This window comes from Anaeromassilibacillus sp. SJQ-5, assembly GCF_054108045.1.
Genome location: NZ_JBPJWQ010000001.1, coordinates 2707353 through 2765023, shown reverse-complemented (window position 1 = coordinate 2765023; position 57671 = coordinate 2707353). Strand labels below are relative to the sequence as shown.

General features: G+C 59.5%; 40 protein-coding genes and 1 rRNA gene (2 of these 41 cut by a window edge). 36 read left to right on the top strand and 5 right to left on the bottom strand.

From position 1 onward, the window contains the following. The 9 genes in view from ACSAMM_RS11780 to ACSAMM_RS11740 are tightly spaced (at most 60 nt apart) and all read left to right on the top strand, a layout consistent with a single transcriptional unit that may run on beyond the window. On the top strand, positions 1-1024 hold the 3' portion of the coding sequence (locus ACSAMM_RS11780; RefSeq protein WP_457791569.1) for a DUF2961 domain-containing protein. 188 nt of this gene lie to the left of the window's left edge; only the last 1024 of its 1212 coding nucleotides appear in the window; the start codon falls outside the window, past its left edge; the stop codon is at positions 1022-1024. Continuing rightward, positions 906-1883, top strand: coding sequence for a Gfo/Idh/MocA family protein (locus tag ACSAMM_RS11775; RefSeq protein WP_457792185.1), 978 nt, complete (start codon positions 906-908; stop codon positions 1881-1883). The genes ACSAMM_RS11780 and ACSAMM_RS11775 overlap by 119 nt, the downstream gene beginning before the upstream one ends. A gap of 60 nt (positions 1884-1943) precedes the next feature. Continuing rightward, on the top strand, positions 1944-2981 hold the full coding sequence (locus ACSAMM_RS11770; protein WP_457791568.1) for an alcohol dehydrogenase catalytic domain-containing protein: 1038 nt from the start codon (positions 1944-1946) through the stop codon (positions 2979-2981). An 11-nt stretch (positions 2982-2992) separates the two neighbouring features. Continuing rightward, positions 2993-4510, top strand: coding sequence for a xylulokinase (locus tag ACSAMM_RS11765; RefSeq protein WP_457791567.1), 1518 nt, complete (start codon positions 2993-2995; stop codon positions 4508-4510). After that, entirely contained in the window at positions 4507-5388 is an 882-nt protein-coding gene (locus ACSAMM_RS11760; protein ID WP_457791566.1) for a D-psicose 3-epimerase, read from the top strand. Before ACSAMM_RS11765 ends, ACSAMM_RS11760 begins: the two co-directional genes overlap by 4 nt. Continuing rightward, positions 5385-6803: an L-fucose/L-arabinose isomerase family protein gene (locus ACSAMM_RS11755; RefSeq protein ID WP_457791565.1), complete on the top strand. Its 1419-nt coding sequence runs from the start codon at positions 5385-5387 to the stop codon at positions 6801-6803. The genes ACSAMM_RS11760 and ACSAMM_RS11755 overlap by 4 nt, the downstream gene beginning before the upstream one ends. A gap of 22 nt (positions 6804-6825) precedes the next feature. Further along, complete coding sequence (gene deoC, locus ACSAMM_RS11750) at positions 6826-7536, top strand: deoxyribose-phosphate aldolase (protein WP_457791563.1); 711 nt, start codon at positions 6826-6828, stop codon at positions 7534-7536. Positions 7537-7562: 26 nt separating this feature from the next. Further along, positions 7563-10076, top strand: coding sequence for a glycoside hydrolase family 2 protein (locus ACSAMM_RS11745; protein ID WP_457791561.1), 2514 nt, complete (start codon positions 7563-7565; stop codon positions 10074-10076). 25 nt (positions 10077-10101) lie between these two features. Further along, complete coding sequence (locus ACSAMM_RS11740; RefSeq protein ID WP_178720738.1) at positions 10102-10890, top strand: DeoR family transcriptional regulator; 789 nt, start codon at positions 10102-10104, stop codon at positions 10888-10890. A gap of 48 nt (positions 10891-10938) precedes the next feature. On the opposite strand, the gene ACSAMM_RS11735 is transcribed toward ACSAMM_RS11740, so the two are convergent. Further along, positions 10939-11109 carry a helix-turn-helix domain-containing protein gene (locus ACSAMM_RS11735; RefSeq protein ID WP_457791559.1) on the bottom strand — a complete coding sequence of 57 codons (171 nt, stop codon included), beginning with the start codon at positions 11107-11109 and terminating at the stop codon, positions 10939-10941. Next, complete coding sequence (locus tag ACSAMM_RS11730) at positions 11061-11579, bottom strand: hypothetical protein (RefSeq protein ID WP_457791558.1); 519 nt, start codon at positions 11577-11579, stop codon at positions 11061-11063. Before ACSAMM_RS11730 ends, ACSAMM_RS11735 begins: the two co-directional genes overlap by 49 nt. A gap of 142 nt (positions 11580-11721) precedes the next feature. Here ACSAMM_RS11730 and rrf point away from each other — a divergent pair. Both rrf and tnpA read left to right on the top strand, forming a co-directional pair. Continuing rightward, positions 11722-11839, top strand: a 5S ribosomal RNA gene (gene rrf, locus ACSAMM_RS11725). 191 nt (positions 11840-12030) lie between these two features. Then, complete coding sequence (gene tnpA / locus ACSAMM_RS11720; RefSeq protein ID WP_457790176.1) at positions 12031-12483, top strand: IS200/IS605 family transposase; 453 nt, start codon at positions 12031-12033, stop codon at positions 12481-12483. 530 nt (positions 12484-13013) lie between these two features. Here the strand turns inward: tnpA and ACSAMM_RS11715 are convergent. Next, entirely contained in the window at positions 13014-13988 is a 975-nt protein-coding gene (locus ACSAMM_RS11715) for an HAD family hydrolase (RefSeq protein ID WP_457791556.1), read from the bottom strand. 67 nt (positions 13989-14055) lie between these two features. Continuing rightward, positions 14056-15165 (bottom strand): GntR family transcriptional regulator, encoded by a 1110-nt coding sequence (locus tag ACSAMM_RS11710; RefSeq protein WP_457791555.1) that lies wholly within the window; start codon positions 15163-15165, stop codon positions 14056-14058. A gap of 512 nt (positions 15166-15677) precedes the next feature. Between ACSAMM_RS11710 and ACSAMM_RS11705 the strand changes: the two genes are divergently transcribed. The 19 genes from ACSAMM_RS11705 to ACSAMM_RS11615 all read left to right on the top strand — a co-directional run bounded on the left by ACSAMM_RS11705 (position 15678) and on the right by ACSAMM_RS11615 (position 44199). Further along, positions 15678-18917: a carboxypeptidase-like regulatory domain-containing protein gene (locus tag ACSAMM_RS11705; protein WP_457791553.1), complete on the top strand. Its 3240-nt coding sequence runs from the start codon at positions 15678-15680 to the stop codon at positions 18915-18917. 24 nt (positions 18918-18941) lie between these two features. Next, a complete protein-coding gene (locus tag ACSAMM_RS11700; protein WP_178720455.1) occupies positions 18942-20537 on the top strand; it encodes an extracellular solute-binding protein in 1596 nt (531 codons plus the stop codon). Between the two features lie 131 nt (positions 20538-20668). Continuing rightward, positions 20669-23488, top strand: coding sequence for an extracellular solute-binding protein (locus tag ACSAMM_RS11695; protein ID WP_178720445.1), 2820 nt, complete (start codon positions 20669-20671; stop codon positions 23486-23488). Positions 23489-23507: 19 nt separating this feature from the next. Beyond that, complete coding sequence (locus ACSAMM_RS11690; protein WP_457791551.1) at positions 23508-24404, top strand: carbohydrate ABC transporter permease; 897 nt, start codon at positions 23508-23510, stop codon at positions 24402-24404. 101 nt (positions 24405-24505) lie between these two features. Further along, positions 24506-25375, top strand: coding sequence for an ABC transporter permease subunit (locus tag ACSAMM_RS11685; protein WP_178720443.1), 870 nt, complete (start codon positions 24506-24508; stop codon positions 25373-25375). A 31-nt stretch (positions 25376-25406) separates the two neighbouring features. After that, positions 25407-26888: a hypothetical protein gene (locus ACSAMM_RS11680; RefSeq protein WP_457791550.1), complete on the top strand. Its 1482-nt coding sequence runs from the start codon at positions 25407-25409 to the stop codon at positions 26886-26888. Then, positions 26885-27502, top strand: a complete 618-nt coding sequence (locus ACSAMM_RS11675) for a Yip1 family protein (protein WP_457791548.1) — start codon at positions 26885-26887, stop codon at positions 27500-27502. The genes ACSAMM_RS11680 and ACSAMM_RS11675 overlap by 4 nt, the downstream gene beginning before the upstream one ends. A 33-nt stretch (positions 27503-27535) precedes the next feature. Next, positions 27536-29857: a DUF5696 domain-containing protein gene (locus ACSAMM_RS11670; protein ID WP_457791546.1), complete on the top strand. Its 2322-nt coding sequence runs from the start codon at positions 27536-27538 to the stop codon at positions 29855-29857. Between the two features lie 21 nt (positions 29858-29878). Further along, positions 29879-30781, top strand: coding sequence for a carbohydrate ABC transporter permease (locus tag ACSAMM_RS11665; protein WP_457791544.1), 903 nt, complete (start codon positions 29879-29881; stop codon positions 30779-30781). A gap of 33 nt (positions 30782-30814) precedes the next feature. Continuing rightward, positions 30815-31807 (top strand): ABC transporter permease subunit, encoded by a 993-nt coding sequence (locus ACSAMM_RS11660; RefSeq protein WP_178720433.1) that lies wholly within the window; start codon positions 30815-30817, stop codon positions 31805-31807. A gap of 38 nt (positions 31808-31845) precedes the next feature. Continuing rightward, positions 31846-33306: a hypothetical protein gene (locus ACSAMM_RS11655; protein WP_457791542.1), complete on the top strand. Its 1461-nt coding sequence runs from the start codon at positions 31846-31848 to the stop codon at positions 33304-33306. Between the two features lie 29 nt (positions 33307-33335). Beyond that, positions 33336-35099 carry a hypothetical protein gene (locus ACSAMM_RS11650; protein ID WP_457791541.1) on the top strand — a complete coding sequence of 588 codons (1764 nt, stop codon included), beginning with the start codon at positions 33336-33338 and terminating at the stop codon, positions 35097-35099. 43 nt (positions 35100-35142) lie between these two features. Then, positions 35143-36405, top strand: a complete 1263-nt coding sequence (locus tag ACSAMM_RS11645; RefSeq protein WP_457791540.1) for a right-handed parallel beta-helix repeat-containing protein — start codon at positions 35143-35145, stop codon at positions 36403-36405. Beyond that, positions 36402-39176: a glycoside hydrolase family 38 N-terminal domain-containing protein gene (locus ACSAMM_RS11640; protein ID WP_457791538.1), complete on the top strand. Its 2775-nt coding sequence runs from the start codon at positions 36402-36404 to the stop codon at positions 39174-39176. The genes ACSAMM_RS11645 and ACSAMM_RS11640 overlap by 4 nt, the downstream gene beginning before the upstream one ends. Before the next feature lie 65 nt (positions 39177-39241). Then, the gene (locus ACSAMM_RS11635) at positions 39242-40537 is read left to right on the top strand and encodes an FAD-dependent oxidoreductase (RefSeq protein ID WP_457791536.1); all 1296 of its coding nucleotides are present in this window, start codon (positions 39242-39244) and stop codon (positions 40535-40537) included. 477 nt (positions 40538-41014) lie between these two features. Beyond that, positions 41015-41227 carry a FeoA domain-containing protein gene (locus ACSAMM_RS11630; protein ID WP_178725614.1) on the top strand — a complete coding sequence of 71 codons (213 nt, stop codon included), beginning with the start codon at positions 41015-41017 and terminating at the stop codon, positions 41225-41227. 61 nt (positions 41228-41288) lie between these two features. Next, positions 41289-41510 carry a FeoA domain-containing protein gene (locus ACSAMM_RS11625; RefSeq protein ID WP_178725612.1) on the top strand — a complete coding sequence of 74 codons (222 nt, stop codon included), beginning with the start codon at positions 41289-41291 and terminating at the stop codon, positions 41508-41510. Between the two features lie 69 nt (positions 41511-41579). Further along, positions 41580-43994, top strand: coding sequence for a ferrous iron transport protein B (gene feoB, locus ACSAMM_RS11620; RefSeq protein WP_178725611.1), 2415 nt, complete (start codon positions 41580-41582; stop codon positions 43992-43994). A gap of 31 nt (positions 43995-44025) precedes the next feature. Continuing rightward, positions 44026-44199: a FeoB-associated Cys-rich membrane protein gene (locus ACSAMM_RS11615; RefSeq protein ID WP_178725610.1), complete on the top strand. Its 174-nt coding sequence runs from the start codon at positions 44026-44028 to the stop codon at positions 44197-44199. A 110-nt stretch (positions 44200-44309) separates the two neighbouring features. Here the strand turns inward: ACSAMM_RS11615 and ACSAMM_RS11610 are convergent, their stop codons facing one another. Then, the gene (locus tag ACSAMM_RS11610) at positions 44310-45140 is read right to left on the bottom strand and encodes an AraC family transcriptional regulator (protein WP_178725609.1); all 831 of its coding nucleotides are present in this window, start codon (positions 45138-45140) and stop codon (positions 44310-44312) included. 336 nt (positions 45141-45476) lie between these two features. Between ACSAMM_RS11610 and ACSAMM_RS11605 the strand changes: the two genes are divergently transcribed. The 6 genes in view from ACSAMM_RS11605 to ACSAMM_RS11580 are tightly spaced (at most 49 nt apart) and all read left to right on the top strand, a layout consistent with a single transcriptional unit that may run on beyond the window. Continuing rightward, on the top strand, positions 45477-52166 hold the full coding sequence (locus tag ACSAMM_RS11605; RefSeq protein ID WP_457791533.1) for a LamG-like jellyroll fold domain-containing protein: 6690 nt from the start codon (positions 45477-45479) through the stop codon (positions 52164-52166). 40 nt (positions 52167-52206) lie between these two features. Further along, on the top strand, positions 52207-54018 hold the full coding sequence (locus ACSAMM_RS11600) for a DUF4874 domain-containing protein (RefSeq protein ID WP_457791532.1): 1812 nt from the start codon (positions 52207-52209) through the stop codon (positions 54016-54018). A gap of 25 nt (positions 54019-54043) precedes the next feature. After that, the gene (locus ACSAMM_RS11595; protein WP_457791531.1) at positions 54044-55543 is read left to right on the top strand and encodes an ABC transporter substrate-binding protein; all 1500 of its coding nucleotides are present in this window, start codon (positions 54044-54046) and stop codon (positions 55541-55543) included. Positions 55544-55592: 49 nt separating this feature from the next. Beyond that, entirely contained in the window at positions 55593-56513 is a 921-nt protein-coding gene (locus ACSAMM_RS11590) for an ABC transporter permease subunit (RefSeq protein ID WP_178725605.1), read from the top strand. Beyond that, positions 56510-57481: an ABC transporter permease subunit gene (locus tag ACSAMM_RS11585; protein ID WP_178725601.1), complete on the top strand. Its 972-nt coding sequence runs from the start codon at positions 56510-56512 to the stop codon at positions 57479-57481. The genes ACSAMM_RS11590 and ACSAMM_RS11585 overlap by 4 nt, the downstream gene beginning before the upstream one ends. Positions 57482-57505: 24 nt before the next feature. Further along, positions 57506-57671, top strand: partial view of an extracellular solute-binding protein gene (locus tag ACSAMM_RS11580; protein WP_178725599.1) — the 5' portion only. 2486 nt of this gene lie beyond the right edge of the window; the window shows 166 of its 2652 coding nt (coding positions 1-166); it begins with the start codon at positions 57506-57508; the stop codon falls past the right edge of the window.

Genomic DNA, 57671 nt, shown 5'->3' with positions numbered 1-57671 from the left:
CGATATTCACGGCAGCGGCCATATTGTGGGCGCGGTGATTACCGGCTTCGGTGGGGGGCCGGAGGGATATGCCATCTGCGAGGGAGACGTGCGGGTACATATCGACGGCGTGCGCACGCCGCAGATCGAGAGCGACGGGTCGGAGAGCTATGTCTGTTATGGCTGGGGCTTTACCTCCCCGCCGGAGTACAATCCCTCCAGCGGATATGACGGCCGCTCGCCAGCCTCCACCGACTGGTCCATGGTTCGGTTTATGACCGGTGATTGCTACCCGTTTTTGGACGGGGTGCGGTTTGGGTTCGAATCGGGAGAGGACAACCGCACCAATTACCTGGAGCACAGCGGCGCGGTGCTCTATTACGGCCAGGACGAGGCGCGGCGGCGGCGCACGGCGGCGCTGCGCGTCGGGGACGATGCCTCGGAGCGGGAAAATGGCTTTACCTGCGCGGACGGAACGCCGGTAACGCTGACCAGCTATTTCGAGGGGGACGACGACGAGACGCCGGTGACGCTGACCGGCCGCTATCCGCGAACGGGCTGCGCCTTCCGGATGGACGTACCCCCGGGAGCGGCCTATATGCTCCTCCGCCGGGTGAGCGACCAGGAAAAGGGCCGGCAGAAGGCGGCGGTGTTCGTCGACGGGGAGCGGGTGACGGAATACCCCTGGTATGTCGCTGACCACAACCCCTGCAAGCGCTGGCTGGAGGACGAGTTTGTGATCCCCGCCCGGTATGTGCGGGGGAAAGAGGCGGTAACGGTGCGCGTCGCCCCCGAGGACGCGGGGGGGGCCTCACCTGGAACCTGTTCGATCTGCAGATGTTTGCGGTGCTGGAGAATAAAGGAGAGATGTCGCAATGAAAAACGGAAAGCTGTCTATCGGCCTCATCGGCGCGGGCCGGGCCGGGATGATACACGCGCGCAACCTGCGGGCTTCGGTGCCCCACGCGGCGCTGACCGCGGTGGCCGATCCGGTGGAGGCGGCGGCGCGGGCCGCCTGCGAGGAGCTGGAGCTGGAGCGCTTTGAAACCGATTACCGCCGGATTTTGGCGGATGAAACGGTAGACGCGGTGGTGGTGGTGACGCCCACCAAGTACCACTGCGAAATCGTACTGGAGGCGGCCCGGGCAGGCAAACATATCCTGTGCGAAAAGCCCATGGCCATGACGGTGGAGGAATGCGCGGCCATGGAGGCCGAGACGGCCCGATGCGGCGTCAAGCTGCAGATGGCGTTCATGCGCCGGTTCGACCAGAGCTTCATGCAGGCCAAACGGGTGGTGGACAGCGGGGCCGTGGGCGATGTGGTGATGGTGCGCTCCAACACCAGGGGCCCCAGCATTCCCAAGCCGTGGATGTACGATATTTCCAAGAGCAACGGTCCGCTGGCCGAGGTGAACAGCCATGACATCGACACCCTGCGGTGGTTTACGGGAAGCGAGTTTGCCAGCCTGTACGCCATCGGCGGCAATTACCGCTGCCCGGACGCGGCGGCGGATTTTCCGGATTTCTATGACAACGTGGTGCTGACCGCCAGCTTTGCCAACGGGATGCAGGGCTGCATCGACGGGGCGCAGGGGGTGCTGTACGGCTATGACGCGCGGGTGGAGATCCTGGGCACCAAGGGCTGCGTGTTCCTGGGCAAAACCAGGGAGACGGCGGTGACGGTCTGCACGGCGGACATGAAGGCGGCCGAGGAGTTCACCAACAGCTGGAAGTTCCTGTTCAAGGACGCTTATCTTGAAGAGGACACGGCGTTTGTTCGCTGTCTGCTGGAGGATACGCCGCCCCTGGTCACCGGCCACGACGGCAAGATGGCCGTCCAGGTGGTGAACGCCGGCAATCAGTCTATCCGGGAAAAGAGAATCGTCACACTGGACGCCTGCTGAAAGAAAAGCTCTAAGGAAAGGGCGGCGGAGGGGGCTCCTCCCGCAGAAAGGAGATTGCGCATGTTAGCCGCGAGAATGTATAATAAGAAAGACATCCGGGTGGAGGAGGTGCCGACGCCGGTCATCGGGGAGGACGAAATCCTTCTGCGGGTCAAGGCGGCGGCCATCTGCGGCACCGACGTGCGGATGGTGAACAACGGCTATAAGGGCATCTCGCCCGAAACTCCCCGCATCCTGGGCCATGAGCTCAGCGGCATCATCGAGCGGGTGGGGAGCCGCGTGACGGCTTACCGGCCCGGGCAGCGAGTGGCGGTGGCCCCCAACATGGGCTGCGGGGTCTGCGCCGACTGCGTGGCGGGCAACACCCATCTGTGCCGCACCTACGAAGCGCTGGGCATCAACCTGGACGGCGGGTTTGCCGAATACATGGCCATTCCCGCCAAGGCGGTGGCACAGGGGAACGTGACGCTGCTGGAGGATGGCGTATCCTTCGAGGAGGCCGCTATCAACGAGGCGCTGTCCTGCGTATGCAACGGCTTTGAACGCTGCGACATCCGGCCGGGGGACGACGTGCTGATTATCGGCGCGGGGCCCATCGGGATTATGCACGGGATGCTGGCCCGCATGGCGGGCGCGGGACGGGTGTACATAAACGACCTGTCCGCCGAGCGCCTGGCCACCTGCAAGGCCATCGACCCCGCCTTTCTCACAGTGGAGGGGGACATCGAGGAGGTCATCGCCCGGGACACCCGGGGCGAGGGGGTGCAGGTGTGTATCACCGCCTGCCCCTCCCCGGCGGCGCAGGCGACGGCGCTGCGGGTCTGCGGGAACAACGCGCGGATAAATTTCTTCGGCGGCGTGCCTGCCGACCGGCAGCCGGTGCCGCTGGACACCAATCTCATCCACTATAAGCAGCTAAAGGTATCGGGCACCACGCGGGCCAGCCTTACCCAATTCCGCAAGACCCTGCGCTTTATTTCCAGCGGCGTGCTGAACGTGAAGCCGCTCATTACCCGCACCCTCCCCCTGACCGCCATCGGCCAGGCGCTGGACTATGCGGCGGCGGCGGACGGCCTGAAAAACGTGATTCTTTTTTAGGAGGCGGGCGTATGCGACCCTGTTTCATCGGTTGCGACATTGGCACCCAGGGCACTAAAACGGCCATATACGCGGCGGACGGGGCCTTGCTGGCCGACAGCTTCGAGGCGTCCGTCCTGCTCCATCCGGAGCCCGGCGCCGTCACGCAGGATCCGGAGGAGATGCTGGGCAGCGTCTGCCGCACCATTCGCGCCGCCCTGGAAAAGAGCGGAATAGCCCCCGGGCAAATCGCCGCGGTGGGGGTGGACGCCCAGATGGCGGGGATTCTTGGTGTCGGCGGAGACGGGATAGCGGTTACGCCGTACGACTCCTGGCTGGATACCCGCTGCGCACCTTATGTCAGCACCATGAAAGAGGCGGCGGAGGAGGCGGTGATCCGCCTGACCGGCGGGCAGGTGACGGTGAACCACGGGCCGAAAATCCTCTGGTGGAAGGGCGAGCGGCCGGAGGCCTACGCCCGGATCGCCCGGTTTGTGCCGCCTTCCGCCTATGTGGGGATGCGGCTGTGCGGCCTGACGGCCCGGGACGCGTACATCGACGACACCCATCTGCATTTCACCGGCTTTGCCGACAATCCGAACCGCCGGTGGGACGAGGGGCTTCTCGGGGCCTTCGGGGTGGCGGCGGAGAAAATGCCGGCCATCCGCCGGCCTGCCGAACGAATCGGGATGCTGACCAAGGAGATGGCCGCGGCCTGCGGCCTGCCGGCGGGGATACCGGTGGCGGCGGGCTGCGGGGATTCGGCAGCCTCCGCGCTGGGGGCCGGGGTGCTTCGGCCGGGCGAGGTGTACGACGTGGCGGGTACCGCCTCTATCTTTTCCTGCGTGACCGATCGATACGCCCCCGATTTGCGGCATAAAACCCTGCTCTTTACCCGTTCGGCGGCGGATGGGCTGTGGAACGCCCTGGCGTATATCAGCGGGGGCGGGATGTGCCTGCACTGGTACCGAAAGCTCAGCGCCCTGACTTACAAGGAACTGGACGAGGCGGCAGCGGGGGCCGCGCCAGGATGCGGCGGCCTGCTGTTCCTGCCCCACTTCGCGGGGCGCACCTGCCCGAGCGTTCCAGAGGTGCGGGGAACTTGGCTGGGCCTTGGCTGGGAGCACGGGACAGGGACGCTGTTCCGCAGCATCCTGGAGAGCGTCGCTTACGAATACCGGCTGTATCTCGATATCCTGCGGGAATCGAATCCGGCGCTGCGCCCGGATACGGTGACCGGCGCGGGCGGCGGCTCCCACAGCGCTGTGTTCAATCAAATCAAGGCCGACGTGCTGGGGCTGCCTTACCGGCCGCTGACGGGAGGCGACACCGCCACCAGGGGCGCCGCCATCCTCGCGGGCTGCGCCGCGGGAGCTTACGCTTCCCCGCAGGAAGCGGCCGCCGCCATCCGAAGCCCCGGACCCGCCCGGCTTCCGGAAACGGCATACGAGGCCTTGTACGGCGAGAGGACGGCCGCTTATCGGCGCGCGCTGGAGGGAGCGGCCGTGTTATACCGGAGTCTGAAGAATGGGGAAGGAGACGCGCCATGAATCCGATTGGTATTTATTTTGCTTTTTGGGAGCGGGAGTGGCAGGGCGATTATCTGGCCTATGTGCGTAAAGTGAAGCGGCTGGGCTTCGACATCCTGGAGCTGGGGGCCGGGGCGCTGCCGGACATGACAGCGGCCGAGCGGCGGGCCGTGGCCGACGCCGCCCGGGAGGAGGGCGTCCGCCTGACCTACTGCATCGGCTTGCCGCCCCAGTATGACGTGTCCAGCCCGGATGAGAGCGTCCGGCTGGCAGGCGTCCGGTATGTGAGCACCCTCCTTGATTGCATCGGGGAGATGGGGGGCGGCACCCTGGGCGGCATCGTCTACGCCTGCTGGCCGGCGGCGGAAATGTCCATTGACCGCAAGGCCGTCATGCGGGGAAAGGCCCTTCTATCCGTACGGGAGCTGGCCAAGCGGGCGGAGGACCGGGGAGTGACCTATTGCTTGGAAATCGTCAACCGGTTCGAGCAGTGCCTGCTGAACACCGCCGAGGAGGGGCGCGCCTTTGTGGACGAGGTGGGGCATCCGGCGGTCAAGCTCCTGCTGGACAGCTTCCACATGAACATCGAGGAGGATCACATCGGGGCCGCCATCCGGGCCTCCAAGGGGTACCTCGGTCATTTCCATATGGGGGAATGCAACCGTAAGGTGCCCGGTCGGGGACACATGCCCTGGGACGAGATGATGCGGGCGCTGGCGGACATCGGGTATGACGGCGGCATCGTGATGGAGCCCTTCGTCAAGCCCGGCGGCCAGGTGGGCCAGGATATCAAGGTGTTCCGGGATCTCAGCGGCGGCGCGGACGAGGCGGAGATGGACGCCATGGCGAAGGAAGCGCTGGAGTTTATACGAGAAAAGAATCGGAGGGCATTCACGTGAAATGGATAAAAATCGGGATTCTCACCATGTCCGACGGGCGGGAATACCTGCACGAGGAATACGAGGAGATGAACCTGCGCTACCAGCGGGACATTGCCGCCGCGCTGGAGGCCACCGGTGATTTTGAGGTGGTGCAGGGACAGTGCGCTATCCATACCAATGCGGAAGCACGCGCCGAAGGCCAGCGGCTGCGGGATGCCAACGTCGAGGCGACCATTTTCAACTTCGCCATCTGGTGCTATCCCCAGTTCACGGCGGTGGCGCAGAATTTCGCCCCCGGCCCGTATCTGCTGTTTTCCAATCTGCATCCGTCGGAATGCGGCATGGTGGGCATGTTGGCGGCGGCCGGCACCCTCGACCAGCTGGGGGTGAAATACACCCGGCTGTGGGGGACGGTGAGCGATCCGGCGGTATTCCAGCGGATGACGGCGTTCCTGCGGGCGGCTGCGGCCGTCCGCAGGCTGCGGGGGCTGACCTTCGGCAATTTCGGCGGCCGGCCTCTGGGCATGTACACGGCGGTGGCCAATCTGGAGCAGTGGCAGCGCGAGTTCGGCATCGACGTGGAAAACGTGGAGCAGGACGACATCATCCGGACCGGCGAGGAGGAGCCCGCCGAGCGGGTGGAAGCCGCCTTCCGGTGGCTGGAAGCCCATGTGGGAGAAATCGCCTACGACGGCGAGGGGCTGACGCCCGACAAGCTGAAGCTGCAAATCCGTTCCTATTACGGCCTCAGGCGGATTATTGAGCGGCGGGGGCTGGACTTTATCGGCATTAAGGCCCACGGGGATCTCACCGATCGGTACATCACCATGGACGTGGCGGAGGCCTTCCTCAACGACCCCTATGATTGGGACGGCCCTCACGAGCCTATCGTGGCCGCCACCGAGTCAGACATGGACGGCGCGCTGACCATGCAGATTTTCAAGCTGCTGACCGGCTCTCCGGTGCTGTTCGCGGACGTACGGCACTACGACAAGGAAAATAATGTGTGGTTCTTCTCCAATTCCGGCACGCACGCCACCTATTTCGCGGGCGGCAGCCTCGATCCGGAGGAGAATCTGAAGCACGTGACCTTCTACCCCGAGACCCATTATTACCCCGCCGGCGGGGCCAGCGTCCATCACTTCGCCAAGGGCGGGCAGGTGACCCTGGCCCGTCTCGCCCGCAAGGACGGGAAATACCGGATGACCATCGTGCCGGCGGAATTCGTGGATTTTCCGCGGGAGAAGGCCCTGGCCCTCGGCGCGACGACCACGCCGGCCTGGCCCTGCGCCTTTGCCCGGCTGGAGGTTTCCGCCGACGAATTCCTGAGCCGTTTCCCCTGCAACCATATCCACGGCGTATATGGCGACTGCGTGGAGGAGCTGAAAACCGTGGCCCGTCTGCTGGATATGGACGTGGACGTATTTGCGTGATAAAATAGGAGGAATCCATCGTATGAAAACAGAACTGACCGCCGCCAGCCTTGCCAAATATTTTGATCAGACCTTGCTGAAGCCTTATGTCAGCGACGCGGATTTCAAGGCCTTCTGCGAAGAGAGCGCCCGGTATCATTTCAAGATGATCGCCATCAATTCCGCGCCGGTGGCCAAATGCAAGGCTTACCTGAAGGACAGCGACGTGCTGGTGGGCGCGGCCATCGGGTTCCCGCTGGGACAGACCACCATCGCCGACAAGGTGTTCGAGACCAAGCAGGCCATCGCGGACGGGGCGGACGAGATCGACTATGTCCACAACATCGTGGAGCTCAAAAGCGGCAATCTCGCTTATGTGGAACGGGAGATGCGGGAGATCGTGGAGGTCTGCCGCGCCGCGGGCAAGACCAGCAAGGTGATCTTCGAGAATTGCTATCTGACGGATGAGGAGAAAAAAATCCTGTGCGAAATCGCCTTGAAGGTGAAGCCGGATTTCATCAAGACCTCCACCGGCTTTGGCACCCCGGCCCCCGGCGTGGCCGTGGGCGCGACGGTGGCCGACGTGAAGCTGATGAAGGCCATGGTGGGCGGTGAAATCAAGGTCAAGGCGGCCGGTGGTGTGCGCACCCTGGACGATGCGCTGGCGATGATCGAAGCGGGAGCCGAGCGGATCGGCACCAGCGCCGGCGTCCCGATTGTGGAAGAATTCAAGACGCGCTTTGAAAAGGGCTGACGCCTGATAAGAAGGAGGAAACCGTTATGGCTCAGGAGAATCCGCAAGTCCGCCGCTCTCTTGACGAGGTGGAAAAGGCGTATTGGAATCCCGGCCCCTCCCCGCTGGACGCGCCCCTGACGCCCTGCACAATGCTGCCGGCCATCCCCGCGTGTGAAGACGCGCCGCTGACGGCGCTGTCCCTGGACGGGGAATGGGAGCTGGCCCCCGACGGATATACAAAGGATCGGGTGGCTGGAGACTGGGCGGACGCCATCCCGGCGCGGGTGCCGGGCACGGTGCACACCGCCCTGCTGGAACACGGCGATATTCCCGATCCGATGGTGGGCAGGAACGACAAGCTGGCCAGAGAGAACAGCTACCGCGTGTGGTGGATGAAGCGGCGGTTTTCCGCCGCCTCCCTGGAGGGGGAGCCGACGCTGATTTTCGAAGGGGTATGCTATCGCGCCCGGTTCTGGCTTAACGGCACGTATCTCGGGGAGCACAGCGGCATGTTCGGCGGGCCGACATATCCGGTGGGGCATCTGCTGCGTGAAGAAAACACGCTGGTCGTCCGCATTGAGAACGCGCCGGCCGACCCCATGGCCTATTCAGAATACGCGGATCACGACGAGGGCTGGAAAAACGGCGTGGTCATCAACTGCGTCTACGGCTGGCATTACGCCTGCATCCCCACCCGGGGCATCTGGGATTCCGTGCGGCTGGAGGGCAGGCCGGCTCTCTGCCTGGAGCGGCCGTTTGTGGCGGCCCGGAATCCGCAGGCGGGGCTGGCGGACATCTGCCTGCCCGTGACAGGCGAGGGGGACGCGGTGTTCACCGGCGTCATCCGGCCCGTGAATTTCGAGGGGGAGAGTTGCGCCTTCCGCGTGGAGGGGGCCGGAGGGCTTCTGCACACGCAGGTGTCCATCCCCGATCCCCATCTCTGGTGGCCGAACGGCCACGGTGATCCCTGCCTGTATGAGCTTCAGGTGCTGATGGAGGCGGGGGGCGCGAGGCAGAGCCGGCGGGTCACCTTTGGCCTGCGCACCATCGAGATGGCCCCGCTGCCGGAGGGGCCCCGCGAAGACCGGCACAACTGGACCTTCGTCGTCAACGGCAAGCCCTTGTTTGTCAAAGGGGTCAACTGGTGCACCACCGACGCGCTGCTCCGCTGCCCGCGGGAGCGGACGGAGCGGTTCCTCACCCTGGCCAAGGAGCAGCACGTGCAGCTGCTGCGCGCCTGGGGCGGCGGGATCCCTGAGAGCGACGATTTCTACGACCTGTGCGACCGGCTGGGGCTGATGGTCATGCAGGAATGGCCTACCTGCTGGGACAGCGACAAGCAGCAGCCCCGGGAGGAGCTGCTGGAGACCATTCGGTGGAACATCCCCCGCCTGCGCAGCCATCCGTCCCTCATCCAATGGGCGGGCGGCAACGAATCCCCCCAGGCGGACGGGGAGACCATGGAAGCCATGGCCCGCCTCTGCTACGAGCTGGACGGCAGCCGGGCGTTCCACCGCACCTCGCCCTGGGGCGGCTCGATCCATAACTACAACACCTACTGGGCCATGCAGGACATCGACGCCACCCTGCAGCTGAAAGCGCCTTTCATGGGGGAATTCGGCATGGCCTCCGCCCCGAACCTGGAAAGCGTGCGGCGGTATCTGCCCCGGGAGGAATGGGACGAGTGGGATGTGACGGCGAAAAATAGCTTCAACTATCACACGCCGCGCTTCAACGAATGGCCGGGCGATCCCGATATGAACCATCTGCTCAAGAGGGTGCCGGAATTCTACGACGCGGACACCATGGCGCATTTCATCATCGCCACCCAGCTGGCGCAGGCCACCTGCATCCGCCACACGCTGGAGAGCTTCCGCGCCCGCTGGCCGGAATCGACCGGTATCTGCTACTATAAGCTGACCGACGTGTATCCCGCCTGCTCTTGGTCGACGGTGGATTATTATGGCGTGCCCAAGCGCTCCTACTATGTCCTGGCGGACAGCTACGCGCCCTTGCACGCCTGTGTGACCACGGAATCGACGACGCTGACGCCGGGCGGGGCGCTGCCGGTTTTCCTGCTCAACGATACGGCCGAGCGGGGCGACTACTGTGTGACCATCGCGGCCTATGACGCGGCGCTGCGGCCGGTTCTGCGCAAGAGCTTTGAGACGGACGGCGCAGCGGCGGTGATCCGGCTGGGCGATTTCGCGCCGGACGCGGGCGAAGGCCCCCTGTTTATCACGGCGGAGGTACGGCAGGAGGGGGCACTGCGGGATCGCACCTTCTACTGGTTCAATTACAAGGATCAGTCCGGCTGCCTGTTCGATCGGCCCCGCACGGCGCTGCGCGTCGCTGTGAAGGAGGGGGCGCTCACTGTTAGGAACGACGGGACGCTGCCTGCCGTCGGTGTGACGGTGGAATGCCCGGAGCACGATACCGTCTTCACCGCGGAGGACAGCCTCTTCTGGCTGGAGCCGGGGGAGAACCGGACGCTTGCAGTCAGCCACACGGAGGGCCTGCGGGTTTCCGCCTGGAACGCGGATACGGTAAACACATAACGAAAGCGAAGGGAAGGGGATCCGCATGGAAAAGGAACCGCTGTTTGCGCAGGAGAGACAAAAGGAGATTCTCGCATTGTTGGAAGCCGAGCAGAAAGTGCTGGTGCCCCAGCTGTGCCGGCAGTTTTCCGTGTCCCCCGCCACCATCCGCAACGACTTAAACGATCTGGAGGCCCGGGGGTTGCTCCGCCGCACTCACGGCGGAGCGATCCCGCTGAGCCGGACCGGACTGGAGCTGACGACGGCGCAGAAGACCGTACGCCGTATGGCGGAAAAGCAGGCCATCGCCGCTTGTGCGGCGGCAATGGTGGAAAACGGCGAGACCATCGCCATCGATACCGGCACCACCACCCTGGAACTGGCGCGATGCCTGCTGGCGCGCACCGGCCTGACGGTGGTAACCAACGACTTGAAAATCGCCGCGCTTCTGGAAGAGCAGTCCGACGCGACGATTATCCTCATCGGCGGCTGTGTGCGCCGTGGCTTCCACTGCACCATCGGCCCGCTGGCGATGCAGGGGATGGCGGAACTGCGGGTGGATCGCTGTTTTATGGCCACCAATGGCCTGACCGTCCACAGCGGTATGACCACGCCGGATATCGGTCACGCGGAGGTCAAACGGCATTTGCTGCGCATGGGGCAGCAGGTGATTTTGCTGTGTGACAGCGAAAAAATCGGAAAGGACAGCTTTGCCGTGGTGGAAGGGCTGGAAAGCGTGGATGTTTTGATAACAGACGCGAAGCTCCGTCCGGAACAAAAATCGGCCTTGGAAGAGGCTGGCCTGGACGTCCGGATGGCCCCGGAAAACCAATAGAAATTGAAACCAAGGCCCCTGCCGCCATGACTGCGGCAGGGGCCTTGGTTATTTCCAGTCCGCCATGTTGGAGTGCTGCTGCCGAAAGCGGGAGGGGGACAGGCCGTAGTATTTTTTGAAGGTGGCGACAAAATGGCTCATGCTGGTGTAGCCGGATTTTAGGGAGATGGTTAGGATGTCGTTGTCGGAATTGCGCAGCAGGTTGGCGGCGTAAACCATGCGTAGCTTGGTAATGTATTGATTGGGGCACCTACCTGCTGCTTCATGATTCGGCACAGATGGCCGTGGCTGAAGCCGGACAGACGCAGCAGCGCTGGCACGCCCGCCTCCAGGTTTTCCTGGGCGGTCATCTGCTCTAGGATACGGTGCAGCCATTCGTTATAGTGCGTTCCCTGCTTGAACTGCGCGTACCGGATGCAGGTGACCAGTGTTTCTACCAGCAGCATACGCAGACGGATATACAGCTCGGCGTTATTGCCGACGTAGAAATTCAAAAAGCTGTGATCCGTGTCCAGGGTGCAGTCGGCAAAGGGACGGATGTTGATCTTCGGCGGATAAAGCGGAGAGAGAAACTGCTGCTCCATCTCCTTGCCGAGATACTGACACGCTGCATAAAAATGATGTGCGGAGAAGCTGACGTTGATAAGCTCACATTCGGTCTTCCGATTCAGCAAAAATAATAAAATCACAAAAAAGACTTGCAATTTGAGAATCGGAGTGATATAATATCGTCTGCGAGTTGAAAGCATGGTTGTAAAAAACCTATAGGCTGCTGCGGCTCGCGCAGCGAGACGCTGGAGTCATTGGACTGGTCTCCAGAAGAATACTTTAGTTGGTGTCGATGGCGGTGGGGGTACACCCGTTCCCATCCCGAACACGGCAGTTAAGCCCACATAGCGTCGAAAATACTTGGCTGGAAGCGGCCTGGGAAAATAGACAGATGCCAACACTAAAAGCCCGTCGAAGTGATTCGGCGGGCTTTTTACTATGCTTAAGCATGTAGGGGACAGCGCGAAGCGGTGGCCCCTACAAAAAGCCGCCCGCTAGGCGGGTGGGATTGTGGGCTTAAGCAAGAGCAACACCTTTCCTGGTATAATGACGATGTTCAAGCCGTCAAAAAAGAAGGAAAGGTGTTGCTCTATGGCACAAAGTTTAGCACATTCAAAATGGGTATGCAAGTACCACATCGTGTTCAGTCCGAAGTATCGAAGAAAGATCATCTACAACCAATTACGAGTGGATATACAGCAGTATATTCGGGATTTGTGCAAATGGAAGGGTGTGGAGATATTGGAGGGGCATATGATGCCCGACCATGTGCATCTGCTGTTGTCGATACCGCCGAAATATTGCGTCTCCAGCTTTATGGGGTACTTGAAAGGGAAATCGGCAATGATGATCTTTGAAAAACACGGGAATCTGAAGTACAAGTTCGGCAACAGGCACTTCTGGGCAACCGGGTATTACGTGAGTACCGTTGGACTGAATGAGGCAACCATCAAGAAATATATCCGAGAGCAGGAAAAGCAGGATATGCTCGAAGACAAATTGACTACCAAAGAATACGACGACCCTTTCAAGGGTAGCCGGTAGTCAGTCCACTACGGCTTGAACATAGTGAAAGCCAGCGTCTTTTAGGCGCTGGCCTTCCTATGCCCTTCTAGGACTCCTTCATGCCACCCGTTTTACGGGTGGTCATGACTGGTAGAGTTTCGCGAGTACACCTGTTTCCATCCCAAACACGACAGTAGAAGAACCGTGAGCGGAACATTGCGTAGAAGATGCTGATCCGGGGAAATACACAAAAGAGCCCGCTGTGGATGTGCAGCGGGCTCTTTTGCAGCTCTGGAAGCCTATTTTCTTCTGAGGATGGAAACACAGGCTGAAGAAATTGACGGGAAGCGGCGCCGGAATAGGTAGTCGGCGGTAGTATGGGATGTACCCATTTATCGGCAGCCTTAAGGGAGCAGAGGCGCAGGAAGGCCTATATTTCCGTATGCCGCATTATTAAGCTGTTGATTTTCTGGCTTTTGCTGGAGTTGAATTTTGCACTTTTTGAGCGCGATCGGTTACAGCTTAGACCGTGCATGCTAAACGACACGTCGCGCGGTTTTTTGTTTGGGTTATCCCAGGATGACGGGTAGCGCCTCCAGCAAATCACCGCACATGGTATGACACAGGCAGGTCACGCCACTTTGGCGGATATTGCCGCCCTCCATGCCGATACAGGGGAAGCCGGCCAACCGGGCCGACACCACGCCTGCGGAGGAATCTTCCATGGCAAAGACACTTTGGCTGTCCCAGCCCAGCCCCAGGCCGACGCGGGCGGTTTCCGCGTAGAGCCATGGATGGGGTTTTGGCTCCAGCTCCCCAAGGGTTCCAACCTGTCCGGGACCCAGGGCTGTGCCGGCGGAGATGATGGCGTCGTAGAAGTTCAGCGGATCCCCCATCCCCAGGGTACGGAAAGCGGAGACAATCTCCGGCAGAGCTTTTTCGGTCAGACCACTGGTAACCAGACCGATTTTAACGTCCGCTTGTTTGAGAGTGGTAAGAAACTCCTTTAGATGAGGGGCGGGGGTGAAGGCGCCTTCCCGGCCACGGCCGTGCATAATTTCGTCCATTTCCCGGCGGGTGATACTGAAATACGCCTGGCGCGCCTCTTCCACGGTCTTATCCGGACAATATTTATCTAGGCAGTACTGCAAATGCTCCGATACCGAGTGACCGGAAACAAAGGGCAGATCGGCATCTTCCAGGGAAAAACGGGGATTGTCGAGGAGGAGGGCGACACTCTGCTGAATAATCCAAATCCAGAAACTCTCGGAATGCACGGAGGTGCCGTCCAAGTCCATTAACACCGCCCGGGCGGGAAGATGGCAGCAAGGCCGCCGCAACGGGTACACCGCAGGGTAGCCGAGGGAGGAGCGGACGTGGCAGTCGACATGATTTGCGTACACAATAAAGTCCACCTTTTGATCCGCCGGAGTGTAAATCGCCTCCACGCCATTTTTTCCGGCGCAAAACCGGCCGTCGGCCGCCTCGCTTGCCTCTATGAGCTCCCGGCGGTAATCGTTACCCAGCACATCTTCCATTCGCATATCTATTACTCCTTATTTATAATATGGCGCGGAGGCTTTTGAGCCTCCGCGCCGTTTTATGGTGTGTCTATTCCCGGCCAGCTGTTGTTTCGCCTTCGATGAGCCGCGCCTCCGCTTTAATGGTATCCGGCGGCATGGTGGGATCGCTGAGGCGGCGGAGCATGGTTTCGGAGGCCAGTTTGCCAATCCCGTAAAAGTTCTGGGCTATCGTGGTCAGTTGCTTATTGTCCGGAAGCTGAATACCCAAGCCGTCGAACCCGACGATGCCCACCTGGGACGGAGTGCGGCAGCCTAGCGAAAGCAATATTTTGTAAATACGGCTGGCGAAATAGTCACCGGTGCAGAACAGGCCAATGCGCTGACCTTTATGCTTATCCAGAAGCTGTTGGATAATATCGGTGATATGGGCGACATCCTGTTCGGGATAGGTAATAAGAATGTGATTAAAATTCACTAGGCCTTTATAGTTCTGCACGACCTGACAATACCCGATATACCGTTCCCGGATCGATTCGTTGTAGTTGAGGTTGACATCCGACAGGAAGTAAATCGTGTCATAGCCGCAGTCCACCAGATGCTTCGTCGCCATGACGGCGCCCTTGACGTTATCTGTACGCACGCAGGGCAAGTTGATACCAATAATGGGCTGATCCACCAGGACAAAGGGGTAATCGCCCATGAACAGCTCGTAAATTTCGCCCTCGCCGCAGTCCATGACGTCCTTAGCCACATACGCAATGATCCCCGCGCTTAAGGAAGATTTTACGGCCTTGATGGTTTCGATAAAATCCTCGCCGTTATCCTTGCAGTAGTGGATCATGGTGAAAAAGCCGTGCTGGCTCAGCCGCTTTTCAATTCCTTTTAAGATGTTCATTTCGTCTAGACGCGCCGTATCCCGGTATTGGGCAAAGGGGAGGACGACGGAAATGATGTTGGAGCCCTGTTGGGTGGCGGCTGTATAGCCTTCGTTGACAAAGGTGCCGCTGCCCTGCACCCGGTAGACGATCCCCATATCACGCAGTCTATCGAGCGCCTTTACAACCGTGGGGCGGCTGACGTCAAACTGTTCAGACAGCTCCTGTTCCGTGGGAAGCTTGGCATTCTGCTGGTAAACATGATTTTGAATTTGTTCCTGTATGTAATCCATGATCTCGCGATATTTGGGAATGGTCTCCATGACAACCCCTCACTTTAACGAAATTGACTTATCGAATTCCTTAGTATTATCATAATCCTTTTTCTGTGAATTGTCAATTACTTTTAAAAAAATTTGCATATGGGCGAAGTTTATTTGGTAAGCAAAGCGGAAATTTGACAACATAGTGAAATGGAATCTTTAAAAACGTCATATGTTAGTCAAAATAACTAAAACGATAAAATAAATATGATAAATCATATGAACCTCAAATTTTCCACATAATAAATTTGATAAGGCTATTGAAAACGCGAAAAAAAGAAGCTATACTAGAAACAGGCAAATGCCTTGACGTAATTTATGGAAGATGATGTTAAGGTATATGGGATCTAGGTATTATTTGCAAAACCAGTATAGCGGTTTCCGCTGATTGCTCTCGGCTTTGGAAAGTTGACAAGTCAATTGGGCGGCAAAGGAGGGACTCGACGGCATTTGTACGGAAAGGCATCGTATGGCGGTTTACCGATTATCAAGAGAAAGGTGTATGAGAAGACATGGCGAAAAGACAAATTTCCCTGTTGGCGTCCCTGAGCCTGCTGCTAGGCTCCGTGGCCGTCATGACCTTTACTCCCGCAGCGGCCGAGGGAACGCCGGAGGGCTATACGGCAAATCCGACGCAGAAAAATATCCTTTTGGAAGAGGGCCAGTACTATAAGGAGCTCACGGGCTTTGAAGGGACGGGAATTCGTCAGGCGGATATTGACAGGAAATCCGATGGTGAACTCCTTTACAGCACGTTGTCACCGAACAACGGCTCCAAGCTGGCAAAAGTCGTCCACACCAAAGGTTCTTCCGGAGAGAACAGAAATATTATCAAAATATTCTGCATGCAGTTTGATAATCCGGATGTGGGAAAGGATTGGTCCCAAGCGGCCTACCTGCAAATGTATGTCCGCAATCCGAATGCCACGCCGGTGCAGCTGAACAGCATGGATTATCGTTTGGCTTCTGCGGATGGAACCAAAGTTTCTATGAAATTGGGAGCGAAAGTCAAATTCTACGATTTGAAGGATAAAGCGTGGTCGGAAATCACGGTGACGCAGTCTGCATCGCCGGATGCCACGAACACATGCGTCGAGCTGCCTGGCGGCGCGGAAGGAATGCTGAGGATTCCGCTGAACAGCGATACATACGCGGGATACCAGGCCTCGGGCATGACCAATGTCAGCCGTTTCATTCTGTATGTACAGGCTCCGCCTGTGTCAGCCGAAAATTTTACCGTTTTCATCGATGATCTTGGTTTGATAGCGGAGGATGAGAAGGAGCCCGCCCTCCCGGACTACACGGCGGATCCGGACTTCGAAGCGGCTTTGCTGGAAGGGCAGACCGCCCGGCTGATTCAGGGCTTCGGCGCCCAGACCCTGGAGTTCTCGGGGGATTTCAGCGTGGCCAACACCCACAAGAGCTTTACCGTACAGTTTGCCGGGGATAAGGGCGCGCAGGAGCGCAGCACGGCCAAGTACATCCAGTTCGAGGTGGAAAACACCTCCGATGCGCCGCTGGATTTGTTCTATATCAAGATTACGGCGCCGGGTACCGGGTATGATCGTGTGCTGACTCTTGGCGATTCGGGTTCGGCCTTTTACGATTACGGTACAAAAAAATGGTCGAGTCTTACAGTGGAGAAAGCGCAGCTTTACGAAGCCCCCGGTTTGTCCGTGCCCGCAGGCTCGAAGGGCATTCTGCGGATCCCGCTGAGCATCCTGACCGGCGGCAATGTGGACAACGACAACTATGTGCTGAATCTGGATACCAGCACTCTGGAAATCTACGCCAACACCCCGCATGCGACGGCCGGATCCACGGCTACCTTTAAGAATCTGGCCCTGGTGGCCGGGGCGGACAATGTGTTCCCTTCCGACGAGGGGGAACCCACCGACTTCCCCTTTGTGGAGAATCCGGGCAAGAACGTGGCCCTGCAGGATGAGCAGACCTACAAGGAGCTCAACAGCTTTGAAAAGGAGCAGGGCGTGACCTTCGGCTGCTCGGAGAACGCGGCTGTGGGAGCTTTCTCCGGCGAGGGCGCTAAGAACGGCTCCAAGAGCTACAAGCTGACCTTTAACAATGGGGGCGCCAACGCCATCGCCTTCCCCAATTTTTTGCCCGAGGCGCAGGCCAACACCGACTGGTCGGAGGCCAAGGCCGTACAGATTTATATCGATAATACGGCGGACACCAATGCGATTGTCGAGGACATCAAGTTCAAGGTTGGCGATACCCCCTACAAGCTGAAAAGAGAGGCGACGGTATATTTCGCCGACATGTCGGAAAACGCCTGGAGCCAGCTGCCCATCGTTGACGGCGGGAACCCTGCGTATTTCGGCGTGGTGATTCCCGGCAAAACCAAAGGCTTCCTGCGCATCCCGTTGAACGCAGACAATTTTGAGAATTTCGGCGAGGCGGATCGGACGGCCGTTACCAAGATGGAGCTGTTCCTCCAGATGCCCGGCTGCCTCAAGAACTCGGTGCTGTATCTGGATGATTTCGGCCTGGTGGCTGGTAAGGATACCGAGCTTGTCTCGGTGGACGACTATATCAAGACGGACGATGTCAAGCTGAACACGGGAGAGACCTACAAACCCCTTACGGGTTTTGAGGATGGCGACAAGGCTGGTCTTGCCCAGAACGACCCCGGCAATGTGGAGGTCAGCGGCGAGGCTAAGAACAACGGCGAGAAGTCCCTGATGGTCAAGTTTGTGGATGGTACCGCCGGCGGGTTCCGGAATTTTGCCATCAACACCTCCAACGTGAAAACCAGCAACTGGAGCCGTGCGAAATACCTCCAGTTCTATGTGGAGAACGCCTGCCCGGCGGGGACGGATTCGATGCAGCTGTTCTACATCCAACTCAATAACGGCAACAAAATGCTCAGCGGCGATGCCACCGGTTTGAAGCTGTACGATTTGGCCACCGAAAAATGGAGCGACCTGCCGGTGGTCGGCAATTCGGATCACGTGCTGGCCGGCACCCAGACCAAGGTGCCCACCGTGCGTATCCCCGCCGGCTTCAAAGGGTACGTCCGCATCCCACTGACCAACGAGAATTTCACCAACTGCACCCTGTCCGACGAGCTGTCCAATATCAGCCGGATCGCCATGTTCTCCCTGGTGAAGGGAGTCGCCAGCGGCTCTAAAGCGTATTTCGACGACTTTGGCCTGGTGACCTACGACGGCGACAAGGCTCCCGATTATGAGGATGGCGTGGCGCCCGGCAAGGACGACGAATACGACGATGTGGTAACCCATTTTGATCTCAGCGGCACCATTACCGGCCCAGACGGCAAGCCGCTGGCCGGTGCCACCGTGACCTTGAACGGAGAGACCGTTTACAAGACCAACAGCAAGGGACAGTACCGGTTCGACGGCCTGCAGACGGGCCTGCTTGAGCTGGCAATTGTCGGCGCGGACGGCACTGACTACAGCTATGTGACTGTGGAGGTGCTCACCGGCGCCACCACCCATTTCACTGACACCAATGTCCGTATCGCCCACGACGCCGACGGCTTGACTATGGATTTCACCATCGGCGAGCTGGGTCCGGAGTTGACGGCGGTGGAGACCGGCGCCTTTGTCCCTGAGAAGGACGGCGGCGACAATACCGTCAGCGACGGCGGCGAGAGCTCCGACGGCAACACCCCGAGTCCCGGTACCGGAGAGGCCGGAAAAACCGCGGCGGCGGCGTTGCTGCTGCTGGGGGCGGCGGGCTGCTTCGTTTTCTCCCGCAAGAAGGCCTGAATCACGGAAGATAGGAGAATTGCTATGAAAGCATACGGCAGAAAAGCGACCATATTGGCGGCCGTGCTCGCGCTGTTCCTCACTGCGGCCGCCGGCTGCGGCGGGAAAATCAACGAACCCGGCGGCAGCACGAGCCCTGTTTCCCAGGGGGCGTCCGACGCGGAGTCGGGCGCGCCCGTAGAATCCGACAGCAGCGATGCCACCGATCCGACGGGGCAGGACGCCTCCACACCCAGCGACACGGCGAGCGGGAACGGAGACAGCACCAATCCCGGCGGCAACGCCAGCAAGCCCGGCGGCAACAACCAGGGGCATACCGCCACCACCACAAAAGGCGGCGGGGGCAGCAGCTTCAAGGAGCCGGTTTATGATTTGAAGGGCCGGGTCATCGTTATCGGCAGCGAAAGCGTGCCGGACATGAGCAAAACCAATATCTATAACGAGAGCATTAAGCTGACCCAGGAAAAATACCATTGCACCTTCAAGTTCATCAAAAAGGAATACGTGTCCTTGTATCAGGATTTGATCAACGGTCACGCGGCAGGCAAATCCAATTACGACGTGGTGAACCTGCGGGGATACGAAATCTTTCCCAACGCGGCCAATTCCGGAACCATACTGGACGTCAGCTCCTATTACGATTTCGCGGGCGATCCCACCTGGCAGGAAAGCTCCGTGAAGGACTTGGGCGTATTCAAGGGCAAACGGTACGGCATCCCCTATTCGCCCAACGAGGTGGGCAACGGCATCTGGTACAACCGGGCGCTGCTGCGCAAATTCAACGTGCCCGACCTGTGGACCTATGTGGAGAAGGACACCTGGAACTGGCAGACCTTCCGCGCCGTCTGCAAAAAGCTGACCCAGGACACCAACGGCGACGGCAAGCCCGATTACTGGGGCTTCACCTCCAGCGATCCGTGGCTGGAATTCGTATATTCCAACAACGGCTCCCTGATCTCCTCCGGCGTCAACGGCACGCCCAAAATTTCCCTGGATTCCAAGAACGCTCTGGACGCCATTCAATTTATTGCCGACCTGCACATGATCGACAATACGGTGCCGGACGGCAAAGAGCTGGGCGCCATCACCGACAAGCCTTTCAATGCCCTGTTTACCGGCAAGGTGGCCATGTATCCGTATCACGCCCGCTACGGCGCGGTGATGGAGAGCATGGGCATTCCGGCGGCGGACATCGGCTGGGTTTACATGCCCAAGGGGCCGGCGGCCAAGAGCTATGTCACCGCGAGCGGCTCTATGCCCGATATGTTTGTGGTGCCGCGGGATATTTCCAATCCCAAAGAAGTGGTGGCGGCGATTCAAGATGTGGCCGCCTATTGGGATACCAGCCGCAAGGTGCGGGTGGATATGTACGGTAAGACGGAAGAGCTGTATCAGGCCCTGAAATCCAGCCTGGACGCCAACGCCAAGAAGGTGCTGGAATACCAGGCCAAGCATCCGGTCTACACCCTGGCCAACAACTACAACCTGAGCGAAACCCTGCAGAACGAGCTTTGGCCCGCTATTCTGAACGGCAAATCGGTCAAGAGCGCCGTGGACAGCGTTAAGTCCAAAATGCAGACCGAACTAACGAAAAAGTACAACGGCACCATTGTAAAATAATGGGCCTGCGCGGCAGCCATCCATGCGTACCCGGCGGGAATTCCGCCGGGTACGCGATCCGCTGCGGAGCTGCGCGGCGGCCGGCGCTCCTTTTTCATATCCGTTGTATTATGCGGAAAGGACATGGATCGATGATGAAAAAACCAGCGATACGGTTCGGCTGCGCGGCTATGGCGGCTCTGCTGCTGTTCGGCTCCACAGTGGCTGCGGAGCCGGCGGGCAGCGCCGATCCCTCCACCTACTACGAATATAAGCAGACCTACAAGGACGCGGCCCGGCCTGACGAAGAAATCGTGGTGAGGGGCAGCGATTACACCGATACGAATGATAAGGCCCTGAAGGTGCTGCCCGAGCTGGAGGGCGTCAAGGACGTCCTGGCCACGGGAAGCGAAGGGTTTGTTGAATGGGAATTTGACGTCCGGCAGGCCGGACTTTATCATATCGCCCTGCGGTATTGCCCACTGGAGGGCAAGGGCAATGCCATCGAGAGGAACATCCTTGTCAACGGAGAGGTTCCCTATGACGACCTGTATGCCGTTTCTCTCAACCGGGTATACACCGCCGCTGAGAAGGAACGGCAGCGGGACGAGATGGGCAACGAGCTGCGCCCGGTGCAGATCGAGGCGCCCCGGTTCGAAACCGTCACGCTGTCCGGCTCGTTGTTCAATGTGTCGGAGCCGCTGGCTGTCTACCTGAAGGAAGGGAAGAATACGCTGCGCCTGGAGGCGGTGCGGGAGCCCATGGCCCTGGACAGCATCCGCTTTTATCAGAAAAAGGACGAGGCGTCCTATGCGCAGGTCAGCAAGGGATACACCGCCGGCAAGGCGGCCGAAACCATTCATATCGAGGGGGAAGACGCCGCCTTTACGTCCGACAAAACCCTCTATGCCACCAGCGACAATTCCAGCCCTCTGAATTCTCCGGTATCCGGCAGCCAGATTCGGATGAACATGATGGGGGGGATCAACTGGCGCTCCCCCAGGCAGTACATCGAATGGGCATTCCATGTGCCGGAGGATGGGCTGTACAGCATCGTGATCCGGGGCAAACAGGACTACAATCCCGGGCAGATCAGCAGCCGCCGCCTGACCATCGACGGCGAGGTGCCATTCTATGAGGCCAATCGGCTGGAATTCCCCTATGCCCTGGGCTTTCAGAATTATGTTCTCGGGGATGGGGACACGGTGTTTCAGTTTGAACTGACAGCGGGAGATCATACCCTGCGGCTGGAAAACAACGTGGGGCCCATCGGCGATATTCTGGAACGCCTTAACCAGGTGGTGGGCCGGCTCAACGGCCTGTACAAGGATGTGTTCATGCTGACCGGGTCCTATCCAGACGCCGATCGGGATTACAACATCGGGCTGGCGCTGCCCCAGGCGGCGGAGCAAATTGCCGCCATGGACAAGGATTTGGAGACCATCAAGCAGGATTATCTGGACATGGTGGGCACCAAGGGCGACGGCTACGGCGACATGGAGAAGATCCAGGTGCAGCTGCGCAGCTTCATCAAGGACATCGAAACCCTGCCCGCCCGGCTGGACGCTTTCCGCATCAACATCAGCAACCTGTCCTCCTGGCTGCTGTCCTCCACCGATCAGCCCCTGCTCATCGATACCATCGATTTGATTCCGGCGGACGGGGACACCGGCCGGGCGGAGGCCGGATTCTTCGGCAAGCTCTGGTATGATCTAAAATCTTTCTTCATCTCCTTCTTCGTGGATTATAACGCCATCAGCGAGGGCACCGAGGGCGGCAATACCGAGGCCATCACCCTCTGGCTCGGCACCGGGCGGGATCAGGCGCAGGCCATCAAGGCCATCATCAACAACGGCTTCACCCCGCAGAAGAAAATCGGCGTCAATATCCGGCTGGTGGATCTCGGCGTGCTGCTGCCCGCCGTGGCGGCCGGCCGGGGACCGGATATCGCCATTACGCTGGATCGCTCGCTGCCCATGAACTACGCCTACCGTGGCGCGGTGCAGGAGCTGAACGACTTTCCCGGCTTCCAGGAGGTCATCAGCCGCTTCCATCCCCAGGCCCTCACCGAGTTTCAATACCAGGGCAAGTATTACGCTCTGCCGGACAAATACACCTTTTACATGATGTTCTACCGGCAGGACATTTTAGGGGAAATGGGCATCGAGGTACCCAAGACCTGGGACGATGTGTATGAGCTGCTGCCCAAGCTGCAGAACAAGCATATGGGCATCGGGCTGCCGAACATCGAGGAAAACAACATCGACATGTTCACCACGCTGCTGTATCAGCAGGGCGGCACGGTCTACGACGAAGAGCTGACCAAGAGCGTGCTGGACAGCGATCCGGCGCTGAAGGCCTTCAAGCAGTTCACCGATTTTTACACCAAGTACAAGGTCAGCAAGAAGCTGAACCATCTGACCTATTTCCGCACCGGCGAGACACCCATCGTTTTCATGCCGTATACCTTCTACGCCAATCTGCAGGCCGCGGCCCCGGAAATCAAGGGGCAGTGGAGCTTCGCCCAGGTGCCCGGCACCGTGAAGGAGGACGGCAGCGTGGACGCCACCGTGTCCGGTACCTCCACCGGCTGCGTCATCTTCAGCAACAGCGCGCACAAGCAGGCGGCCTGGGAATTCCTCAAGTGGTGGACCGACACCGAGGCCCAGGTGGATTTCGGCACGGAAATCGAGAGCATCCAGGGCCCCTCCGGCCGGTATCCCACCGCCAATCTGGAGGCGCTGCGGATGCTGCCCTGGTCCAATGCCGAGCTGCAGGCCATCCTCAGCCAATGCCAGCACACCCAGGCCATGCCGGAGGCGCCGGGCGGCTATATGACCAGCCGGTATATTGTCAGCAGCGCCATGATTGTCATCAACAACGGGCTGGTGCCCCGGGAGACCATCATGGATTACAACAAAATGATCAACGACGAAGTGCAGTCCATGCGCAAGAAGTTCGGGCTGGACTGAGGAAAGGGGATGGCAAGCGGTGGCGAAACCTCATCTCACCTATTTGAAAAAGAATTACCAGGGATACTTGCTGATGCTCCCCTTCCTGCTGGTGTTTTTCACCTTCACGGTATGGCCGGTGGTCATGTCCATGGGGCTGAGCTTCACGACCTATAACGTCTTTGAGGCCCCGCGTTTTTTGGGCTTTGAGAACTACGTCAAGCTGTTTTTCAACGATTCGGTCTTTTTGACCGCCATGCAAAACACCTTCCTGCTGTCCATCATCGTGGGGCCGCTGAGCTATCTGCTGAGTCTGTTCCTCGCGTGGATGGTCAACGAGTTCCGGAACCCCTGGCGCACCATCCTGACGGTGGTGTTTTACGCGCCCACCCTGTCCAATGCGGTGTTTACCATCTGGCTCATCGTCTTTGACGGGGACATTTACGGGTATCTCAACAGCATCCTGCTGAAAATGGGGCTGATAAGCGATCCCATCCAGTGGACCCGGGATCCCAAGTATATGATGATGGTGGTCATCATCGTACAGCTGTGGGTCAGCTTGGGCACCTCCTTCCTCACCCTGCGGGCCGGTTTCAACACCGTAGATCGCCAGTATTACGAGGCGGGGAGCCTGGACGGCATCAAAAACCGGTTTCAGGAGCTGTGGTACATCACCCTGCCCATGATGGCGCCGCACCTGATGCTCAGCGCCGTGTTGGCCATCACCGCCACCTTCACCACCGCCAACGTGGCCACCGTCATGACCGGGTTCCCCTCGGTCAACTATGCCACCCATACCATCATGCATCACCTGCAGGATTACAGCACCATCCGGTATGAACGGGGGTACGCCTCGGCCATTGCCACCGTGCTGTTCCTGTTCTCGCTCTTCGCCAACAAGCTGGCGCAGAAATTCATCGGCCGGATCGGCAAATAAAAAAAGTCAAGGCCCCCACTTGAATAGGGGCATAAAATTCCACAGGAATTTTGAGCGGGGATACCCTCCCCGCGCTGGACGGGAAAGGATGACAGTCCCCTATGAAATTCCCTAAAAACCCCCGCCGGGCGAAGCTGCTCAACCGGAGTCGGGCGGGCAATGTGCTGATGTTCCTCTTCCTGGCGGGCTTTGCCGTGTACAGCGCCCTGCCCATCCTGCTCATTTTTCTCCAATCGGTCAAGCCGCTCAACGAGCTGTTCATCTACCCGCCTCGGTTTTTCGTGATGAACCCCACCTTCGACAACTTCCGGCAGCTGTCCTCGCTGATGTCTTCCACCTGGGTGCCCTTTATCCGGTACATATTCAACAGCGTTTTTGTTTCAGTGACGGGCACGGTGGGGCATATCGTGGTGGCCTCCATGTGCGCCTACCCGCTGGCCAAGATGAACCTGAAGGGCGGCAACGTGATTTTCACCATCATTGTCACCTCCCTGATGTTCGCCCCCACGGTGTCGGACATCATCAATTACCAGACCATCTCCACCCTGGGGATGCTGGACAATTATCTGGCGATCATCCTGCCGGCGCTGGGAACCAGTCTGGGGCTGTATATCATGAAGCAGTTTATGTCCCAGATTCCCGATGCGCTGATTGAGTCCGCCCATATCGACGGGGCGAGTACCTTTACGGTTTTCTGGAAAATCGTGATGCCCAATGTCAAGCCTGCTTGGCTGACGCTGGCCATCTTCTCCTTCCAGGGGCTGTGGAACAACGCCAACACCACCTATATTTACCGGGAGGAGCTTAAAAGCCTGCCCTATGCTCTCAACCAAATCGTGGGAGGCGGCATTATCCGCGCGGGGGCGGGGGCGGCGGTCAGTGTCATCATCCTGATGGTGCCGCTGCTGCTGTTCATCTTCACGCAGAGCCGGATTATCGAGACCATGTCCACCTCCGGCATGAAGGAATAACCCGTCCGATTACTGTAAAGGAACATGGCGTATGAAGAAATTGCTTGCGGTTTTCCTGTCCCTGCTGCTGGGCGGCGTCGGGAGCTTTTCCTGCCTGGCGTTCGTGCCCTACGACAGCTATACCTATTCCACCCAGACGGGTGAGGCGGTGGCACAATTCTGCCCGACGCCCTATTATCCGGCCTTCACCATCGACAAGGCCACCATCGGTGTCCCGCTGGTGACTCCCACCTGCATGTGCTTCGACAAGGAAGGCAACCTCTATATCACCGACAGCTCTGCCAACCGGCTGCTGGTGCTGGACAAGGAGTATAGGCTCAAGGCCAGCATCGACACCCTGGAGGATGAGGAGGGCAACTTCGAATTCCTCGGCGGACCGGAAGGGATTTTCGTAACGGACGACGGCAGCATCTATCTGTGCGACACCAAGCAAAAGCGGATTCTGGTGCTGGATCAGAGCTACAAGCTGGTGCGCAAGTACGAAGGCATCCGGCCGCTGGGCGAGAACCAGGAGGACTACATGTTCCTGCCCACCCGCATCGTGGTGGACGCATCCGGGAACATGTATGTGCTGGTACAGAACGAATACCAGGGCATCATGCAGATCGACAGCGACGGGCGCTTCATCTCCTTTGTGGGCGGCAACAAGGTGACCTACGACCCGGTGACCAAGCTGTGGAAGAAAATCATGAGTAAGGAACAGCGGGCGCAGCTGGAGCAGTTCCTGCCGGTGGAATACACCAACCTGTCCCAGGATGGGGAGGGGCTGATTTACACCGTTTCCAAGGCGGACAACAGCGACCCCATCAAGCGGCTGAACCTGTCCGGAAAGGACGTGCTCATCCGCAACGGGTACACCGACGTTATCGGGGACGTACTCCCCGCCGGGACGGACGAGAAAACGACGGGCTCCCTCTTTGTGGACATCGCCAGCGACGCGAGCGGGCTCATCTACGCGCTGGATGCCAACCGGGGCCGGATTTTCGTCTACAACAACGAGGGCTTTCTGTTTTATGTGTTCGGTGGCATCGGCACCCAGCTGGGTACCTTCGCCACCCCCTCGGCCATCGAGGTAAACGGCACCGACGTGCTGGTGGCGGATCAGGGGAATCCCCGCATCACCGTATTTCGCCGGACGGCCTACGCCCAGATGATTTCTGAGGCCGACGAGGCCTACAATACCGGCCGGTACGACGAAAGCGTGGACATTTGGAACGAGGTCATTAAGCAGAATTCCAATTTCGAGCTGGCCTACACCCAGATAGGAAAGGTTTACCTGCGCCGGGGCCAGTACAAGCAGGCCATGGACTATTTCGAACTGGGCAATTTCCGGGGAGACAAAATTACCAACACCACCGGCTATAACAAGGCGTTTTCCGAATTCCGCAGGGAAACGGCGGCAAAATGGCTGGGCCCGGCGGTTATCACTGTTGTGGCGCTGGCCGCGGGCTGGTGGGGCTGGCGCTTCTGGCGGCGGAAAAAGAAGGGAACGAACAGGGGGGAGAAGGCGTGAAGGAAAAAGTAAAATTCGCTTTCCACATCCTGGCGCACCCCTTTGACGGCTTCTGGGATATGAAAAGGGAAAAGAAAGGCGATATCCGGGTGTCCCTGGTCATTCTCGCCCTGGTGGTGGTGACCGATATCCTATCCAAGCAGTTTACGGCGTTCCTGTTCAACCCCGATAAATTCGCGCCGATGGACGTGGTGTTCGAGGTGAACAAAATCCTGCTGGTGTTTCTCCTGTTCTGCGTGTCCAACTGGTCGGTGACCACCCTGATGCAGGGGGAGGGGACATTCAAGGACATCGTGATGATGACCGGATACGCCTGCCTGCCGCTGGTGATTATCCCCCTGCCGGTGGCCATTTTGTCCAATCTGGCGGCTTATTCGGAGCAGGTATATATGAACGCGGCGCTGACCGTCGCGTACCTGTGGTTCTTCGGCCTGCTGCTCGCGGGCGTGATGACCATCCACCAGTACACCATCGGCAAGATGCTGGGTACGGTGCTGGTGACCATCGTGGCCATGCTGGCGCTGGTGTTCATCTGCCTGCTGTTTTTTAATCTGTTCAGCCAGCTTGTCGGTTTTGTATACTCCCTGTACAAGGAGCTGGCACTGCGCACGTAACGTCTACCTGGATAGAAAGGCGGGGGCAACCCTATGAGGATAACAAGAAAACTGGGCGCGGTGCTGGCCGCGGCGGCGATGGCGGCTTCTCTGGCCGGGTGCGGCGCGGGGAAGGAAACGCTGGATTTGGCTGCCTATCGGACGCAGGCGGACGGATTCTCCTTCACCAATTACCCCGGGGAAACCGTGTACGCCGCGCAGCCGCAGGAGGAATACGCCGCCTTGCTGGACGGATACGAGGCCGTTTGCGAAAGCCGGTTCCTGACCCTTTACGCAGATAAGGCCCGCGCGGCGGTGGCGGTGAGCGACCGCCGCACGGGGCGGGTTTGGTTCTCCAACACGCCGACTATCGACGAAGACACGGAAATCGACGAGGACGCCCGCAACCTGTTTTACGCCCAGCTGCTGGTGGAATATCTGGACGGCCAGAACTTCAAACAGATCGACAGCTACAACGCCTCCGTCGCCCAGGGGACTTTCGATATGCAGGCGGATAAGGACGGCCTGACGGTAACCTACCATTTAATGGACAACAAGACCGCGGACACCGATGGCCAGAAGGCCGAGCTGTTCACCATCACCCTGCGCTACGCGCTGGAGGATGAATCCCTGATTGTCCGGGTGCCCATGGCCGAGGTGGCCTGTCCGGCGGGTATTCTCCCCCTGAAAATCGCGGTGCTGCCCCATTTCGGCGGCAGTTCCGCCACGGAGGGCGGGTATCTGCTGGTGCCGGACGGCAGCGGGGCCCTCATCGAGTTCGGCAGCGGCAAATATTCCACCACCAGCTATGTAGGCAGCGTCTACGGCTTCGACAAGTCCCTGGAGGTCAAGAGCGCGAGCCCCAAAGTCCAGCAGGTGCGCTTGCCGGTGTTTGGCGTGAAGGACGGGGACGACGGCTTCCTGGCTATTCTCGAGGACGGGGCGGCCCTGGCTTCCATCCATGCCAACCGGGCGGGCCCCTACAGCTCTTTCAACGAGGTGTACGCGTCCTTTGCCACCCATGCGTATCAAAACGTATCCATCGGCGCCATGGAAAACGCCAGCAAGCTTATCGGCATCCAGGATATCGCCTATCAGGGGGATTTGCGGCTGCGGTACGCTTTTCTGGACAGCGCGCAGGCCGATTATGTGGGAATGGCCGGTTATTACCGGCAGTATCTGACTGAAAAAGACGGGCTGCAGCCGCTGAAGGCGGGGGAGAGCCTCCCGTTCAACCTGGAGCTTTTAGGGGCGGTGGATAAGCTGAAATCCACCTTCGGCATCAAGTACCAGGGGATGGAGAGCCTGACCACGACAGAGCAGGCGATACAAATCCTGGAGGAGCTGCAGGGACGGGGGATTACCAATATTCAGCTGAAATACAGCGGCTGGATGAACGGCGGGCTGCGGCAGGACCTACCCGCCTCCCTGAAGGTGGAAAGCGCCGTGGGAGGCAAAAAGGGACTGACCGCCCTGCGGGATTATACCCGCCGGTCGAACGTGGGCCTGTATCCGGCCGTAAATTTCCTGACCACGCCGACCCAGGCGAAAGGGTTTAATGTCTTCCGTATGGCAGCCATGCAAATCGATCAGAAGGACGCCAAGGCTTATACCTACGATATGGTGACCCGCACGGGGGAGGATTACGACAGCATCCTGTCCCCGGCCGCCCTGGGCGGCGTGGCGCAATCCTTCAACAAGGCCTACGGGGCTCTCGGCATCTCCGGCCTGTGCCTGAACGACATGGGAGAGAACCTCTACGCCGACTATACCAAGGGGGCCCCCATCGACCGGGAAACCGCTTCCAATATTATCCGCCGGCTGCTGAAGGATCAATTTGCCGGATACGATTCGCTGATGATCACCGGCGGCTTCGCCTATATGATGCCGTATGCCGACGTGGTGCTGAACGCCCCCTTTACCGACAGCGGCTTCGACATGACCGATGAAACGGTGCCGTTCTATCAGCTGGTTTTCCACGGCTACGCAGCCTACGCCGGCGCGCCGCTGAACCTTTCCTACGATTTCGAAACCGATTTGCTCCGGCTCATCGAATATGGCGGCACGCCGTATTTCCAGCTGATGGCGGCGGATGGCTCGGCGGTGAAGAACACGTCGTACAGCATGTTCTGTTCGAGCAGCTACGGCATCTGGAAGGATAGGCTGGTGCAGGCCTACCAAACGGTCAACGAGGCCCTGGCCCCGGTGCAGAGCGCAGCCATGACCGGGCACCGGAAGCTGGCGGAGAACCTATACCGCACCGACTACGAGGGCGGCTGGTCGGTTTACGTCAACTATGGGAGCGAACCGGCCCAGGCGGACGGCGTAACCGTGCCGGCCAGGGGCTACAGCCTGCAGCAGAAATCGGCGGCGTGACGCCACAGAAAGGAACTGGCCATGAAAAAACGCAACCTGTCCTTAATGCGCAAGCGGGGGCTGATGGGATACGCCTATTGCGCCCCGTGGATCCTCGGGTTCCTGCTGTTCTTCCTCACGCCCGTGGTGAAAACCGCCATTTACAGCTTCAATACCTTCGACAAGGTCACGCTGGACGCCACCTTTGTGGGCCTGGCCAATTTCCGCCACGCCTTCACGGGGGACGGACGGTTCCCCCAGGAGTTGGTAGCTTCTCTGGTGAAGATGACCGATGTGCCGCTGATACTGATTTTCTCCTATTTCGTTGCGCTGCTGCTGCGCAAGAAATTCCGGGGCATCGGGGCGGTCAAGACCATCTTTTTCCTTACCGTTATCCTGTCCTCCGACCTGTTTTTGCGGATGCAGGATTCGGTGGGGGCGGTTAACAACGCCCAGATGAACGCCTCTATGGAGGAGAGTCAGCAGATTTTCAGCGCGCTGCAGGCCATGGATATCAGTCGGTATTTCACCAGCCTGGGGATTGATCCTGCCTGGATGAACTACATCAACGACGCCATCAGCAACATTTTCTTCATCATGATCCGCTCCGGCGTGCAGATTTTCATTTTCCTGGCGGCCCTGCACTCCATACCGGAATCCATGTACGAGGCGGCCAACATGGAGGGTTCCACCGCCTGGGAGAGCTTCTGGACCATCACATTTCCCATGACCGGTCCTATCATCCTGGTCAACTGCATTTACACCATTGTGGATTCCTTCGGCTCCTTTCTCAACCCGGTGGTCAACTACATCAATTCCATTTCCTTCAGCCAATTCGAATTCGGCTATTCCTCAGCGCTGTCCTGGATTTATTTCCTATGTATCGCACTGATTATCGCCGTGATTTACCTCCTCTTCCGCAAAAAGATTTTTTATCAAACCTGACGCCCGAATCCTGCGAAAGGAATGGTCAAGCGCATGAAGAACTTCGCCTTAACAGACAAAATTGCCGTCAGCCCCCGGGCGGCCGCACGGACCCGGAAGCTGGCGGGAAAGGGTATACAGGGGATCGTCAAAGCTGTGTTTCTCCTCGGCTTCTGCTTTGTGATTCTCTATCCCATTCTGATGATGGTTTCCAAGGCGTTCATGGAGCGGGGGGATATTTTCGACAACACGGTCATTCTTATCCCACGCAACTTCACGCTTCAGAATTTCGATATCGCCATGCGGCTGACCAATTACTGGGAAACCCTGGGCAATACCCTGCTGCTCGCGGTCTTGGTGACAGTTCTGGAGACGGTGTCCTGCCTAATCGTCGCTTACGGACTCGCCCGTTTTGAGTTCAAACTGCGGGGGCTTTTCATGGCGCTGGTGGTATTCACCATCGTCGTGCCGCCCCAGCTGATTCTGACCCCCATGTACGTCCAGTTCCGCCAATTCGATCCCTTCGGCCTCGTGTCCGCCGTCTGCGGGGGTTCGATGAATCTTATTGACACCTATTGGCCCTTCGGTCTGCTGGCGGCCACCGCCGTGGGCGCCAAAAACGGCCTGTTTATCCTGATTTTTTTCCAGTTTTTCAAAAACATGCCCAAGGAATTTGAAGAGGCCGCCTACATCGACGGGGCCAATTCCTTCGGGACCTTCACCCGCGTGATGCTGCCCAACGCCACCACGGCTATCACCACCGTGTCCTTGTTCGGCTTTTTGTGGCAGTACAACGATATGAATTACACCACCTCGTTCCTGCAGAACCGGCCGGTGTTTTCCGGCGTGTACAACAATCTCGATCGGTTCACCAACGAGGTGTACGATCTGCTGGGGGTGTCCCAGTACGATATGACTGTGACCATGTACGTGCCCCTGGTCAAAAGCGCCGGCGTGCTGCTGATCCTGCTGCCGCTGCTGATCCTGTTCGCCTTCTGCCAGCGCTTCTTTGTGGAGAGCATTGAGCGGGTGGGAATCGTGGGGTAAACAAACCAAATGGGCGCATGCCCAGGGAGGACAAAACCATGGAGAAGCTCAAGTTCCGCGTGGCGGATTACGGTGCCGTGGGCGACGGCGTGACCGACGACGGCCCGGCCATCAGCCGGGCGGCGGCTGCAGCCGCCGCGGCGGCAGGGGAAAAAGCGGTGGTGTTTGAGCCGAAAACCTACCGCATCCTTGACCTGCCGGCTGAAAACAGACGCCACTGCCTCTTTTCCTTCGAGGGGACGACGGATTTGCATATTGAGGGCAATGGGGCCATCCTGCTGTTCAAAGGGGCTAACCGGCTGCTTTCCCTGGAGGGAGGACGCCGTTTTGCCCTGGACGGACTGACGGTGGATTATCAGCCCAAGCCTTTCATCCTGGCCAAGGCGGAAGCTCTGGATATGGAGCAAGGGTATATGGATATGGCGGCGGAGGAGGACATCGGGCTGCAGGGGGTGACCTATCTGCCGCCACCGCCTTGCTTTATGTTCCCCAACCGGGCGGATATTCGGTACCATTATTTTATTAGGGAAATCCGGCGGTTGGGCGACAAGCGCTACCGGCTGGTTATCCGTTCCGATTTTATCGAGCGGATGGGACAGGTCAAGCCAGGAGACGAATTCCTGCTCCCCACCATTGGCGGCAGCCATCTGGCCGGGGCCGCCTGCACGATTTACGACACCGACGGTTTCACGCTGTCTAACCTGCGGTTTTACAGCCATCCGGAGTTTGGCTTTGACGTCCGGGACTGCCGGGGGGAGATGCGGTTCGACCACGTGGCGCTTCGCCAGAAGGAGGGGGCCAGGGAGCAGCTGGTTTCCTGGCGGGATGGCTTCCACATCAAGGATAACCGGGATCCCATCGTCTGGGACAGTTGCGATATCGGGCCTATTGGCGATGACGCGTTTAACCTGTCCTGTGTCCATCTGGACGTGACGGAGGTGTCGGCGGACGAACGGGGTATCCGATGCCTGCCGGCGGAGAAGGGGAAAACCCGAGATATCGCACCGGGGGACGAATTCGTCGCCTATGACCTGGAGACGGGCCGCGCCTTCGGCGAGGCCCGGGTTGCCCGGGTATTCCCCAGCAGCGAGGATGTCCGCTTCGAGGCCGATCGGCCCCTGCCCGGCTTCCGGCCGGGGATGCAGGTGGCGTTCTACAAATTCGCCAATCCCGGGTTTGTGGTTCGGAACAGTACCATCGAGGGGACGGTACGGGTGCGCTCCAGCGGCGTGTTCGAGAACTGCCGGTTCGACGTGTTCTGGGTGCATGTGGAAAATGAGTTTTTTGTGGAGGGGCCGATCCCCAGGGACATCACTTTCCGTAACTGCACATTTACCACCCCGTATGACGCCGATGCAAAAATTTTCCATGTGGGCACCCTGGGGAAAAACGGACTGCACAATTGCGCGTACAAATGTAAAAATATTGTACTGGAAAACTGCACGTTTGAAAAGGGTACCATTGATGTGGAGGATGGCAACGAGCTGATTATTCGATGAGATACCGACTGGAAAGGACGCGATGGAACATGAAATCGTTGAGAAAATGCGGCGTCTTGCTGATAACCATGGCGCTGCTGGCATCACTGGCCGCCTGTAACCGGGAGCCCAAGCCGGGCCCGGAAAGCTCTGGAGTGACTGGAAGTTCTTCGGGCGCTACCGGCGACACCACGACCGCCACTGAAATATCTTCGGATGTTAGCCAGAGTGACAGCAGCGGCGGTGGTGACGCCAGCGCCACCGGCAGCACCAAGAAGCCGGGCGGCAGCGAAAAGCCAGATACCTCCACGACCACCAAAGGCGGCGGCGCCACGAAGCGGCCCACCACCAGCCAGGCCACCAAGGTCTTCAAGGTGGAGGATTACGGCGCCAAGGGCGACGGAAAAACCGACGATGGGATGGCGGTGGCCAACGCGGTGCTGGCGGCCGCCAAGGACGGCAGCAAGGAAAAAATCGTCCAGTTCAAGGCGGGCGCCACCTACCGGCTGGCCTCTGCCCCCGCCAGCAACAGCTTCAAGCGGGTGCTCAACGTGATTTATGCGGACAACGTAAAAATCCGGGGGGATAAAACCAAGCTGCTGATGAAAGCCCCTTATCGGGTGGCGTATTTTGCGGACAGCAGCAACATCGAGTTTTCCGGCTTCATCATTGACTATTCGCCGAAGCCCTTTTCCGCCGCCAAGGTGACGGCCATCGCGGCGGATCGCTCCTATATCGATTTCACCTCCGACGACGATTTGGGCTTTACCGGTACGGTGGAGCCGCCGCAGCCCTATTTCGCCTTCCGCAACCGGAAGGACGAGCGGTTGCATTACACCATCAACAAGATGACCAAGACGGGAGACAAATCGTACCGGTTTTACATGGCCGACAGCGGCCGGGTGTCCATGGCGTCCGTTGGGGAATCCTTCATTCTACCGGTTTACGGTTCCTCTCACAATGTGGGCGGGCTGTTCTCCCTGTCGAACGTCAACAATTTCGAGATGAAGAACGTCACCATCTACGCCATGCCGGACTTTGGCTTCGACGTGCGTTCCAATACCGGCACCACCAAGTTCACCAATGTGCGTATCGAGCCGGCGCCCGGCTCTAAGGTCTATCTGGCATCCTGGCGGGATGCGTTCCATGTCAAGGATAACCTGTCCAAGCTGACCTGGGACAACTGCTACATCGGCCCCCTGGGGGACGACGCGTTCAACCTGTCCTCCGTGATATGCAACGTGGATTTCTACAACGCATCCACCAAGACGGTCAGCATGACCCCGGCCGAAGGCGGCGCGACCCGTGAAGGGCTGAAGGCCGGCGACGAGCTGGTGGCCTATAACATGAATACCGGCGCTGCCATCGGAGAAGCGAAAATCGCCGCCGTTCTGCAAAGCAGCGGCGCGATGAACATCCGGCTGGATCGAGATCTGCCGGGGCTGGGCAAGGGCTGCCAAATCGCCCTGTATCGGTTCAACAAGGATTTCCTGGTCAAGGACAGCTATATCGAGGGTACGGTGCGGGTACGCTCCTCCGGCACCTTCCAGAACTGCAAATTCAACGTATTCTGGGTGCGGGTGGAAAACGAGACGTATGTGGAGGGGCCAGTGCCCAAGGACATCACCTTTAAGAACTGCACCTTTACCACCCCCTATGCATCCAACCCGGAAATTTTCCACGTGGGCACCCAGAAGGCCACCGGCCAGACCGGTATGCCTGCCTACAAGTGCAAAAACATTGTGCTGGACGGCTGCACCTTCACCGGCGGCACCTATGGGGCGGATGCCGGCAACCAGCTGATTGTAAAATAAACCCGCGGGGCGGGGAAAATGCGGCGGAGGGCTTGAAGCGATTATGAAAACACGAGGGACCTGGTATTATATCGATCCGGAAGGTAGCGACGCCAACGACGGCTTCAGCCCGGACACGCCACTGCGCACCTTTCAAAAAATACGAGAGATCGTCCTGCGGCCCGGCGATCGGGTGTTGCTGAAATGCGGCGGCGTTTGGAATGAGGAACTGACGATTGCCGGCCAGGGCGCGCCGGATGCTTTTATCGAGATTTCCAGCTACGGCACGGGAGACCGGCCTGTTATCCGCCGCAACGGCCACATCGGCGATCGATGCGTGCGGCTGAACAACCCGTCGTATTTGCGTCTGGGCAACCTGGAGGTCTGCAATGGCGGCGCGGGCATCGTGCTGTTCTACGACCACAGCTATCATAACCGGTCGGTGTACCTTCACGACATTACGGCGCACGATTTCGGCGGTATCTACCGCGCGAGCGGAGAAAGCAGCTGCAACGAGGAATGGAAGGCCTACCGCTCGCCGGATCGGGTGGGCTTTTCCCTGGGCATTTGCGTGACGGGAAACGATTCCACCCCCATGAACGGCGAGCGGGTGCTCTCCGATTTCCGGATTTCCGACTGCGAGGTTTATCGGACGGGGGGAGGCATCGGCCTGGATTGGTGCGATCACGTGTGCTGCGACGGTGCCATCGCGGGGAAAAACAAGTTTGGGGACGTGCTTTGGGAGAGGCTGTATCTGCACGATAACGACATCCCTGACGTATCCCTGACCAGCTTGTTTCTTCAGTGCGTGACCGGTGCAGTGCTGCGGGATTCCGTTATCGACAAAGGGGCGGGCGGCGCCCCTTGGGGGACGGCGGCCATCCATCTCCAGCTGGCACGGGATGTACTGGTGGAAAACGTCACCATCCGGAACATGCCGCACACCGACGTCAGCGACGAATGCGGCATCGACTTCGAGACCGACGTGGAGGACTGCATCATCCGCCGCTGTGTTTTCGAGAACAACGCGGGGCCGGCGGTGGAATTTTTGGCCAACTATGACGTGTCGGATCAGGCTTCCAGCCGGGATATTATCCTTGAGGAATGCACGTTCTTACGCAACAATTGGGCCTGCCTGTACGCCAATCCCGCCCAAATCCTGGTGCAGGACTGGCAGCGGGACAACCGGCCCACCGGCCGCATAACCGGCTGCCGGTATGAAAACCCGGCGGGCGCCGGGTTCCTTGGAGGGGACGGTGGCATCGACGGCTTCGTCACCGAGGGCAACATCGACATCACATTACGAGCAGAGGTAGCGGCACTATGAAAACCATGCATATCCTTTCCAACTCCCATCTGGATCGGGAGCACCGCCACGAGTTCCAGGAAACCCGTCTGATGATGGTGGAGATGCTGGACGACGTGATCCGCATTATGGAGGCGGACGATTCTTACCGGTATTTTACCCTGGACGGGCAGGCCATCGTCCTGGACGATTATTTGGAGATGCGGCCCCATATGCGGCCGCGGCTTCAGGCGCTGATCCGGGCGGGACGAATCCAAATCGGCCCCTGGTACAGCCTGGTGGATTGCTACGCGGTGAACCCGGAGAGCATCATCCGCAACCTGGTGGTGGGCCGCCGGGTTTGCCGGGAATTCGGCGAGCCTATGCCGGTGGGGTATTCCATCTTCTCCTTCGGACAGATGGCTCAGCTGCCCCAGGTGTACGCGGGCTTCGGCATCCATGATATCGTGTTTTACAAGGGGGCCAGCGCCAAGGCGTTTCCCCAGAGCGAATTCATCTGGCGCGCCCCCGACGGGACAGAAGCCTTCGCCACCCGCCTGGGCAGGGAAAAACGATGGAATTTCTTTTTTGATTTCGATATCCCGGTACTCTTGGGCGGAGACGCCAAAAGGCCGGGCTGGCAGAGCCGGTTCACCGATCCGGTGAAGCTTTGCCATCTGATTGATGAGGAAAACCGGAACCAATACGCCACCGAGCTGTGCCCCGATATCCGCATCCGGGAGGAGAAAATCGACGGCGCCATCCGCACCGTGCTGGATGCGCTGGACGAGACGGCTTCCGCCCATGTGCTGGCCGCCTTCGACGGCACCGATTTCACCTCGCCTCTGCCCCAGATTCCGGAGGTAATCCGGCTTATCAACCAGCGGATGGAGGGGGAGCTGGAGCTGGTTCACAGCACCCCCGCCGCCTATTTTGAGGCGGTGAAGGCGGACATCGACCCCAGCACTCTGGTACAGTACGAGGGAGAGATGCGCTTCGGCCCCGTCAACCATGTACACAGCGAAACCATGGGCACCAACACCGACATCAAGCAGGGCATATGGAAGGTGGAAAACACCGTTATCCAAGTGCTGGAGCCGCTGATGAGCCTGGTGCTGGCGGGCGGCGGCGGCTACGACAAGGACGCGGTGGATTTGCTGTGGAAATACCTGCTGGCCACCCACGCCCACGATTCCATCCATGGTTCCGGCGATCCGAAAATCAAGACCGACAACTTAAACCGCATCGCCCAGGCGCAGTGCTTGGCTGAGAGCCTGACCCGCCGGGCGGCGGATAATCTCTGCCGGCAGATCGCTTTTACCGGCGAGGAAGACGATATCCATATCGTGGTGATGAACCCCACGCCGTATCCCCGGGATGAGGTACTCCGCCTGACGCTGGATCTGCCGGAGAGCGAGCGGGTAGAGGATTTCTTCCTGACCGACCGGGCGGGCCGGCCGGTGGATTACTATCCCCTGAGCCGGGAGCGGTTCAACCTGGCCTCCATCCATCGGACCAACCGCCCCAAGTCGGTGTATGCCGACCGGCGGGTAGTGCTGGCCGACGTCCGGGACATCCCCGCCATGGGCTACACCACCCTGACCCTGCGGCGGAAAAAGGGAAGCGACGCCACCTCCACCAATCCCTTCCCCGAAGGGGTATTTCCCTTCGCCCCCATCGGCCGGGCGGGCCATGTGCTGGATAACGGCCGCCTGCGGGTGACCGTGGGCAGCGGGGAGGTGACGGTGTACGATTACGAAACAGGCCGGACGACGCAGGGACTCTGCGCCTTCACCGACACCGGATCCAGCGGCGACTTCTGGGTGCACCGGGAACCCTATGCCAACAGCCATCTCACCTCCCGGGGCGGCCGCACTCAGGTGGAGCTGGTGGAAAACTCCAGCCTGTCCGCCACCTGCCGGATGACCTGCTGGATGCCGATCCCCGCCGGGCTCAACGAGGCGCGCACCGCGCGGCTGGCGGAAACCGTGGAGACGGCCATTATCACCGACATCACCCTGAAAAAGGGCAGTAAGCGGCTGGTGTGCAAAACCACCCTGGACAACCGCTGCCGGGATCATCTGCTGACAGTTTCCTTCCCCACCGGGATACAGGCCGCCACCGCCGATTGGGAGGCCCCGTTCGAAATCCGGACCCGCGAGGTGGATCCCTTCACCAATGACCGGCTGAAAAAAGGCCCCGAGCTGGAGCGGCAGGCTTTGCAGGGCTTCATCGACGTGCAGGACGAGACGGGGGGCGTCGCCCTCTTTACCAAGGGGATCCGGGAAGCGGGCACCGTCAGCGACGGGCAGGCTATCATCAACCTGACCCTGTTCCGCGCCACGTCCAACACCTTCCCCATTCATAACGATCTCCTCATCGGCTTTGAGGAGGAGACCAGCCAGTGCATTGGGCCTCAGTGCTTCGAATATGCGCTGTATTTCCACGCTAAGGCGGCGCCGGGCGAGGTATTCTCGGAGTGCCGTAGGTATCAGACCGATCTCTTGGCGGCCCAGGTGGGCGCCGGACGGCAGGGCGACCGACCGGAAACAGAGAGCCTGTTCACGCTGCGGGACGCCCGCACCGGAGTCAGCGCTGTCAAGCGCAGCGAGGAGGGGGACGCCCTCATCCTGCGTCTGTTCAATCCCACAGGGGAAGCGATACGGGAAACCGTCGCCTTCGGTCGTCCGATTCGGCAAGCGGCCCTGACCGATATGAAGGAAGAGGATTCCCAGCCGCTGCGCCTGAACGGACAGACGGCGGATGTTGACCTTCCTCCCTTCAAAATTGTCACCCTGCGGGTGGAATTCTAGACTTTTATAAGCGGAGCGGATATACTGGAAGGGTATATCCGCTTGCTTGTTAAAGGAGACTGGTTATGCGATATGAAAAAGATGTGCCGGTGCTCGGCGACTTCGACGTGGTGGTCTGCGGGGCCGGCGTAGCCGGGTTCTGCGCAGCGGTGCAGGCGGCCCGTGCCGGAGCGAAAACCGCTCTGGTGGAGCGGTATGGGATGCCCGGCGGCGTGCTGACCGTCGGCGGCAACAATGAAATCGGCCTGTTTTACCGGGGAAGCCGGCCAATCATCGCGGGTATCGGCTGGGAGCTGGTGAAGCGGCTGGAGGCGGACGGTTGGGCGGCCATTCCGCCGTTCAGTGAAGAATACGATCACAGCCAGCAGAACGTGGTGGTCAACGGGCCGATGGCCGCCGCCGCTATGGACGCCATGTGCCAGGAGGCGGGGGTGACCCTGCTGTACCATCACACGCTCTGCGACGCCCTGACGCGGGACGCCCGGGTGACCGAAATTTTGGTCGCCGCCAAGGGTGGCCTGCAGGCCATACGGGGCGGCCGCTTTATCGACGCCACCGGGGACGGCGACCTGTCCGCTCTGGCGGGGGCGGCGTTCCAGCTGGGGGAAGGGGAGCCGCCGGTTCTCCAGCCGGGAACCCTGCGGTTTTACTGGAAGGATTTCCACCTGGAGGATATCGACAGGCGGCAGGTGGAGGAGAGCTTCCGGCAGGGGTTGGAGGCGGGTGAAATCCGCCGCGCCGACTACTGGTCGCTGGAGGGGTCGCCCTACACGATCTTCCATGCCGACGGCAACAACATCAACCACATTTCGCTCAACGGGGCCGATAGCCTGAGCCGGTCTCAGGCGGAGGTGGAGGGCCGCCGTTCGGTGGCCCGGCTGGCCGCCTGGGCCCGCAAACGGGTCAAAGGGGCGCAGCGGATTCAGCCCGTGGCCTGCGGTGGGGAGGTAGCTGTTCGGGAGTCGCGCCGGATTATGGGGGATCATGTTATCACGGCGGCGGAGTATGTCGGGGCGGCCGCGTATCCGGACGGCGTGTGCTACTCCTACTACCCGGTGGATCTCCACGCCGACGGGGAACAGACTCTCCATAATATCGCCGTGACTAAGGACAGGGTGCCCCAAATCCCCTTGAGCGCCATGCTGGTCAAGGGGATGGACAACCTGCTGGCCGCAGGGCGGTGCGCCTCTGGCGATCGCCTGGCCCAGTCCGCCTTCCGGGTGAAGGCCTCCTGCATGGCCATGGGCCAAGCGGCGGGCGCGGCGGCGGCCCTGGCGGCGGGGCGGGAACTGCGGGAGGTTCCGGTGGAGGAAATCCGTTCTCTGCTGCGGGCGCAAGGGGCCATCGTGCCGGAAATATAAACAGCAAAAGCCCGGGACTGCGATTGTATCGTCGCCGTCCCGGGCTTTTTTCGTATCTGCCGCTGTCAGCGGTGATCGGATTCGCGCCGGGTGGTGGGACGCACGCCGTAGCATGGAAAGAAAATATTCAACGAAAGGGGTGGAGACCACTATATCTTGGTAATATGGAAGCCGGTTGACGATTTCAACGGTTGCCTTGTAAAACCGTGGAATGCCATTCCGGGCAGGCAAAAAGCTGGCCGCTCATCTCGTTAATTAAGAGGCACAATCCTATTGCTTTCCGTGAAAATTTTCAATAAAACGCCGAAAATAGCTGTATAACCAGCATTTTCTGGAAAAAATATTGACAGTCGGCAGGAAAATGATTAGAATAAAAAGTGACAAGGTTAGCTTATGCTAACCGTTATTTTAGAGCGGAGGTTAGTTGATGCTAACATGTGGACTGCCTGTGCGCTAAGGAAAGAGGAAGGATGAAGCATGATGCCGCTTACACTTGCCAATATCGGGGAAGAGAACATCATCCGGAAGATCGGCGGAAAGCCGGAGGTGAAGAAGCATCTGGAAAACCTCGGGTTTGTCGCAGGGGGAAATGTCACGGTCATTACCACCATGGGCGGCAGCGTTATTGTGAACGTCAAAGAGGCACGGGTGGCCATCAGCGAGGAAATGGCGCAGAAAATTATGGTCTAAAGCCGCACGGCGGCGCGGCTGACGGGGCGGATTCCCGCAAAAGAGAAGGAGGATAACCGGCATGAACACACTCAGGCAGGCAAAAATCGGCGATACGGTCAAGGTGGTAAAGCTCCATGGAGAGGGCGCCGTGAAGCGGCGGATCATGGACATGGGTATCACCAAGGGCGTCCAGGTTCATATCCGCAAGGTGGCGCCTCTCGGCGATCCGGTGGAGATTACCGTCCGGGGATACGAACTGTCCATCCGTAAGGCGGATGCGGATAGGATTGAGGTCGAATAGGTTTTGCTTCAACCAAGAGTTAGTCTAAACTTACCATTGGCATTCGCATGAAAGAGAGGGACAGGAACAATGAGTTTGAAAATCGCCCTGGCAGGTAACCCAAACAGCGGCAAAACCACGCTGTTCAACGCGCTTACCGGTTCTAATCAGTTTGTGGGCAATTGGCCCGGCGTTACGGTGGAGAAGAAGGAAGGCAAGCTGAAAAAGCACGACGGCGTAACTATCGTCGATCTTCCCGGCATTTACTCCCTGTCGCCCTACACCTTAGAGGAAGTGGTGGCGAGGAATTATCTGATCAGCGAGCGCCCGGACGCCATTTTGAACATTGTGGACGGCACCAACCTGGAGCGGAATCTGTATCTGACGACGCAGCTGACCGAACTGGGCATCCCGGTGGTCATTGCCATCAACATGATGGACGTGGTGAAGAAGAACGGGGACAAAATCAATATTGCAGAACTGTCCAGAGAGCTGGGCTGTTCCATCGTGGAGATTTCCGCCCTGAAGGGAACGGGTGTCATGGAGGCGGCTGAGGCGGCCGTCGAGGCGGGCCGGACTACGAAAACCGTACCGATGCATACCTTCTCCGGGGTGGTAGAGCACGCTCTCGCCCACATCGAGGAGGCGGCCGTACATACCATGCCTCCCGAGCAGCAGCGTTGGTACGCCATCAAGATTTTCGAGCGGGACGAAAAGGTTCTGGACCAAATGAATCTGAATCCGGAGCTGATGGAGCATATCGAGGGGGACATCCAGGCGGCCGAGAAGGAACTGGATGATGATGCCGAAAGCATCATTACCAATGAGCGCTACGTCTATATCGCCTCTGTGATGAAAGGCTGTTACAGGAAAAAAAGCGCCGGCCGGCTGTCGACCTCGGACAAAATCGACCGAGTGGTGACCAACCGTTTCGCTGCCCTGCCGATCTTTGCGGTGGTGATGTTCATCGTCTATTTCGTGTCGGTGACCACGGTGGGCACCTGGGCGACCGATTGGGCCAACGACGGCGTGTTTGGAGACGGCTTCCACCTGCTGGGCATCGGCTCCTCTTCGTATGAGAAGGCGGCGGAAGAGTACGAGGTTCCCGGCGCGATTGTCGAGGCCTTCGAAACGGCTGCGGAAGAAGAGGGGCTTCAGCCGGGGGCGGCGGCCGATTTGACCACCACTGCCTATCTGTATGACGACGAGGGCAACGTGGAGGAGCAGATTCCGGTGGATTTTGCCGCGTATGAGGAAGCGGCGGCCAAGGAGGAGCCGGATCCGGCTGCCTACGGCGTGTGGGTCCCGGGTGTACCCGTGCTGGTCAAAGACGGTCTGACGGCCATCCACTGCGCCGATTGGCTGCAGGGGCTGATTTTGGACGGCATTATCGGCGGCGTGGGCGCAGTGCTGGGCTTTGTGCCCCAGATGCTGGTGCTCTTCCTGTTCCTCGCGTTTCTGGAGAGCTGCGGCTACATGGCGCGCATCGCGTTTGTCATGGATCGTATTTTCCGCAAGTTCGGCCTGTCCGGTAAGTCGTTTATCCCGATGCTCATCGGCACCGGCTGCGGCATTCCCGGCATCATGGCGTCCCGTACGATTGAAAACGAGCGGGATCGCCGCATGACCATCATGACCACCACCTTCATTCCCTGCGGCGCCAAGCTGCCGATTATCGCCTTGATTGCGGGCGCACTGTTCGGCGGCGCCTGGTGGGTGGCGCCCAGCGCGTATTTTGTCGGTATCGCGGCCATCATCATCTCCGGCATCATGCTGAAGAAAACGCGGATGTTTTCCGGGGAGCCAGCGCCTTTTGTCATGGAACTGCCGGCCTATCACCTGCCGACTGTGGGCAACGTTCTGCGCTCCATGTGGGAGCGGGCCTGGTCGTTCATCAAGAAGGCCGGAACGGTGATTCTCCTGTCCGCCATCGTCCTCTGGTTCCTGCAGGGCTTCGGCGTGGAAAACGGCCGCTTCGGCATGGTGGAGGATCTCAACCATTCCATTCTGGCCGTTATCGGCAGCGGCATCGCCTGGCTCTTTACCCCGCTTGGCTGGGGCAATTGGCAGAGCGCGGTGGCGACCATCACCGGCCTGATCGCTAAAGAAAACGTGGTCGGCACGTTCGGCGTGCTGTTCGGCGGCTTCGACGAGGTCGCGGAAAATGGCTGGCAGATTTGGGCGAACATGCGGGACGTATTCACGCCACTGTCCGCCTATTCCTTCCTGGTATTCAATCTGCTGTGCGCCCCCTGCTTCGCGGCTATGGGCGCCATCAAGCGGGAGATGAATTCCGCCAAATGGACGTTTTTCGCCATCGGTTATCAATGCGTGTTCGCGTATGCGATGTCTTTGATTGTGTATCAGCTGGGCAGGCTGTTCACCGGAAACGGCAGCGTCCTGTGGTCCATTGTGGCCTTCGCGCTGGTCGCGTTTATCCTGTATATGCTGTTCCGGCCTTATGAAGAGCCGAGCAAGCTGACACAGAAAGTCAAACTGAAATAATCCCCAGTTCCCATAAAAGGAGGAGCTCGTTATGTTGTCCTGGTTCGCCGAGAATCTGTCGACCATACTCGTCCTGGTGGTGCTGGTCACCGTGGTTGCTCTGATCATCGTGCATATGGTGAGAAACAGGAGGAAGGGAAAGCTCTCCTGCGGCTGCGGCTGTCAGAATTGCCCCATGAGCGGCAGCTGCCATCAGAATAAGTGATCGTAGCGTTTACACGCGAGGAGAAGCGCACCCGCGCAAAACACCCGAGGCCCGCATGATTGCGGGCCTCGGGTGTTTTGGAGTTATTCCGGGAAATGAAAGTCCGGTCATCATGATTTCTGGCGTTTCCTAGCTTGGCTGGGGCTGAAGCCGGTTTTGGCTTTGAATTGACGGGAAAACAACAGGGCGTCGTCGTAGCCGACGCTGCGGGCGATATGGCCGATTCTCAGGTCGGTTTCCTCCAGAAGGCGCGCGGCGGTCTCCACGCGGTAATTGATCAGATACTGCTGGGGCGAAACGCCCTTTTCCTTTTTAAACAAATCGCTGAAATAGGTGCGGGAAAATCCGAAATCCGCCGCCATGCGGGTGATGGAAATGGGATTGCTGATGTTATTGTGAATAAAATCGGCCACGCGATCGGAAAACGTCCAGGTCGTCAGCCGCCTCTTGTGTTCCTGGCGCGTCAGGTAGCCGATGCATCGCAGCAGCTCGCCTTGTATGCGCAGGGCGTTGGCCTGCCCGTCGATTTTGCTTTCGATATCGTCCAGCTCGCCCAACATGCCGCGGAAAAATTCCAGACAGCCAGGATCGTGCACCACGGGGTTTTCCAGACTAAGGCCGGCGGATTTCACCAGCGCGTCCGCCCGTTCGCCTGTGAAGCCCACCCAGATATATGTATAAGGTTCGATCATGTCCGCGTAGTACACGGTCACGTTATCCGGCGTTATCAGAAACATATCGCCCGTGGACAGGGGGTGGATGGTCGTGCTGTCGTTGAAATAGCCCTTGCCGGTGACGATGTAATGGATGAGGTAAATATCCCGCACGGCCGGTCCATATGTATTGCCGGGCGCGCACTCATGGGTGCCGCATTGTATAATTTCGATATCGTGGTGATTCTGTGGGGTGATGTAGAGAAAATCCGGCTGAAACTTATCCATGTGATTACCCTCCCTGACATATTTCCATATTTTTGAGAAAGAAACAGGTTTTTTTCTATTTACTTCCATTATACTTGTTCATTATAATAAAAGCAAACCTATTGCACAAAAACCAAAGTGAAGAAAAGAAAAATTATAGATATGAGGCATTGATAATAGATCTGCATTATTATTGGCACGATTCGCTTGTTTATAAGGAAGCGATATGACTCGGTAGGATAGAGCGGCAGCGCCTCGAAATAATTCCATGTTTCCGACAGCGGCGGCTCCCTTTACAGTTCAGAAGCAAGCCGATGGAAGTTCATACAACCTTGACCGATTAAGGAGGGTGTTAAGATGACCAAGATGAAAAGGTATCCGCGGTTTCTCGCCTTGCTGGCGACGCTGGCCCTGTTGCTGAACAGCGTGCCCCTTATCCTTCAGGCAGCGGCGGACAATGCCGCTATGACGCTGCGCGTTTTGGAGGATTTCACCGGGCTTGTCCCCGGCGGCGAGGTCGGCAGCCTGACGGTGGACGGCGTAAACAAAGGGACAGTCGCGGCCGCCGAGAGCCCAGGCGCCCTGGGCGGCAACGCTCTGGTCATGCGCAGCGACGCCGTCGTCGGCTGGACCGGCACCGAGGGCTGGGCCGGTTATACGATGAATTTCGCGCCGGGAACGACGTTGGCTGGGGCCGATGCGCTGCTGCTGTATGTCAAGGGACTGACGGTGGACGCCGTTAAAAAGGTGAGGTTTGCCCTCACCGGGACGAAGGCCGGCGGTCAGACAGTCACGGTCACCCCCAAAGGCTGGACAAAATACGATTGCCTCAGCCTGGACAGCGGCACCTGGGGCAGCCTGCCGGAAACCGACGACGCGCAGTCGCTGCGCGTTCCGGGGAATTTCCATGGATATATCCGCCTGCCGCTGGCCAAGCTGACCAACGGGTCGGGCATCGAGAGCCTGACCAGCCTGAAGCTCAATATTCAGGATATCGGCGGCGCTAACGGCACTTTCCTGCTGGGCGGAATTTGGGCGGTGACCGCCAATGCGTCCAGTACGAGCACGAATGTCACGCTGGACGGCGCGACCGAGTCCGTTTCCTTAATTAAGGCCGATGTAGAGGGCCTCTATCTAGAGGTGCTGGAAAACTTCCAATCCAAAGCAATCGGATCCTCTTGGTCGGTGTCCGACGCGGGCAAGGCCACGGGTTCGATTGTGCCCGGCATCGGCTCGGTCGGCGGGGGCAACGCCCTGCGCATCAGCTCGCCGGAACAGACCGGCTGGCCCTATCCATATGTCAGCATACCGATCGGCGTATCGGAGGACGCTCAGGCTGAAAGCACCGGTCTGATGGTGTATATCCGCAACATTCAGCACGGCAGTCGCATCAATATGTATGTCCGTGTAAAGGGCACCAAGGACGGCGCGACGGCGACAGCCGTACCCTTCCCGGGGACGGCCTTCAAGCTGTACAACACCCAGCAAAACGCCTGGCAGGACTCGGGTTCGACCACCAACAATAACCCGCTGGTGCAGCTGCCCGATGAATTCGAGGGGTACGTGTATCTGCCGTTCAGCCAGCTGCAGAAGGACGGCGGCCCGGCTAAAACCGCCTATACGCTGGACGATATTACCTCCATAGAAATCGGCGCGCACAATGTCGGGCCGGCGAAGGGTCCGGTCACCATCGATAATCTCTATCTGGTGCGCCAGCCGGGGGATTTCGCCAGTAACGCCGTGACGCTGGCCGGCGACGAAGCCAATCCGACAACGCTGTATAATCCACAGGCCGTTCTGCATCTCGCCGTGCTGGAGGATTACGCCGACGAGCAGCCCGGCGCCGATTACGGCCAGATGACCGTGGACGGCGCGCCGACGGGCTCGCTCGAGGTGGTGCGGGGGTTGGGCGATATCGCTTCGGGCAACGCTCTCAAGGCGGGCAGCGGCGAAACCGCGAGCGGGATCCCCTATGTCGACGTGCCGGTCAACGTGACCGCCGCGGCCAAACAGGCGGCGAGCGGCCTGATGGTCTACATCCGCGAGGTGAACAAGGCGGGCGGCGAGGCGGTTAATCTTCATGTGCGGGTTCACGGTACGGCCGGGGGCCAGGACGTCATCGCCCGGATGTTTTCCTGGGACACCTCCTATAAGGCGTACGATATCCGGCAGAAAAAGTGGATCGGTCTGGCCATGAACGACGGCAGTTACCTCTGTATGCCGTCGGGATTCGAGGGCTATGTCTACCTGCCGTTCCGTAAGATGGAAAACGCCGATGGATCCAACAATTATAAAGAGTTAGCCATGGATACCATTTCGCGCGTTCAGTACGGCCTGCAGGATGTCGGCGGGGCGAACGGAAGCGCGGTTCTCGGCGCGACGTATCTTGTGATTTACGCCGGATTCCTGAACACCGACGCGGCCACAGTCGCCGGGGTGCACACCGCGGAGCACGGCTCGCTCAATCCCTCCTCGTCCACCATCTACGATCCGGTTTTGCATCTCGATTTCGACGATGCCACCGCGCAGGATAAGAGCGGCTTCGGCAATCACGGCGCCGCCTCCGATGGAGTCACCTATGTAGAGGGCATCAAGGGCAAGGCCGTCCATATTGACAACACGGGCGTTTCCTGGGGCGGGCAGGCCGCGCAGTACGTCAATTTCGGCACGCCGGATAATCTGCGGTTCGGAGAAGAGGATTTTTCTGTCTCCCTGTGGTATAGAGCCGGAAAGACCAAGCCCGCGTCGGGCGTCCTGATCTCCAACAAGGACTGGTTTGACAGCGGCATATCCAAAGGCTTTTCACTGGTTGCCCGGGACAGCGGCCTGAACGCCAATATCGCGGACGGCAAAACCCGGCTCGATCTGCCCGGACAGGGGCAGGGCATCGCCTCACTGAACGACGCGAATTGGCACCAGGTGGTGCTCAGCGTCAGCCGAGAGGGCAACGCCGTGCTGTATCTGGATGGACAGCCGGTCAGCACGAAAGCCGCCAGCGCTCTGGAGGGAGCTCTTGACAACGGCCTTTTCCAGCTTGGCCGCGATACCAAAGGCAAGGGCGGACTTGACAAGGGCGACGTGGACGAAATCAAGGTGTGGCGCAAGGCGCTGTCGGCCACGGAGGTCACGGCCGAATACAAAGCCATTATGGACTATCAGCAGTATAAGGCGCCGGTCCTGTCGGTGGGCTTCGACGGTAATTTGAACGACGACAGCGGCAACGGGTACGACGGCAGGGCCGGTGGCGACGGCGTGGAATACATCGAAGGCATCAGCGGCCAGGGCCTGTTCCTGCATAACCGCACATCTGCCGGGCATCTGTGGGGCAAGCCCGCGGTCAACTGGGTGGATTTCACCGGCAGCGAGCTGAATCTCGGCGGCGGCAGCTTCACGGTGAGCGGATGGTACAAGGCCAATCAGGCCACGCCGGTGCAGGGCGTCCTCTTTACCAATAAGGACGCGTCCGGCAACGGGTTCACCGTACAGGTGGACACCACCCGCGGACTCATCGCCAATATCTGCGCCGGGGGCACCACCCGCTACGTGCCGGCGAACGGCGGCGGCACCGGCATACTCGACCGGGCCTGGCACCATGTGGCGTTTACGGTTGACAGGCAGGGCGAGGCGGTTCTCTATCTCGACGGCCGCGCCATCTTCTCCACCGATGTTTCCACGCTGGCGGGCGACCTGCCCGGAGGCACCTTCACTATCGGCCGGGACAATGTGTCGGGCAAATACGGACTGGATGACGCCAACGTCGACGAGGTGCAGGTATACCGCCGCGCTCTGTCGGCGGAGGAGATCGCCGCGCTGCAATCCGATGTGCAGATTCGGCTGAAGATTCGGAGCTATCGGGAGAATCTGGCCAAAATCACCGTCGACAACTATTTTTATAAGCAGGCCGACTTGGATGCGATAATCCAGGCGCTCGATACCCTTGAGGAAGAGATGGACGGCAAAACCATCGCGGAAAAGCAGGCCCTGCTGAACGCGTTCGACAGCCGGTACAACACCTTTATGGAGGGACCGCGTCCGCTCTTCTCCTTCGCGGCGGGCAGTGATCCGCATCTGCGCGAAACCGGGGCGAATCTCGACCGGTTCAACCAGTTCCTCGGGGATGTCAAAACGGCCCTGCCCGACGCGAAAGCGGTGCTGGTATCCGGGGATATGACGGAAAACGGCAGCCAGGCGGAGTTCGACGCCTATTGGAACGCGCTGAAGAAAAACACGCCCGAGGGGACCCTGGTGCTCTCCGCGCTCGGCAACCACGACGCGCGTGGGCCTCTGTCGAGCACGGCCAGCATGGAGCAGCGGTGGGCCAACGCTAAAAAATGGTATCTCGACGGGCTCAACACCTATCTGGGCACGTCGTATACCGACGTGTATTACCATCGGGAAATCGGCGGCTATGATTTCATCACGCTCAACACCGAAAACGCCGACAAGGATATGGCCACCGTGTCCCAGAAGCAGCTTATCTGGTTTGAAAATCAGCTCAAGGCCATTGCTGCGGCCAAGCCTGGCCAGCCCATTTTTGTCCAGATGCATCAGGCGCTGAAGGGCACGCATCCGTTGACCGACGTGGAGACCAACACGGTCGGGGCGGCCAGCGATGCGCTGAAGGCCATTATCGCCAAATACCCGCAGGTGGTATACTTCTCAGGCCATACGCACAACGGCGTCGGCTTCTCCGACATAATCAACGACGGCAAGGGCGTGTTCATCGACCTGCCGAGCATGGAGCACAACGGCCGGGGCAATCCCAGCCTCACCCTGGCGCACTATGTCAGCGTGTACGACGGCTTTATCCGCCTGCGCGTCCGGGATTTCGCCTCCGGCCAATGGCTGCCCGAATACGAACGCATCATCGACATGACCGTAGCCGGCACAGTAGACAAGGACGACCTGCGCGCCTTATACCAGAAGTATATGACCATGGGACAGGGGCGGTATTCCGACGAGACCTGGGCGGTTTACGAGGCGGCGTTCGGCGAAGCCCATCGGGTGCTGAACGACCGTGCGGCCACGCAGGCGCAGGTGAACGATGCCCGCAAAGCGCTGCAGTCGGCCGTAGACGGCCTTGAGGTGGTCCCGGTGGATTTGGCTGCGAACAAGCCGGCCATGGATTTGACCATGCTGCAGGATTTCGGCAGCCTCCCGGCCGTCACCGCCACCGACGGCGACATGACGGCGACCCTGGCGTCCGGAAGCCGGGCGCTGGATGGAAAAAACACGCTGGTTCTTGGAGCGGAAACCGCCAAGGGCAGCGACAAGAGCTATAGCGTTTCCATGCCTGCCGGCAGGGATATTTCCCAGCAGCAGGGCCTGCTTCTCTACCTCAAGACCCCGAAGCATAAAGATGGCGAGCGGGAGAGCCGGGTCAGTATTTCGCTCCGTCTGGATACCGGCAAAACCATCGACTGGGCCGGCGCGGTTCTCTCTTATCTCGACAGCGAAACCCAGAACTGGGTGCCGCTGACGGTGCCTTCCAACGGACTGGCCGGTCTGCCCGCCGGATTCGAAGGGTATGTCAAGCTGCTGTTCAGCGATCTGCCGGCGGGCAAGCGCGGCGATATCGCCGCGTCGGGCGCGCTTCAAGCGCTGGAGTTCCGCTGCGGCAATGTGGGCGGCGATGCGTTCGGTTCGTTGCGGCTCGGCGCGGTCTACGGCATCGTGCAGGAGACCGGCGGCCTGACGGCCCGGATAGACGGCAAGGACGCCCGGTTCCTCGTGAACGGCCGGAAGCCGGACGAGGATCAGCAAAAGCTGTTCGCCGCCGCCATGAAGGGCGAAACGCTCCTCGGCTTCAAGGGCTTTGAAAAGGGTGAGGACGCCCGCGCCCGCGGCCTGCAGAAGCTGTATAACGTCGTGGATCCCGACAACATCACCGCCACCTTCGTGGACAGTCCCTCCGGCCTGACGGGCGGCCCCGCCCTCCAGATTGATGCACCACAGGTTCGCGGTTTCTGGGAGACGCCGGGCGGTATTCTCGAAAACGTGTATTATGAAACCTATTATCCGGCGAACACCTACATCGACAACATGCAGGCCTTTATGTTCTATATTCAGACGCCTGACGCGCACCCCGCCGAACCGGACGATCCGTTCACGACCAAGGTGTTTTTCAATCTGCACACGGTGAACGCCGCAGGGGTCGAGCTGTGGACGAACACGGGCGACTGGAATCGGGTGTACTTCCTGGAAAAAGGCTCCGGCGAATGGCAGACGCTGGAGACTGACGCCGGCCATGTCCGGCTGCCGGTCAACACCGAGGGGTATGTGCTTGCGCCGCTCGATCAGTTCAAGACGAATCCCATCGTCAAGGATATGGCCAACCGCCGTCTGCTCGACACCACCTTTATTTTCTCGGGTCTCGGCGGCGAAACCGGGCCGGTGGTCATCGACAACATCTGGTCGGTCATCGACATGGGAGAGAACAATAGGCTGTTCTCCTACAACGGGGCCGATACCTGGTATCTGAGCGAAAACCGCGAGGCGACCATTGCGGATCTGGAGGGCGGCGGCGGATTCGAAGAGGATAAGCTGCTCGATGAGCTGCCCGCCGCCACCATCCTCGACAAATTCATCCACGAACCGGCCTACGAGGACATCACCGCTCACAGCATCACCATGTCGTGGGATGCCCACGAGGACGCGGCGGCGTACCGGGTAGAGATTTACCAGTCGGTCGGCACGAGCGCCGGAATCAAATACAAACTCATCAGCGACAAGACGTTGGACGGGACATCCGCCACCATGGGCGGGCTGGATCCGCTGACTTGGTATTTTGCGGTTGTGCACGTGCTGGACGAGGAAGGCGGCATCACCGGCACGTATCCGAACCTGTTTTTCCAGACGGCGGATGTCGAGGACAATCCGGATAACCCGGACGATCCGAACAACCCGGATAACCCGCATAATCCCGACCGGCCCGAGCCGAATCCGAACCCCGGCACCGGCGTCGCCGCCAGGGTTCTGCTGCCTGTCGCCATGCTGTCCGGCTCGCTCGGGCTGATACTCGTCAGCCGCCGGCGCCGGAGATCTTAAGCGCCGCTGCTACCGGAAGGGTACGGAAAGGAACATGGATATGAAACGAAGCTTGGCCGCCCTTTGTTTGTGTTCGCTGTTCGTCGGGCTGGTTGGTTGCTCGCCGAAGCCCGCGACCAGCGGCCTGGTGTCGCAGCCCGGTGTCGTGTCGGGGGAAACCGCCAGTACGGGAGGAGGATTCACGATGGAATCGACGAATTCCGGCCCGGGCGGCGCGGACAGCTCTGGGGAGCCGGGTCAGACAACCGGCAAGTCGGTGGGGGGAAGCGCCGCGACAGGCTCCGGCAGCACAACGGCCGGAGTCGGCGGCCCCACCCGCCCCTCCGCTTATGTGCCGGGCAGGCTGGACATCAAGCAGCGGACGCTGAAGGCCGGCGACGCTGGAATCGACCAAAGGCTGCTGGAAAATCCCGATCGCGGCTTGAGGCTGGAAACCCGTCTGTCGGTTGACGGCGCCACGCCTAACAGTCAGCCCAACGCCATTGACGATTTGCGCGACCAGCGCGACTTTTACCTGGAGGACTCCCCCCAGCTGGCCCAGGCGTACTTTTATCTGAGCGGGTATGCCGACACACCCACGCTGCCCGCCTCCGCGATCACCCGCATGCAGGAATTCTTCGATCAGGCCCGCAAGTGGAACATCAAGCTGCTGCTGCGGTTTGCCTATCAGTACGACCAGCAGAACGGCGGTACGGTCCGCCCCGGCGCCAAGGGAGAAGCGCGGCAATCGGTGATGAACAGCCACCTCGACCAGCTGAAGCCCCTGCTTGAGAAGAACAAGGACATTCTGCACGTGGTGCAGGTCGGCATGATCGGGGCGTGGGGCGAGTGGCACAGCTACAGCGACAGCGGCGACTACGCCATCGACGAGGCGGCCTTGGTGCGCAAGGTGCTGCAAACCGTCCCGGCGGGGGTGTTCGCCCAAATCCGCCTGCCGCAGTACAAGAACCTCATTCCCGCCGCCGACCCGCTGTATAAGCGCATCAGCTTTCATGATGACGCGGTGTTCGGCGTGTACCATCCCTGGAACAAGGAGCTCAGTCCGGGCAAGGAGCAGTATAAGCAGATCACCCGGGAGGCCGCGAACGCGCCGGTGGACGGGGAGATGTTCTGGGGCGGACAGATCAGCAGCGGCGGCACCCCGGTCAACGCCTTTGAAAGCGGCACGAAGGATGAGATCAAGCGTTGGAACGTCATCGGGCTGATGGCGGAGCAGCGCATGACCTCCTTCAGCCTGAGGCATTCCTATCGGGAGACCGATCATGGTTCCGGCAACGGGCCGTACGCGTATTCCATGGAAAAATGGAAGCAGCGCCCGGTCACCAAGACTGAGCTGGACGGGATGGGCCTCTTCTATGCGCCGGGCTGGTTTGAAAAGGACGGCAAGGCTGTTTCCCGCAGCGCCTTCGAATATATGCGGGATTATCTCGGCTACAAGCTGGAGCTGCAGAAATTCTCGGCTGCCGGCGAGCTGAAAACGAACGGCAAGGTCAGCCTGTCCGTGCATCTGACCAATTATGGCTTTTCGGCGGCGTTTAATATCGAAAGCGGCTTTGCCGTCATCGACGACACGGGGAAGGTGCTGACGTCGGTCAAGGCGGGGACCCCCGCCTCCTGGCATTCCCGCGCGCCGGGCGCCGCGGCCGAGCGCAACAGCGGCGGTTTCCTCGGTTTTTCCGACAAAACCCGCCTGACCCACGAGGTCGGCGCCCAGCTGACCCTGCCGAAAAAGGCCGGGAACTATCATATCGCTTTTTATGCCAAGAGCACCAACGGGCGTTTCGTTCACTTTGGCAACCAGATGAAAACCATCAACGGCTATCACGTATTAGAATCGGTATCCGTGGCCTAATTGCTGTACGGAAAGGATGAGGGACATGTCAAAAGCAAAGCGTTTGGCGGCGCTGCTGCTCAGTGGTCTGCTGCTGATCGGGCCGGCGGGCTGTCACAAGGAACCGCAGAAGCCGGAGGGTAGCAGCGGCGCCACCACCGCCGCCACGGCCGGCAGCGGCACCGATGCGAGCGCCGACACCGATGCGAGCGGGGAGGCCACCGGCGGCGCGGACACAAGCACCACCTCGAAGCCGGGGATCATCCGGCCGGCCGGCACTACCAAGGGGCAGACGACAAAAAAGGCCGGTACCACGGCGCCTCCGAAGCCGATCGAAATCAAGGAGGACGTGCAGAACGCCAAGTTCAAGAATCTCAAGGGCACCCTGAACATCGTGACCAGCCAGTCCAACCCATACGAGCCCCAGATCATCGCCGAATATGAAGCAAAATACGGCGTGAAGGTGGAGCAGAAGGTCATGGGCTGGGCCAGTTTCCAGTCGCAGCTTGCCAGCATGGTGCAGGCGGGGAATCCCCCCGACGTGGCCAGCATGACCGATGCGACCTCCCTCAACTGGTGCTACGGCAATCTGGCGCAGCCGCTCAACAAATACCTCGATCTGAAATCTCCCACCTGGAATCTGGACGACATGAGCCAGTTCAAGATCGGAACTAACTATTACGGCATCCCGCTGTACGAATACAACGGGTTTATGATCTACTACAACAAGGCCCTTTTCAAAGCACAGAAGCAGCCCGATCCCTATACCGAGTATTATCTCAAAGGCAACTGGACCTTCGAAACCTTCCGCAAGGTGGCCAAGGCCATGACCATTGTGGAGGGCGGCACGGTCAAGACGCAGGGCTTTGCGACCTGGTATTTCCCGGTTTTTGTGCTGGCCAGCGGAGGAAACATCCTCAAGGAGCAGAACCGCACCTATGTGTCGGATTTGCAGAATCCGGCTACCGCCCGGGGTATGAACTTCCTGCGCGATCTGTATATGGATGGTTCGTTTGATTACCGGGTGCGGGGTTTCACCGAATTCGGTAACGGCAAGGCGGCCATGGTGGCGGAGCGGCCCCAGAACCTTATCGGCGACCACGACTACTACGCCTCCATGAAGGACAACATCGGCGTGGTGCCGTTCCCGAAAATGGACAAGAATTCGAAGGCTTACGCGCCCGCGCTGATGACAGCCAATTTTGTGCCCAACAAGGCCCGCAACCCGCTGGCCGGCGTGGCATGGATTTATTACAACCACCGCCGCGCCATCGACGGCGAGGCCAACGGCAACGCCTCCGTGCTGGAACAGCGCCGCCGCAGCGTATCGGACGAACATAAGAAAATTTTTGACGACTACTTCAAGTCCGCCGTCAAGATCACCACCAAGCTGGAAGGCCTCACCGGCTGGAGCGACGAGCTGCGCGGGCAGTTTTGGGGCGAAATCCTCACCGAATCCCCGAGCAACTCGAAACCGGCCGAAGAAGCCATTGCCGGCATGGAAAACATCATCAAGACCCATCTGAAGCTGACGGTTGGCGGCTGACAGAGACAGCCGGCGGATATTGAACGGAGCAGGAAGGACGGTGATCCCCGTGGGTCAAAAATGCAAACGCCCCGTTACCAACGCCCGCCGGCGGGCGCGGGCCGGCCGCCTGTTCGTCCTGCCGTGGCTGATTGGCGCGCTCCTGTTTTTCGTTCAGCCGCTGGTGCAGGTGGTGCAGTATGCCTTTACTAACCTGCAGTTTTCGCCGGACGTGGGCATGGTGCTCGAGCCGTTAGACGGCCTGTTCGACAACTTCCGTTTCGCGTTCCTCGAGGACACCAATTTTCCCCGGCGGCTGGTGGATTCCCTGACCTCCATGCTCTACCAGATTCCGGTTATCCTGCTGTTCAGCCTGTTCGTGGCCATTGTTCTGGGGCAGAAGTTCCGGGGGCGCGGCGTCATGCGCGCCATCTTTTTCCTGCCGGTCATCGTGACCTCCGGGGTGATAGCCACGGTTATCCGCACCAGCATGGCCGGTGTCACGCTCGGCGCGGGGGATTCCGCCGGGATTTTCAACGCGACGGTGCTGATGGATACGCTTGTGCGTTCGGGCATGCCCGACGGCCTGGTCAGCACCGTGGGCGGCATGGTGTCCAACGTGTCGGATCTTGTCTGGAAAAGCGGGGTGCAGATTCTGATTTTTCTCACGGGCATTTTGGCTATTCCAGAGTCGCATTACGACGTGGCCCGGGTGGAGGGCGCCACCGGGTGGGACACCTTCTGCAAGGTGGTGTTTCCCACCGTCGTCCCTTACATACTAGTGAACTTCGTGTACACCATGATCGATATCTTCGTCAGCTATGACAACGCCGTCATGCGCTGGATTTCCGACCTGACGCTGGGCATTCAGAAATCGTACGCGGCCGCCATGGCCCTGTCGTACTTTCTTATCATCATGGGCAGCATCGCGGTGATTTTGGGGCTTGTCACCCTGTTCACCCGCGCGCGTCGGAAGGGGGCGAGAGGATGAAACGCACCGCGGAAGGACACTCCGGCCTCCCGTCCACCGCCTCGCCCCTGCCCTATCTGGGCGGTGCGGCGTGGAGCGCCGTGCGCTTCTTGTTTTTGCTGTGTATGGCGTTTATCATTCTCTATCCGCTGGTTTACATGCTGAGTCTGTCGATCCGCGAGGGACGGGACGTGTACGATATGTCGGTCGTGTGGATACCCAAGCACTACACGCTCGACAACTTTAAGACAGTTTTCGGTCCGCTGAATTTCGCCGAAGTGATGAAAAACAGCGGAATCCTCGCGGTCACCTGCACCGTGCTGTCGGTCTTCGTGTGCTCGCTGGCCGGCTACGGCTTCGCGCGCTTTCAGTTCCGCGAAAACCGGCTGCTGTTCCTTGTGGTCATCCTGACAATTTTGATTCCTCCTCAGCTGACGGGTCTTCCCAATTATGTGTTGTTCAGCTCCTTCGACTTTTTCGGCTTGTTCCGGGCGATTACGGGGCACGCAACGAATCTCAATCTGCTCAACAATATGGGTGTGATGATGCTGATGGCCGCGCTGGGGCAGGGGCTGCGGGCGGGCCTGTTCATCTTCATTTTCCGCCAGTATTACAAGGGCGTCCCGAACGAGCTGGAACAGGCGGCGGTGATCGACGGCTGCGGCTATACGGCGACCTACTTCCGCATCATGCTGCCGAACGCGGGCGGGCCCATCCGTATTTGTACGCTGTTCTCGCTGGTATGGTACTGGAGCGATTACTACACGCTTTCCACCTACCTGCCCGATGTGCGGATCGTTTCCAGCGTGCTGGGCGACATGCGCAGCTCGCTGCAACACATTCTGGCGCAGGACGCCCTCGATCCCTATAAAATCATCACGATTGAGCAGGCCGCCTGCATCGCCAGCGTCCTGCCGCTGCTCCTGCTCTTTCTCATCGTGCAGAAGACGTTTGCGCGCAGCGTGGAAACCACCGGCCTGGTCGGCTGAGTACGGAAAGGAACGTGAGCAGATATGCGCTTTTCACGCGGAACACGGCTGGCGGCCTGCCTGCTTGCGCTTTCCATAAGCCTTCCGGGCGGGCTGGCCCGCGCGGCGGAGAGCGCCGAATCGCCTCTCACCCTGACGGAGGGCCAGTCTGTCACCCTGACGCTGGAGGCCCCGCAGACGGGCGAATACC

Coding starts and splice junctions, on each gene's coding strand:
- feoB (WP_178725611.1), top strand. CDS start 41,580: ATGAGTTTGAAAATCGCCCTGGCAGGTAACCCAAACAGCGGCAAAACC.
- ACSAMM_RS11715 (WP_457791556.1), bottom strand. CDS start 13,988: ATGCGAATGGAAGATGTGCTGGGTAACGATTACCGCCGGGAGCTCATA.
- ACSAMM_RS11695 (WP_178720445.1), top strand. CDS start 20,669: ATGATGAAAAAACCAGCGATACGGTTCGGCTGCGCGGCTATGGCGGCT.
- ACSAMM_RS11655 (WP_457791542.1), top strand. CDS start 31,846: ATGGAGAAGCTCAAGTTCCGCGTGGCGGATTACGGTGCCGTGGGCGAC.
- ACSAMM_RS11710 (WP_457791555.1), bottom strand. CDS start 15,165: ATGGAGACCATTCCCAAATATCGCGAGATCATGGATTACATACAGGAA.
- ACSAMM_RS11745 (WP_457791561.1), top strand. CDS start 7,563: ATGGCTCAGGAGAATCCGCAAGTCCGCCGCTCTCTTGACGAGGTGGAA.
- ACSAMM_RS11600 (WP_457791532.1), top strand. CDS start 52,207: ATGAAACGAAGCTTGGCCGCCCTTTGTTTGTGTTCGCTGTTCGTCGGG.
- ACSAMM_RS11605 (WP_457791533.1), top strand. CDS start 45,477: ATGACCAAGATGAAAAGGTATCCGCGGTTTCTCGCCTTGCTGGCGACG.
- ACSAMM_RS11635 (WP_457791536.1), top strand. CDS start 39,242: ATGCGATATGAAAAAGATGTGCCGGTGCTCGGCGACTTCGACGTGGTG.
- ACSAMM_RS11705 (WP_457791553.1), top strand. CDS start 15,678: ATGGCGAAAAGACAAATTTCCCTGTTGGCGTCCCTGAGCCTGCTGCTA.
- ACSAMM_RS11760 (WP_457791566.1), top strand. CDS start 4,507: ATGAATCCGATTGGTATTTATTTTGCTTTTTGGGAGCGGGAGTGGCAG.
- ACSAMM_RS11740 (WP_178720738.1), top strand. CDS start 10,102: ATGGAAAAGGAACCGCTGTTTGCGCAGGAGAGACAAAAGGAGATTCTC.
- ACSAMM_RS11685 (WP_178720443.1), top strand. CDS start 24,506: ATGAAATTCCCTAAAAACCCCCGCCGGGCGAAGCTGCTCAACCGGAGT.
- ACSAMM_RS11775 (WP_457792185.1), top strand. CDS start 906: ATGATACACGCGCGCAACCTGCGGGCTTCGGTGCCCCACGCGGCGCTG.
- ACSAMM_RS11640 (WP_457791538.1), top strand. CDS start 36,402: ATGAAAACCATGCATATCCTTTCCAACTCCCATCTGGATCGGGAGCAC.
- ACSAMM_RS11645 (WP_457791540.1), top strand. CDS start 35,143: ATGAAAACACGAGGGACCTGGTATTATATCGATCCGGAAGGTAGCGAC.
- ACSAMM_RS11770 (WP_457791568.1), top strand. CDS start 1,944: ATGTTAGCCGCGAGAATGTATAATAAGAAAGACATCCGGGTGGAGGAG.
- ACSAMM_RS11650 (WP_457791541.1), top strand. CDS start 33,336: ATGAAATCGTTGAGAAAATGCGGCGTCTTGCTGATAACCATGGCGCTG.
- ACSAMM_RS11670 (WP_457791546.1), top strand. CDS start 27,536: ATGAGGATAACAAGAAAACTGGGCGCGGTGCTGGCCGCGGCGGCGATG.
- ACSAMM_RS11735 (WP_457791559.1), bottom strand. CDS start 11,109: ATGGTTTACGCCGCCAACCTGCTGCGCAATTCCGACAACGACATCCTA.
- tnpA (WP_457790176.1), top strand. CDS start 12,031: ATGGCACAAAGTTTAGCACATTCAAAATGGGTATGCAAGTACCACATC.
- ACSAMM_RS11585 (WP_178725601.1), top strand. CDS start 56,510: ATGAAACGCACCGCGGAAGGACACTCCGGCCTCCCGTCCACCGCCTCG.
- ACSAMM_RS11630 (WP_178725614.1), top strand. CDS start 41,015: ATGATGCCGCTTACACTTGCCAATATCGGGGAAGAGAACATCATCCGG.
- ACSAMM_RS11615 (WP_178725610.1), top strand. CDS start 44,026: ATGTTGTCCTGGTTCGCCGAGAATCTGTCGACCATACTCGTCCTGGTG.
- ACSAMM_RS11700 (WP_178720455.1), top strand. CDS start 18,942: ATGAAAGCATACGGCAGAAAAGCGACCATATTGGCGGCCGTGCTCGCG.
- ACSAMM_RS11625 (WP_178725612.1), top strand. CDS start 41,289: ATGAACACACTCAGGCAGGCAAAAATCGGCGATACGGTCAAGGTGGTA.
- deoC (WP_457791563.1), top strand. CDS start 6,826: ATGAAAACAGAACTGACCGCCGCCAGCCTTGCCAAATATTTTGATCAG.
- ACSAMM_RS11610 (WP_178725609.1), bottom strand. CDS start 45,140: ATGGATAAGTTTCAGCCGGATTTTCTCTACATCACCCCACAGAATCAC.
- ACSAMM_RS11680 (WP_457791550.1), top strand. CDS start 25,407: ATGAAGAAATTGCTTGCGGTTTTCCTGTCCCTGCTGCTGGGCGGCGTC.
- ACSAMM_RS11765 (WP_457791567.1), top strand. CDS start 2,993: ATGCGACCCTGTTTCATCGGTTGCGACATTGGCACCCAGGGCACTAAA.
- ACSAMM_RS11665 (WP_457791544.1), top strand. CDS start 29,879: ATGAAAAAACGCAACCTGTCCTTAATGCGCAAGCGGGGGCTGATGGGA.
- ACSAMM_RS11660 (WP_178720433.1), top strand. CDS start 30,815: ATGAAGAACTTCGCCTTAACAGACAAAATTGCCGTCAGCCCCCGGGCG.
- ACSAMM_RS11595 (WP_457791531.1), top strand. CDS start 54,044: ATGTCAAAAGCAAAGCGTTTGGCGGCGCTGCTGCTCAGTGGTCTGCTG.